At 72.8% G+C, this 56,306-nt stretch carries 52 protein-coding genes (2 of these 52 only partly in view); 19 read left to right on the top strand and 33 right to left on the bottom strand.

What is annotated here, in order from left to right:
* Both IGA62_RS29290 and IGA62_RS29285 read right to left on the bottom strand, forming a co-directional pair.
* Window positions 1-1,620 carry the 5' portion of an amylo-alpha-1,6-glucosidase gene (locus IGA62_RS29290; RefSeq protein WP_145817411.1) on the bottom strand. Its footprint begins 465 nt before the window's first position, so the window shows 1,620 of its 2,085 coding nt (coding positions 1-1,620); the start codon lies at window positions 1,618-1,620; the stop codon falls past the left edge of the window.
* On the bottom strand, window positions 1,613-1,984 hold the full coding sequence (locus tag IGA62_RS29285; protein ID WP_145817413.1) for an SCP2 sterol-binding domain-containing protein: 372 nt from the start codon (window positions 1,982-1,984) through the stop codon (window positions 1,613-1,615). The genes IGA62_RS29290 and IGA62_RS29285 overlap by 8 nt, the downstream gene beginning before the upstream one ends.
* Before the next feature lie 173 nt (window positions 1,985-2,157).
* On the opposite strand from IGA62_RS29285, the gene IGA62_RS29280 reads away from it, so the two are divergent.
* Complete coding sequence (locus tag IGA62_RS29280; protein WP_145817415.1) at window positions 2,158-2,916, top strand: sulfite exporter TauE/SafE family protein; 759 nt, start codon at window positions 2,158-2,160, stop codon at window positions 2,914-2,916.
* A gap of 22 nt (window positions 2,917-2,938) precedes the next feature.
* On the opposite strand, the gene IGA62_RS29275 is transcribed toward IGA62_RS29280, so the two are convergent.
* Window positions 2,939-3,658 carry a TetR/AcrR family transcriptional regulator gene (locus tag IGA62_RS29275; RefSeq protein ID WP_145817417.1) on the bottom strand — a complete coding sequence of 240 codons (720 nt, stop codon included), beginning with the start codon at window positions 3,656-3,658 and terminating at the stop codon, window positions 2,939-2,941.
* A gap of 69 nt (window positions 3,659-3,727) precedes the next feature.
* On the bottom strand, window positions 3,728-4,504 hold the full coding sequence (locus tag IGA62_RS29270; RefSeq protein ID WP_232624820.1) for an HAD family hydrolase: 777 nt from the start codon (window positions 4,502-4,504) through the stop codon (window positions 3,728-3,730).
* A 127-nt stretch (window positions 4,505-4,631) separates the two neighbouring features.
* On the opposite strand from IGA62_RS29270, the gene IGA62_RS29265 reads away from it, so the two are divergent.
* Together IGA62_RS29265 and IGA62_RS29260 are read left to right on the top strand one after the other, a co-directional pair.
* Window positions 4,632-7,415, top strand: a complete 2,784-nt coding sequence (locus IGA62_RS29265; RefSeq protein WP_190289235.1) for a DEAD/DEAH box helicase — start codon at window positions 4,632-4,634, stop codon at window positions 7,413-7,415.
* Window positions 7,416-7,580: 165 nt separating this feature from the next.
* Entirely contained in the window at window positions 7,581-8,477 is an 897-nt protein-coding gene (locus IGA62_RS29260; protein WP_145817419.1) for an MHYT domain-containing protein, read from the top strand.
* A gap of 178 nt (window positions 8,478-8,655) precedes the next feature.
* On the opposite strand, the gene IGA62_RS29255 is transcribed toward IGA62_RS29260, so the two are convergent.
* From IGA62_RS29255 to IGA62_RS29215, 9 genes are all read right to left on the bottom strand, one after another.
* On the bottom strand, window positions 8,656-9,576 hold the full coding sequence (locus tag IGA62_RS29255) for a 5'-3' exonuclease (protein WP_145817421.1): 921 nt from the start codon (window positions 9,574-9,576) through the stop codon (window positions 8,656-8,658).
* A 151-nt stretch (window positions 9,577-9,727) separates the two neighbouring features.
* Complete coding sequence (locus tag IGA62_RS29250) at window positions 9,728-10,951, bottom strand: multidrug effflux MFS transporter (RefSeq protein WP_145821923.1); 1,224 nt, start codon at window positions 10,949-10,951, stop codon at window positions 9,728-9,730.
* 214 nt (window positions 10,952-11,165) lie between these two features.
* Window positions 11,166-12,884, bottom strand: coding sequence for a hypothetical protein (locus IGA62_RS30460; protein WP_232624819.1), 1,719 nt, complete (start codon window positions 12,882-12,884; stop codon window positions 11,166-11,168).
* Between the two features lie 83 nt (window positions 12,885-12,967).
* Window positions 12,968-14,602 carry a serine/threonine-protein kinase gene (locus IGA62_RS29240; RefSeq protein ID WP_145817423.1) on the bottom strand — a complete coding sequence of 545 codons (1,635 nt, stop codon included), beginning with the start codon at window positions 14,600-14,602 and terminating at the stop codon, window positions 12,968-12,970.
* A gap of 224 nt (window positions 14,603-14,826) precedes the next feature.
* Window positions 14,827-15,687, bottom strand: coding sequence for an STM4011 family radical SAM protein (locus IGA62_RS29235; protein ID WP_145817425.1), 861 nt, complete (start codon window positions 15,685-15,687; stop codon window positions 14,827-14,829).
* Window positions 15,684-16,991, bottom strand: a complete 1,308-nt coding sequence (locus IGA62_RS29230; RefSeq protein WP_186500243.1) for an STM4012 family radical SAM protein — start codon at window positions 16,989-16,991, stop codon at window positions 15,684-15,686. The genes IGA62_RS29235 and IGA62_RS29230 overlap by 4 nt, the downstream gene beginning before the upstream one ends.
* Window positions 16,988-17,791: an STM4013/SEN3800 family hydrolase gene (locus IGA62_RS29225; RefSeq protein ID WP_186500245.1), complete on the bottom strand. Its 804-nt coding sequence runs from the start codon at window positions 17,789-17,791 to the stop codon at window positions 16,988-16,990. The genes IGA62_RS29230 and IGA62_RS29225 overlap by 4 nt, the downstream gene beginning before the upstream one ends.
* Window positions 17,779-18,963 carry an STM4014 family protein gene (locus IGA62_RS29220; protein WP_190289234.1) on the bottom strand — a complete coding sequence of 395 codons (1,185 nt, stop codon included), beginning with the start codon at window positions 18,961-18,963 and terminating at the stop codon, window positions 17,779-17,781. Before IGA62_RS29220 ends, IGA62_RS29225 begins: the two co-directional genes overlap by 13 nt.
* Window positions 18,964-18,967: 4 nt before the next feature.
* Window positions 18,968-19,903, bottom strand: coding sequence for an STM4015 family protein (locus tag IGA62_RS29215; RefSeq protein ID WP_145817427.1), 936 nt, complete (start codon window positions 19,901-19,903; stop codon window positions 18,968-18,970).
* Between the two features lie 183 nt (window positions 19,904-20,086).
* On the opposite strand from IGA62_RS29215, the gene htpG reads away from it, so the two are divergent.
* On the top strand, window positions 20,087-22,000 hold the full coding sequence (htpG, locus tag IGA62_RS29210) for a molecular chaperone HtpG (RefSeq protein WP_145817429.1): 1,914 nt from the start codon (window positions 20,087-20,089) through the stop codon (window positions 21,998-22,000).
* Window positions 22,001-22,043: 43 nt separating this feature from the next.
* Here the strand turns inward: htpG and IGA62_RS29205 are convergent, their stop codons facing one another.
* Genes IGA62_RS29205 through IGA62_RS29195 form a run of 3 tightly spaced genes read right to left on the bottom strand, consistent with a single transcriptional unit; the run spans window position 22,044 to window position 24,678 of the window.
* Window positions 22,044-22,652 (bottom strand): GerMN domain-containing protein, encoded by a 609-nt coding sequence (locus IGA62_RS29205; protein WP_186500248.1) that lies wholly within the window; start codon window positions 22,650-22,652, stop codon window positions 22,044-22,046.
* Entirely contained in the window at window positions 22,649-23,998 is a 1,350-nt protein-coding gene (locus IGA62_RS29200; protein ID WP_145817431.1) for a sensor histidine kinase, read from the bottom strand. The genes IGA62_RS29205 and IGA62_RS29200 overlap by 4 nt, the downstream gene beginning before the upstream one ends.
* A complete protein-coding gene (locus tag IGA62_RS29195) occupies window positions 23,995-24,678 on the bottom strand; it encodes a response regulator transcription factor (RefSeq protein WP_145817433.1) in 684 nt (227 codons plus the stop codon). The genes IGA62_RS29200 and IGA62_RS29195 overlap by 4 nt, the downstream gene beginning before the upstream one ends.
* 165 nt (window positions 24,679-24,843) lie before the next feature.
* Between IGA62_RS29195 and IGA62_RS30455 the strand changes: the two genes are divergently transcribed.
* From IGA62_RS30455 to IGA62_RS29175, 4 genes are all read left to right on the top strand, one after another.
* Window positions 24,844-25,389: an STAS domain-containing protein gene (locus IGA62_RS30455; protein ID WP_232624818.1), complete on the top strand. Its 546-nt coding sequence runs from the start codon at window positions 24,844-24,846 to the stop codon at window positions 25,387-25,389.
* 61 nt (window positions 25,390-25,450) lie between these two features.
* Entirely contained in the window at window positions 25,451-26,068 is a 618-nt protein-coding gene (locus IGA62_RS29185; RefSeq protein ID WP_145817435.1) for an STAS domain-containing protein, read from the top strand.
* A 119-nt stretch (window positions 26,069-26,187) separates the two neighbouring features.
* On the top strand, window positions 26,188-27,312 hold the full coding sequence (locus IGA62_RS29180) for a winged helix DNA-binding domain-containing protein (RefSeq protein ID WP_332838453.1): 1,125 nt from the start codon (window positions 26,188-26,190) through the stop codon (window positions 27,310-27,312).
* A gap of 53 nt (window positions 27,313-27,365) precedes the next feature.
* On the top strand, window positions 27,366-27,938 hold the full coding sequence (locus IGA62_RS29175; RefSeq protein WP_186499814.1) for a DUF1707 SHOCT-like domain-containing protein: 573 nt from the start codon (window positions 27,366-27,368) through the stop codon (window positions 27,936-27,938).
* 66 nt (window positions 27,939-28,004) lie between these two features.
* Here the strand turns inward: IGA62_RS29175 and IGA62_RS29170 are convergent, their stop codons facing one another.
* From IGA62_RS29170 to IGA62_RS29150, 5 genes are all read right to left on the bottom strand, one after another.
* Complete coding sequence (locus IGA62_RS29170; RefSeq protein ID WP_145817439.1) at window positions 28,005-28,952, bottom strand: aminoglycoside phosphotransferase family protein; 948 nt, start codon at window positions 28,950-28,952, stop codon at window positions 28,005-28,007.
* Between the two features lie 270 nt (window positions 28,953-29,222).
* Window positions 29,223-29,411: a DUF397 domain-containing protein gene (locus IGA62_RS29165; protein WP_145817440.1), complete on the bottom strand. Its 189-nt coding sequence runs from the start codon at window positions 29,409-29,411 to the stop codon at window positions 29,223-29,225.
* Window positions 29,404-30,285 carry a helix-turn-helix domain-containing protein gene (locus IGA62_RS29160; protein WP_145817442.1) on the bottom strand — a complete coding sequence of 294 codons (882 nt, stop codon included), beginning with the start codon at window positions 30,283-30,285 and terminating at the stop codon, window positions 29,404-29,406. Before IGA62_RS29160 ends, IGA62_RS29165 begins: the two co-directional genes overlap by 8 nt.
* Before the next feature lie 276 nt (window positions 30,286-30,561).
* Complete coding sequence (locus IGA62_RS29155) at window positions 30,562-30,909, bottom strand: hypothetical protein (protein ID WP_145817444.1); 348 nt, start codon at window positions 30,907-30,909, stop codon at window positions 30,562-30,564.
* Window positions 30,910-31,222: 313 nt separating this feature from the next.
* Window positions 31,223-31,657, bottom strand: a complete 435-nt coding sequence (locus tag IGA62_RS29150) for an ester cyclase (protein ID WP_145817446.1) — start codon at window positions 31,655-31,657, stop codon at window positions 31,223-31,225.
* A 185-nt stretch (window positions 31,658-31,842) separates the two neighbouring features.
* Between IGA62_RS29150 and IGA62_RS29145 the strand changes: the two genes are divergently transcribed.
* Entirely contained in the window at window positions 31,843-32,706 is an 864-nt protein-coding gene (locus IGA62_RS29145; protein WP_145817449.1) for a MarR family winged helix-turn-helix transcriptional regulator, read from the top strand.
* A gap of 133 nt (window positions 32,707-32,839) precedes the next feature.
* On the opposite strand, the gene IGA62_RS29140 is transcribed toward IGA62_RS29145, so the two are convergent.
* From IGA62_RS29140 to IGA62_RS29110, 7 genes are all read right to left on the bottom strand, one after another.
* Window positions 32,840-33,730, bottom strand: coding sequence for a helix-turn-helix domain-containing protein (locus IGA62_RS29140; RefSeq protein WP_145817451.1), 891 nt, complete (start codon window positions 33,728-33,730; stop codon window positions 32,840-32,842).
* A gap of 131 nt (window positions 33,731-33,861) precedes the next feature.
* On the bottom strand, window positions 33,862-37,056 hold the full coding sequence (locus IGA62_RS29135; RefSeq protein ID WP_145817453.1) for an ATP-binding protein: 3,195 nt from the start codon (window positions 37,054-37,056) through the stop codon (window positions 33,862-33,864).
* A complete protein-coding gene (locus IGA62_RS29130; protein WP_145817455.1) occupies window positions 37,053-37,817 on the bottom strand; it encodes a hypothetical protein in 765 nt (254 codons plus the stop codon). Before IGA62_RS29130 ends, IGA62_RS29135 begins: the two co-directional genes overlap by 4 nt.
* Complete coding sequence (locus IGA62_RS29125; RefSeq protein WP_190289233.1) at window positions 37,804-38,952, bottom strand: DUF559 domain-containing protein; 1,149 nt, start codon at window positions 38,950-38,952, stop codon at window positions 37,804-37,806. The genes IGA62_RS29130 and IGA62_RS29125 overlap by 14 nt, the downstream gene beginning before the upstream one ends.
* Window positions 38,953-39,150: 198 nt before the next feature.
* A complete protein-coding gene (locus IGA62_RS29120; RefSeq protein WP_145817459.1) occupies window positions 39,151-40,284 on the bottom strand; it encodes a peptidoglycan recognition protein family protein in 1,134 nt (377 codons plus the stop codon).
* A 319-nt stretch (window positions 40,285-40,603) separates the two neighbouring features.
* On the bottom strand, window positions 40,604-40,930 hold the full coding sequence (locus IGA62_RS29115) for a hypothetical protein (RefSeq protein ID WP_145817461.1): 327 nt from the start codon (window positions 40,928-40,930) through the stop codon (window positions 40,604-40,606).
* 344 nt (window positions 40,931-41,274) lie between these two features.
* Window positions 41,275-41,742 carry a hypothetical protein gene (locus tag IGA62_RS29110; protein WP_145817463.1) on the bottom strand — a complete coding sequence of 156 codons (468 nt, stop codon included), beginning with the start codon at window positions 41,740-41,742 and terminating at the stop codon, window positions 41,275-41,277.
* A 306-nt stretch (window positions 41,743-42,048) separates the two neighbouring features.
* Here IGA62_RS29110 and IGA62_RS29105 point away from each other — a divergent pair, with 306 nt between their 5' ends.
* The gene (locus IGA62_RS29105; protein WP_145817465.1) at window positions 42,049-42,765 is read left to right on the top strand and encodes an SPFH domain-containing protein; all 717 of its coding nucleotides are present in this window, start codon (window positions 42,049-42,051) and stop codon (window positions 42,763-42,765) included.
* Window positions 42,766-42,832: 67 nt separating this feature from the next.
* Here IGA62_RS29105 and IGA62_RS29100 read toward each other — a convergent pair whose 3' ends face one another.
* Window positions 42,833-43,252, bottom strand: a complete 420-nt coding sequence (locus IGA62_RS29100; RefSeq protein WP_145817467.1) for a YchJ family protein — start codon at window positions 43,250-43,252, stop codon at window positions 42,833-42,835.
* A gap of 70 nt (window positions 43,253-43,322) precedes the next feature.
* Between IGA62_RS29100 and rnhA the strand changes: the two genes are divergently transcribed.
* The gene (gene rnhA, locus IGA62_RS29095) at window positions 43,323-43,817 is read left to right on the top strand and encodes a ribonuclease HI (protein WP_145817469.1); all 495 of its coding nucleotides are present in this window, start codon (window positions 43,323-43,325) and stop codon (window positions 43,815-43,817) included.
* Window positions 43,818-43,841: 24 nt separating this feature from the next.
* Here the strand turns inward: rnhA and IGA62_RS29090 are convergent, their stop codons facing one another.
* Window positions 43,842-44,075, bottom strand: a complete 234-nt coding sequence (locus tag IGA62_RS29090) for a hypothetical protein (protein WP_145817471.1) — start codon at window positions 44,073-44,075, stop codon at window positions 43,842-43,844.
* Between the two features lie 692 nt (window positions 44,076-44,767).
* On the opposite strand from IGA62_RS29090, the gene IGA62_RS29085 reads away from it, so the two are divergent.
* From IGA62_RS29085 to IGA62_RS29065, 5 genes are read left to right on the top strand one after another with little or no spacing between them, the layout of a single operon-like run.
* A complete protein-coding gene (locus IGA62_RS29085; protein ID WP_145817472.1) occupies window positions 44,768-47,575 on the top strand; it encodes a beta propeller repeat protein in 2,808 nt (935 codons plus the stop codon).
* 31 nt (window positions 47,576-47,606) lie between these two features.
* Window positions 47,607-48,458, top strand: a complete 852-nt coding sequence (locus IGA62_RS29080) for a carbohydrate ABC transporter permease (protein ID WP_145817474.1) — start codon at window positions 47,607-47,609, stop codon at window positions 48,456-48,458.
* Window positions 48,455-49,780: an ABC transporter substrate-binding protein gene (locus tag IGA62_RS29075; RefSeq protein WP_145817476.1), complete on the top strand. Its 1,326-nt coding sequence runs from the start codon at window positions 48,455-48,457 to the stop codon at window positions 49,778-49,780. Before IGA62_RS29080 ends, IGA62_RS29075 begins: the two co-directional genes overlap by 4 nt.
* Complete coding sequence (locus IGA62_RS29070; protein ID WP_145817478.1) at window positions 49,777-50,826, top strand: ABC transporter ATP-binding protein; 1,050 nt, start codon at window positions 49,777-49,779, stop codon at window positions 50,824-50,826. Before IGA62_RS29075 ends, IGA62_RS29070 begins: the two co-directional genes overlap by 4 nt.
* Window positions 50,827-50,861: 35 nt before the next feature.
* Window positions 50,862-51,731, top strand: a complete 870-nt coding sequence (locus tag IGA62_RS29065; protein WP_145821929.1) for a carbohydrate ABC transporter permease — start codon at window positions 50,862-50,864, stop codon at window positions 51,729-51,731.
* Here IGA62_RS29065 and IGA62_RS29060 read toward each other — a convergent pair.
* Window positions 51,719-52,246 (bottom strand): MarR family winged helix-turn-helix transcriptional regulator, encoded by a 528-nt coding sequence (locus IGA62_RS29060; RefSeq protein ID WP_198501149.1) that lies wholly within the window; start codon window positions 52,244-52,246, stop codon window positions 51,719-51,721. The genes IGA62_RS29065 and IGA62_RS29060 overlap by 13 nt on opposite strands.
* A gap of 107 nt (window positions 52,247-52,353) precedes the next feature.
* On the opposite strand from IGA62_RS29060, the gene IGA62_RS29055 reads away from it, so the two are divergent.
* Window positions 52,354-52,917, top strand: coding sequence for an NADPH-dependent FMN reductase (locus tag IGA62_RS29055; protein WP_145817480.1), 564 nt, complete (start codon window positions 52,354-52,356; stop codon window positions 52,915-52,917).
* Between the two features lie 172 nt (window positions 52,918-53,089).
* Here IGA62_RS29055 and IGA62_RS29050 read toward each other — a convergent pair whose 3' ends face one another.
* Window positions 53,090-54,280 (bottom strand): spore photoproduct lyase family protein, encoded by a 1,191-nt coding sequence (locus tag IGA62_RS29050; protein ID WP_198501148.1) that lies wholly within the window; start codon window positions 54,278-54,280, stop codon window positions 53,090-53,092.
* A gap of 97 nt (window positions 54,281-54,377) precedes the next feature.
* Between IGA62_RS29050 and IGA62_RS29045 the strand changes: the two genes are divergently transcribed.
* Complete coding sequence (locus tag IGA62_RS29045) at window positions 54,378-54,758, top strand: nuclear transport factor 2 family protein (protein WP_091461261.1); 381 nt, start codon at window positions 54,378-54,380, stop codon at window positions 54,756-54,758.
* A 31-nt stretch (window positions 54,759-54,789) separates the two neighbouring features.
* Here IGA62_RS29045 and IGA62_RS29040 read toward each other — a convergent pair whose 3' ends face one another.
* The gene (locus IGA62_RS29040; protein WP_145817482.1) at window positions 54,790-55,509 is read right to left on the bottom strand and encodes a TetR family transcriptional regulator; all 720 of its coding nucleotides are present in this window, start codon (window positions 55,507-55,509) and stop codon (window positions 54,790-54,792) included.
* A 108-nt stretch (window positions 55,510-55,617) separates the two neighbouring features.
* Between IGA62_RS29040 and IGA62_RS29035 the strand changes: the two genes are divergently transcribed.
* Window positions 55,618-56,306, top strand: partial view of an ABC transporter ATP-binding protein gene (locus IGA62_RS29035; RefSeq protein WP_145817484.1) — the 5' portion only. 229 nt of this gene lie beyond the right edge of the window; 689 of the gene's 918 nt are visible here — the first part of the coding sequence; the start codon lies at window positions 55,618-55,620; its stop codon lies beyond the right edge, outside the window.

The following is a 56,306-nucleotide window of genomic DNA, read 5'->3' as shown; positions in this document are numbered from 1 at the left end:
GGCCAGGGTGCGGACCCCCCACCCGCTGAACAGGGCGGGCGACATCAGGTGGCGGACCAGCGCCTCGGCCTTCGGTTCCTCGACGATGCCGCTCCACAGCAGGTGACCGATGTTCGACGACAGGGCGTCCACCTGGCGGCCGTCGCCGTCGAGCGCCAGCGCCATGTACTCGCCGTCGGCGACCCAGAAGTCGCGGTTGAAACGTCGCTTGAGGTCGGCTGCCTCCCGTTCCAGCCGGTCGGCGTAGGCGGGATCACCCCACAGTTCCCGGGCCAGCCGGGCGGTGCGGATCTTCGCGTCGTACGCGTACCCCTGGAGTTCGCAGGTGGCCCGGGGGAAGCCGGGCAGGCGGCCGTCGCGGTAGCAGATGCCGTCCCAGGAGTCCTTCCAGCACTGGTTCTCCAGGCCGTTGCGCGTGTTGCGCCGCTCGTAGGAGATGTAGCCGCTGCCGGTCAGGTCGGCGTAGTCGTTGATCCAGTCGATGGCGGCCCGGGCCTCCTGCTCGACCGAACGGACGAGCTCGGCGTCCCCGGTCCACCGCTCGTACTCGTCGAGCAGCACGAGGAACAGCGGCGTGGCGTCCGCGCTGCCGAAGTAGGGACTGTGCGGAGTCTCGTCGAAGGCGGTCAACTCGCCGTAGCGCATCTCGTGCAGGATCCGCCCGGGCTCCTCCTCCCGGAAGTCGTCGACCCGGCTGCCCTGCCGGAACGCGAGCACCCGCAGGGTGGTGGCGGCCAACTCGGGTGCGAACGGCAGCGCCTGGAGGCTGGTGAAGATGCTGTCCCGACCGAAGAGGCTCATGAACCAGGGCAGGCCGGCGGCGGGGACGCTCTTGTCCTCGGCGAGGAAGGGGCTGAAGCGCAGCGCCGCCAGGTCGATCAGGCTCTGCCGGTACGTCTCGCTCAGCGGTGCCCAGTCCGATTCCAGCCGGGGTGCCTGGTCCAGCCATTCCAGCAGGCGGTGTTCCTTCTGCCGGGCGTTCCGGACCACCCGTCGTGGGATGACGAGTCCGTCGAGCCCTCGGGGTACGGGGAGGTCCGGCAGGGCGGTGAGCCGCGCGTGCCAGGTGTGGTGTGGGTCGATGCGGGCCTCGAACGTCACCCCGTCCTCGTCCAGGGTCGCGGGTGCCGTGACGGAGACGATCGTCTCCCGCCGGAACCGTTCCCGTTCGTAGCCGAGAATCAGGCGCCCGTCGTCGATCCGGCGGTAGTGGTGTCCCTTCCTCTCCGGTGCCGCGTCCTTGACCTGGAACAGGTCCGCGAAGTCGGCGTCGACGTCGACCCGGATGGTGACGTCGACGGGTTGCCCGCCGTGGTTGATGACGGTCAGGTCCTCCTGGAGGCCGGTGGTGAGCGTGTGCCGGCGCACCACCGACAGGGTGCTGTTCACGTACACGTCCTGGTGGCCCGGGACCAGGTAGAACTTGTTCTCGAAGTAGTGGATGTCGTCGACGGACAGAGTGCTGAGCCGTTGGCCGTCCACCGTCAGCACCCACTTCGACAGCAGCCTCGTGTCGTGGGCGAACAGGCCGACGGGCTGGTCGGGCGTGGCCAGGATGTCACCCGACTCGTCGCACACCAGGAAGGTCGTGCCGTCCAGGATGCCGACGTGCTCATCCATCGCCACCTCCCCGGTGTCGCGCCGTCCGTGAGGCGGGCGGTGGCGGGAACAACCGGCGGATCACCGCGAAGATCCGGGGACTGCCCTCCACGGTCGCCTCACCGCGCAGGACGGTCGTCAGGAAGTACGCCTCCCCGCTGGCGATCCGGTCGAACACCGACCGCTCCGCCCGGACGACGGCGTCCCCTCCCGTCGCGTTCTCGGAGACGGCGATGTCGCCCCGGCCGATGGAGACCAGCCAGTGCTGGACCTGACCGTCCTGGCTGACGTCGAAGCGGACGCTGCCCTCGTCGATCGCCCTCAGGCGGGGATCGTGTCCCCGCTGGGCCAGGCTGTCGAAGAAATCCTGGGTGGCATCAGCCATGGAGACCCTCCTCAGGGCCACTGTGCCCCCGACGAGCGGCCTCCGCCTCACCCGGACGGGGTGAAATCCCTCCGGTGGGCCCGTCGTGCCTCGACCGGTACGCCCGATCCCGTCTCTGGCGGCCCACCGGACACCGTCACGCGGGGCAGCCAACCGCACTAGCCTGACACCTGATGGATCCCATCCAGACGGCGCTGCTCCTTGTCTCCGGTGTCCTCGCGGGTGCCATCAACGCGGTCGCCGGTGGTGGATCCCTGATCGCGTTCTCGGCTCTGATCGGGGTGGGGCTACCCCCCCTCACCGCCAAGATGACCAACACGGTCGCCGTGTTCCCCGGCAACGTGGCGAGTGTCGCGGGAGGGTACCGGGACCTGCCGGCGCGACGGGACGCCGGCCGCATCCTGCCGGCGGCACTGCTCGGAGGTGTCGCCGGGGCGGTGCTGCTGCTGTTGACGCCCACCCGCGTCTTCGACCTGATCGTGCCCTTCCTCGTCCTTGCCGCCTCCGCGGTCTTCGCATTGCAGGGCCGGCTGATGGGGTGGGTCGTGCGTACCGGCGGTCGCCGTCGCAGACACCCGGCCATCCTGCAGGCGCTCGTCGCCCTGGGCGGGGTCTACGGCGGGTACGTCGGCGCCGGGTTCGGGATCGTCCTGGTCACCGCCCTGGCCCTCCTGCGGCCCGAGGCGCTCGCCCGGACGGTCGCGGTCAAGAACCTGCTGTCGGCCGCGATCTCCTTCACGGCCGTGGTGCTCTTCGTTCTTCTCGGCCACATCGACTGGCCGGCGGTGGCGCTCCTGGTGCCGGCGACCGTCGTCGGCGGCTACGGCGGGGCCCGGCTCGTCCGCAAGCTGCCCGAGAGGGTGGTGAGGGCGGCGATCGTCACGTTCGGAACGGCGTTCGGGTTCGCCCTGCTGTGGCAGAACCTGCGGTAGCCGGGACCCGGCACCGGCGACGTCAGGGTGGCGGGGCGGCGTGGACGATGCGGTCCAGCCATTCGGTCAGCAGCTCCCGCTCGGCCGCGGTCAGGTCGGCCGCCACCTCGGGCAGGACCGCCCGCAGCGCCACCGCGTGCCGTACCGGCCGGTCGACGCGGCGTGGCGCGCGGGCGGCGACGGTGTCGGTGGCCACCGCGCGGACCACCGCCTCCCGGGTGAGCGTGGACAGGGCCGCGTCCCGCTGCCCGGCCGGGGTGCGGATCAGCGTGAGGGTGACCCCGCAGCACGCCGAGTGGACCAGGTCGGTGGCCCGGTCGACCTCGGTGCGCAGCCGTCCCGCCTCGGCGACCCGGGTGACCAGGTGGCGCAGGATGTCCCGGGCGACCCGGGCCGCGGTCGGGACGGGGCCGGGACGTGGGTCGCCGTACATGAGGCCGTGCACGGCCGGGTGGGTCGAGCCGAACTCCACCTGCATGTCCCAGCCGCGCCGCAGGTCGTCGACCGGGTCGTCGGCGGGTACGCGGGCCGCCTGGGCGCCCAGGTACGCGGCCAGGTGGTAGCTGGCCGCCGCGTCGAGCACCCCCCGCATGTCCCCGAACTGCCGGTAGATGGTCGGGGCCTGCACCCCGGCGGCGCGGGCGACCGCCCGCGTGGTGACGGCCTCCCGGCCGCCCTCGACGAGCAGGGTGGCGGCCGCCCGGACGATCCGGTCACGGGCCGGAACCTCGAGGCTGGTCATGACAGCGACGATAGCGCCGAGTTGTTAGCGTCGCCTCGTATCGGCGCTGTCATGATCCTGTTGTCAGCGTTACGTGCCAGCGGGTCGGTCGTCCAGGGCCAGGTCGAGCACGGCACCGAGCCCGTTCGGCCGCCCCACCTCGGCCGGAGGCAGCACCAGCACCGCGCAGCCCGCCCCGACCGCCCCCGCGTCCGCCGGGGTGTCACCGACCATCAGCGTCCGTTCCGAATCGACCCCGACCATGCCGCAGGCGCGCAGGAAGATGCCCGGATCCGGCTTGCACCGACCCACCTCGTACGACAGCACGAAGGCGTCGACCAGGTCGGTGAGCCCCCACGCGTCGAACAACGGCCGCAGGTCGAAGCCGATGTTGCTGACCACCGCCACCTTCACGCCCGCCGCCCGCAGCGCCGCCAGGGTGGGGGCGGTGTCCGGGTAGGGCACCCAGCCGTCCGGGCTCAGGACCCGCTCGTAGAGGGCGTCGGCGAGCCCGTCGATCCCGGCGTCCACCGTCGCGGCCAGCCCGGTGTACGCCGCCCGGTGGGCGTGCGGATAGAGATCCCGGTCGGACCAGACCTCGGCCAGCCGGGGCGGTACCCGGTGCGGCAAGGGCCCGCCGGCCCGGCCGGCGGTGAGCAGCCGGTCGGCCAGTACCGTGGCGCGCATCCGTTCCAGCGTCACCCCGCAGGTCGTCGCAGCGGCCAGCACCCAATCCCGAGCGTCCTCCACCTGGGCCAGGGTGCCGTGGAAATCGAACAGAACCGCTTCGATCCGGCGGCGGGGAACCTCCCGAGGGTCGGTGGCGTGGGTGGCGCGGGGGTCGGGCGCATGGGCTTGATCCGGCACGGGTGCACCCTACCGACCGCCCCCGACGCCTCCGGCGGACGGCCATGCCGGGCCCGCCGGAGGACCGTGCGGATGCGCTGGCGGCCTTGACGGGTGGGCCGGGCGGGGACGCATTAATCTTGGTGGCATGTCGAGTCCCGCCGAGCGGTACGCCGCGGCGCGCCGCCGGGCCGCGCAGGCCACCCTCTTCCCGGCCCTGGACGAGTTCGCCCTCGACCTGGGATTCGACCTCGACGACTTCCAGCGCGAGGCGTGTCAGGCCCTGGAACGGGGCAGCGGGGTGCTGGTCTGCGCCCCGACGGGTGCCGGCAAGACCGTGGTCGGCGAGTTCGCCGTGCACCTGGCGCTGCGCGGCACTCCCGACCGGCCGGTGACGGCCGACGGACCCCGGCGCAAGTGCTTCTACACCACCCCGATCAAGGCGCTGTCGAACCAGAAGTACCACGACCTGGTCGACCGGTACGGCGCCGCGCACGTCGGCCTGCTCACCGGCGACAACGCGATCAACGGCGACGCCCCCGTGGTGGTGATGACCACCGAGGTGCTGCGGAACATGCTCTACGCCGGGTCGGCCACTCTCGACGGCCTGGCGTACGTGGTGATGGACGAGGTGCACTATCTCGCCGACCGCTTCCGGGGCGGGGTCTGGGAAGAGGTGATCATCCACCTGCCCGCGTCGGTCACCCTGGTCTCCCTCTCGGCGACCGTCTCCAACGCCGAGGAGTTCGCCGACTGGCTGGTCACCGTCCGGGGTGAGACCGCCGTGGTGGTCAGCGAGCACCGGCCGGTCCCGCTGTGGCAGCACATGCTGGTCGGCAAGCGGATGTTCGACCTGTTCCACGACGCCGACGCGGCCCGCAAGCACGACGTCCACCCCGAGCTGCTCCGCTACACCCGCGACACGCTGCGCCGACTCGAACTGGGCGAGGTGCGCGGGGTCGGCCCGGACCGGCGGCGCGGCCCCCGGTGGCGGGGTCCGCTGCGGCCGGACATCGTCGACCGGCTGGACCGCGAGGGTCTGCTCCCGGCGATCCTGTTCATCTTCAGCCGGGCCGGCTGCGACGCGGCGGTGCAGCAGTGCCTCGCCGCCGGGCTGCGGCTCACCTCGCCCGAGGAACGCGCGGAGATCCGCCGGGTGGTGGAGAGCCGGGTCACCGCCATCCCCGGCGAGGACCTCTCCGTCCTCGGCTACTGGGAGTGGCTCGACGGGTTGGAGCGCGGTCTCGCCGCCCACCACGCGGGCATGCTGCCGGCCTTCAAGGAGGTCGTCGAGGAGCTGTTCGTCCGCGGTCTGGTCAAGGCGGTGTTCGCCACCGAGACCCTCGCCCTGGGCATCAACATGCCGGCCCGCTGCGTGGTGCTGGAACGGTTGGTCAAGTACAACGGCGAGGCCCACGTCGACCTGACCCCGGGGGAGTACACCCAGCTCACCGGCCGCGCCGGCCGCCGGGGCATCGACGTCGAGGGCCATGCGGTGGTCGTCTGGTCGCCGGAGACCGACCCCCGGCACGTGGCCGGGCTCGCGTCCACCCGGACCTACCCGCTGCGGTCCAGCTTCCGGCCGTCGTACAACATGGCGGTGAACCTGGTCGGCAGCGTCGGCGCGGAGCCGGCCCGGGCGCTGCTGGAGTCGTCGTTCGCGCAGTTCCAGGCGGACCGTTCGGTGGTCGGCCTGGCCCGCCAGGTGCAGCGCAACACCGAGACCATGGAGGCGTACGGCGCGGAGGCGGTCTGCCACCAGGGCGACTTCGACGAGTACTTCGCGCTGCGGGTGGCCATCGGCGACCGGGAGCGCTCGCTGGCCCGGCAGGGGCAGACCCAGCGCAAGGCGACCGCGATCGCCTCGTTGGAGCGGCTGCGGGTCGGCGACGTGATCCGGGTGCCGTCGGGGCGGCGGGCCGGCCTGGCGGTCGTGATCGATCCCGCGACGGGCGGGTTCGGCGAGCCCCGCCCGCTGGTGCTCACCCAGGACCGCTGGGCGGGGCGGATCAGCGCCGCCGACTTCACCACCCCGGCCGAGGTGCTCGCCCGGATCCGGGTGCCCAAGCACTTCAACCACCGCTCCCCGGCGGCCCGGCGGGACCTCGCCGCCGAGGTCAGCGGCACCGGCCTGGACCGGCACGGCGGACGGCGCGGCGGCCGGTCCCGGCAGGCGGTGGGGGAGGACAACCGGCTCATCCAGCTCCGGTCCGAACTGCGCCGCCACCCGTGCCACGCCTGCCCGGAGCGGGAGGAGCACGCCCGCTGGGCGGAACGCCGCCGCCGGCTGGAACGCGACACCGAGGAACTGCGCCAGCGGGTGTCCGGCCGGACCGGCTCGCTGGCCCGTACCTTCGACCGGATCGTGGCGCTGCTCACCGCCAGGGGCTACCTCACCGCCGACGGGTCGGTCACCGACGCCGGCCGGATGCTGGCCCGGATCTGGACCGAGGCGGACCTGCTCGTCGCCGAGTGCCTGCGCCGGGGCGTCTGGGACGGTCTCTCCCCGGCCGAACTGGCCGCCGCGGTGTCGGTGGTGGTCTTCGAGGCCCGGCGGGACGTCGACGAGCGGGCCTCGGTGCCGCGCGGCGCGATCGTCGACGCGGTCGACGCGACGCTGAAGCTGTGGAGCGAGATCGAGGCCGACGAGGCGGGCCGGGGGCTCAACGTCACCCGGGAACCCGACCTGGGCTTCGTCTGGCCGATCTACCGCTGGGCGCGGGGCGAGGCACTGGCCAAGGTGCTGGCCAGCGGCCATCAGCTCGACGGCGAGATGCCGGCCGGGGACTTCGTCCGTTGGGCCCGGCAGGTGGTCGACCTGCTCGGGCAGCTCGCCGACTCCGGTGGGGCGAGGACCGAGCTGCGCGCCACCGCCCGACAGGCCATCGCGGCGGTCAACCGGGGTGTCCTGGCGTACCACGCTCCCGCCTGACGTAACTGAAAGTGATTGCGATGCGGTAATCGACGCATCGCACGGTCACCGCCACAGCACCCCTCGAATTGCCCGGGGGGGTGCTGTCGTGCCTGCTAGAGGCGTCCCCGATCATTGCTCAAGCGCGCGCTACGCGCCGGTGGAGCTTCCGGGGAGAAGGTCTTCGTGGCAACGATTAATCACTTTGAGTACGGATGGATCACGCCCGCGCTCAGCTACGCGCTGTCCGTGCTCGGCTCGTTCCTCGGGCTGATCTGCGCCGGTCGTATCCGTACCGCCCACACCGGTGGCCAGCGGGCCTGGTGGGGCATCCTGGCCGCCTGGGCGATCGGCGGGACCGCCATCTGGACCATGCACTTCATGGCCATGCTCGGCTTCGGGGTCGAGGGCACACGCATCCGGTACGACGTGCCGCTCACCGTGGCCAGCGCGGTCACCGCCGTCGCGGCGGTCGGCATCGGTCTGGCCATCGTCGGCACCGGACGCCTCTCCGCCGTGCGGATCATCGTCGGCGGTGTCTTCACCGGGGCCGGGGTCGCCGCCATGCACTACACCGGCATGGCGGCCATGCGGCTCAACGGAGACCTCGTCTACGACCGAACCCGGGTCGTCCTCTCCGTGGCGATCGCGGTGGCGGCGGCCACCGTGGCGCTCTGGCTCGCGGTGACCGTCCGCCGGCTGCTCGCCCTCGTCGGGTCGGCGCTGGTGATGGGCGTCGCGGTCAACGGGATGCACTTCACCGGGATGAGCGCCCTCTCCGTGCACCTGCACGACCGGCAGGGCCGACTCTCCGGAGCCGGCGTGAGCACCCTCCTGGTGCCGATCGTGCTCGCGGTGATCTTCGTGGTGGTCGGCCTCGTCTACGCGTTGCTGGCCGCCCCGACCGAGGAGGACCGGGCGGGCGCCGCATACCTGGACACCCGGCGGGAGCCGTTCCCGGCCACCGCCGAACCGGGCACGCCCCCGGACCCGGCCGGGTTGCGCGCCCACTCCGCCCGCACCACCCTCGGCCAGCCCGGCGGCACCCCGTTCCCGCGCCGCCGCGACGACTCCCCCCGCTGACCCCGGCGCACACACACGCGGGGCGCACGCCTGAGGTGGTAGCAGGGTGGCGCACGCTCGGGTGGTAGCAGGGGTCCCCTACAGGGCAGAAATGATGAGCAAGGGGCCCCTGCAGGCACCCAGCGGAGGCGGTGCGGGCGCGTAGGTGGGCGGGTGCCGGTGACCAGCGCCGGTCGGATCAGCGCTGGTCGGCGAGGGCGTCGACCAACCGCCGGACCGGACTGGCCAGGTTCCAGTGTTCCGCCAACTCCAGCAGCCGGTCCGGGTCGACCGGAGCCGCCGGAAGCGCCGTGGCGATCGGGCCGAGGGGTACGTCCCGGGCCACCCGTACCACCGTCGGTGCCACGGCCAGGTAGTCCCGTGCCCCGTCGAGCTTGGCCCGCAGGCCGGGGGCGAAGCCGGAGCCGGGCTCGTCCAGTACGGTGAGGATGCCGCTGACGCTGCCGTACCGCTCGATCAGGCGGGCGGCGGTCTTCTCCCCGACGCCGGGCACTCCGGGCAGGCCGTCGCTGGGGTCGCCGCGCAGCGCGGCGAAGTCGGCGTACCGGTCGGCGGGGACGCCGTACCGGGTCAGGACCGCCGCGTCGTCGCAGTCCTCCAGCTTCGCGACGCCCCGGCCGACGTACAGCAGCCGCACCGGTCGCGCGTCGTCGACGAGCTGGAACAGGTCCCGGTCCCCGGAGACCACCTCGACCGGTGCGGGCTGGGTGGTGGCGAGGGTGCCGAGCACGTCGTCGGCCTCGTAGCCGTCGGCGCCCACCGCCGGGATGCCGATCGCGGCGAGCACGTCGAGGATCACCGGCACCTGTGGGCCGAGCGTGTCGGGCACCACCTCCCCCTCACCCTCGGGGGCGAGGCGGTGCGTCTTGTACGACGGCAGCAGCGCCACCCGCCACTGCGGTCGCCAGTCGTAATCGAGCGCGCAGACCATCCGGTCGGGCCGACGGGTCCGCACCAGTGTGGCGAGCATGTCGAGGAAGCCACGCACCGCGTTGACGGGGCTGCCGTCGGCGGTCCGCGCGCTGGACTCCGGGACGCCGAAGTACGCGCGGAAGTAGAGGCTGGGGGCGTCGATGAGGAGGAGAGGTCGCTGAGCCACGCGGACAGCCTGGCACAACGGCGCCGGACGGTGGCGGGCGACGCTCCGCTGTCCCGCCCGGCACCGCCCACGGCCGGCACCGCCCACGGCCGGCACCGCTTCCGTCCGGCACCGCCCGGCACTGCCCACCGACCTGACGGCGCGGCCCGGGTCAGTGCCCGGGACCGGCCACCGGTGCAGCGCCGAGCGCGCCGAGGCGAGCCGGCCGGACCACGACCAGCAGGACGATCATCGCGCAGGCCATGCCACCCGCCACCACCAGCGCCATCGCCACGGCCCCGGTACCGAGCACACCCACCAGCGGTGCCGCGACCGCGCCCACGCCGAACTGCACCGCGCCGAGCAGCGCCGACGCGGTACCGGCCGCCTCCCCGTGCCGGGACAGCGCCAGCGCGGGGGCGTTCGGCATCGCCAGCCCGGCCGCCGCCAGCACCACCCAGAGGGTGGCCAGCAGGGCGGGCAGCCCGCCGAGGCCGGTGGCCGCGAAGACGAGCAGCCCGAGCGCGGCCACGGTGCCGGCGCCGAGGGAGACCAGCAGGATCCGCTGGGGGGTGTACCGCCGCAGCAGTCGCACGTTGAGCTGCGTGGCCAGGATCAGACCCACCGCACCCGCGCCGAACGCCAGGCCGAACTCCTGCTCGTCGAGGCCGTACTGGTCCTGGAGCACGAACGACGACCCGGCGACGTACGCGAACAGCGCCGCCATCGCGAGACCCGCGACCAGTACCAGCCCGACGAAGACGCGGTCGCGCAGCAGCGTCCCGTACGTCCGCAGGGTGTCGATCATCCGGCCGGACCGCCGCAGGGCCATCGGCAGGGTCTCCCGCAGACCGAAGGCGGCGACGGCGAGCAGGGCCACTCCGAAGATCGCGAGCACCACGAAGATCCCCCGCCAGCTGGTCCAGCGCAGCACCTCGCTGCCGAGGGTGGGGGCGAGGATCGGCGCGGCACCCATCACCAGCATCAGCCGGGAGAAGAGGGTGGCGAACGCGGCCCCGCTGAACAGGTCACGGACGACGGCCATCGCGACGACCGCGGTCGCGGCCGTGCCGAGACCCTGCAACACCCGCAGTGCGCCGAGCACCTCCACGGAGGGCGCCACCACGCAGAGCAGCGACGCCAGCACGTGCAACGCCGTGCCGGCCAGCAGTGGCGTCCGGCGGCCCAGCGCGTCGGAGAGCGGCCCGATCACCAGCTGACCGATCGCGAGTCCGGCGAGCGTGCCGGTGAGAGTGAGTTGCACCGCCGCCGAGGTGGTCTGCAGGTCGTCGACGATCGACGGCAGCGCCGGTAGATACATGTCGATGGTCAGCGGCCCGATCGCGATGAGAGAACCGAGGACCAGGACGAGCCGGAGCCGCTGCCCCGGGCTCATCAGCTCGCCCGGGGTCGCCGTCGGTGGTGGCGCGGCCTCCATGGTGACGCTCAACGGGTACCGCCTGTCTGATCGTTTGCGCTCATGTCTGCGACCAAATCCCGACGGCGGCCTGGCATTCCCACCGGGTGCCAGAGGTGCGCAGGGTCACAGGCGGCACGCTACCCGGCGGGGCCGTTCCCGGACCGGGACGACCCGCTGGTCACGGCGCTGATCACCCGGTCGGGCACTGGTAGCGGAAGACCGTCCGTCCCTGGGTGGGGGTGGGGTCGGTGATGTTGATGACGGCGGTCTCCGTCGTCGAGCCCGTCCCGCTGAACGCCCACTTCAGGCGCAGTGTCACCGTCCGCTGGCCCCGGGACACCCGCTGGGTGAGCAGGCCACCCGGTTCGGCACCGTCACGCAGCCACTGGTAGCGGATGGTGCCGGCCCGACCGTTGGTCTCCACGGTCGCCACCACGTCCACGGTCACGTCGCAACGCTCGCCGGGCGGCTCGGCCACGGTCACCCGTACCGAACGGATCTCCAGCGGACTCATCCGTTGCCAGAGGTGCAGCCCCACCGCGACCAGCAGGGCGAGGGTGAGCAGCGTCGACAGGACCGAGCCGACCAACCGCCAGCGGGAGCGGCGAGGCGGGGCTGGCGGGCGCTGCCAGCCGGGCGCCGTCGGCGGCCCGCCGGGTACGCCCGGTCCGAAGCGCACCTCGGTGCTGGGGAGAGGGGGCGGGCCGGCGGGCTTGGGCCGTCCGGTCGGCCGATAGCTCTCGGTGGTCGGGCCCGGGGCGGCGGCGGTGGCATCGGTGGTCACCGGGGGCGGGGCGGTGACCGTCGACTCCACCGACCGGTAGGTCCGGCCGGTGTGGGACGGCTGGTCGGGCAGGAGCGTCGGTACCCGCGTCGACACGAACGGGTCCACCGGCGGCGGCATCGACAGCGCCGTGTCGGCCTGGCCCGGTAGCACGTCGGCCGACCCGCCGAGCGTGAACGCCTCGGTGGGTGTGGACCCACCCGGGGAGACGCCCGGACCGGCGGTGGCGAACGCCTCCGTGGCCACGGCTGCGGTGGGGAAGGACTCGGTGGGGACGGCCCCACCGGGAAACGCCTCGGTGGGCACGGCTGCGGTGGAGAACGACTCCGTGGCCACGGCTGCGGTGGGCCACGCCTCCGTGACCACGGCCCCAGCGGAGAACGCCTCGGTGGGCACGGACCCGCCCTGGTCCTCGGTGGACGTGGCCCGGTGCCGGTGGGCGGTGACGGCGGCGAGCAGTCCGGTCCGGCCGTCGGATCCCACCGGCAGCGGGGTGTCGCGCAGCTCCCGTACCGCCTGGGCCAGGTCCTGCTCGCCACGCGAGGCGCAGCGCAGCAGCAGGTCGGCGCCGGGCTGCGTGCCGCACCACCGGGCGACCAGCCAGCGGACCAGTTCCGCCCAGGCCCGCCGGTCCGTCGCCGGGTCCGCGGGCACGCCGTGCAGCGCCGGCAGCAGGGCCGTCTCGGTGAGCGTCACCGCGCCGAGACCGGAGACCACCACCGTGCGGCCGTGCACCGCGCCGTGGCCGAGACCGGCGGCGTGCACCGCGACGAGGGTCCGGGCGGTCTCCACCGCGATGGTCGCCACCGCCGGGACGTCGAGACCGACGCCCTCGGTCTCCGCCAGTTCCGACAGCGTCGAGCCGGACGCCCCGGTGGCGACCAGCCACAGCGCGCCGTTGTGTCGGATCGGGTCCCCGGGGCCGAACAGGCCGCCGTGGCGCAGGGCGGCCACCGCGCGGGTCGCCACGATCACCCGGTCCGCCAGCGCCGGGTCGGGGGTGGCGATCCGCAGGACGAGCTGATCGGTGCCGTCCGGCGCCAGTGCCCGCCACCACGTCCCGCAGACACCGGCGTGCGCCGGCCCCACCAGGCGCGCCCCGGTGGGCAGGGTCGGTTGGGTCATCGGGTACGACCTCCCGTGGTCGTCGGGGTCTCGCCGGGCGTCGCGCGGTGCGACGTGCTGCGACACGGAGTGGGCACCGGCGGTCAGCCCGGGGTGCAGTACGACTGGAAGGAGACGTACACCCGGACCGGCCCGGCGGTGTTGCCGGCGGCGTCGGTGGCGGTGACGTCGACCGGGATGCGGGGGGTCGTCGGGTCCATCGGCAGGTTGCCGAAGGTGCCCCGGTGGGTGCCGCTGCGGGTGTACGACATCGACACGGTCGAGGTCTTCCCGCCGACGGTGTACCGGAAGCTCACCCGCAGCGATCCGGGCGAGGTGCGGTCGTCGCGGGCCGTGGCGGTGACGGTGGTCGACCTGGCGCCGTACGGGCACCCGCCCGGCTCGATCGTGCGGGGGCTGGCGTCGACGCCCTCGAGGGTCGGGGCGGTCACGTCCGGCGGTGGGGGCGGGGTGGTGCTCGCCAGCGGACTCGGCGTCGCCGTCGGGGTCCGGCTCGGCGTCGGCGTGGGCGTCCGGCTGACGGTCGCCGTCGGCGCGACGGTGGCCGACGGGGTGGTGGTGGGCGTCGGGGACGGCGTGGGCGTGGGGGTCGTCGGGTCGTCCGTGGGGTCCTTGGGTTCGTCGGCCGGTGTCGCGACGACCGGGGCCGACGGGCCCGGTTCCACCGCGAGTTCGACCGACGGCTCGTCGCGGGAGGCGTAGCTGTAGCCCACGCCCCCGGTCACCAGCAGTGCCGCCACGCCTCCGGCGACCAGGGCCTTGCGACCCCAGCCCCAGGCCCGTCCCCGGTCGTCGGCGAGCGCGGTGGCGGCGACGGCGGTGCTGCCGTCGCTCGGCTCGTGGGACGGGAAGAGCAGAGCCAGCAGCGCCGCCCGTTCGGCCAGCCGGCTGCGGCCACGCTCCTCCCACTGCGGCCCGTACGCGCCGACCGCGACCGACTCCAGCCAGTCCAGGAACGTGGCGGCCGGCTGCGGGCGCTCCTCCGGCGCTTTGGCCAGGCCCTGCCGGATCAGGTCGTGGACGGACGGCGGGGCCGCGTCGGTCGGGATCGGCGCGTGGGCGTGCTGGTCGCGCAGGTCGATCAGGCCCGGCCCGTTGTACGGGGCGTGCCCGGTCAGGCACTCGAAGAAGACCGCCGTGGCGGCGTAGATGTCCGACGCCGGGGTGGCCGCCGCCCCGCGCCACTGCTCCGGGGCCATGTAGCGGGGCGTGCCGGTGACCGAGGCGCCCGCCTCGCGCCCGACCGGCATGGCGATCCCGAAGTCGGCGAGCTTGCTCTCGCCGGCTGCGGTGACCAGCACGTTCTCCGGCTTGTAGTCGCGGTGCACCACGCCTCGGGTGTGCGCGGCGTGCAGCCCCAGCAGGGAACCCTTGAGGACGTACAGCGCGGACTCCGGCTCGGTGGGGCCGTTCGCGCGCAGCATCTGGCGTAGCGAGACCCCGTCGACCAGTTCCATCACGATGGCCGCGCCGTGGGGGGCCTCCACGTACTCGTAGAGGCGGGCGACATGCGGGTCGTCGATCGCGGCGAGCAGTTCCGCCTCGGCCCGGAACGCGGCCCGGAACGAGGGGTCGTCGCCGACCTTCCCGATCAGGTACTTGATCGCGGTGGGCGTGCCGGTGGCGTCGTGTACGGCGAGGACCACCCGACCCGACGCTCCCGAGCCGAGTTCGCGGCGGTGCGTGTAGCCGGAGACCTGCCAGTCGTGGGCGTTCACCGGGCTGCCTCCAGGAGAGCACCGTGCCCGGGACGGGAAGACAGGCGACCGGCGACGCCGGTCACGCCGGGCAGCCGCCGGGGCACGGGCGGCGACACCGGCGACGAGGGTACGCGGCGACGGACCCGACGGGGTACGGCCGGTCCGTCAGTGCGGGCGAGCGGTTCGGGTGACGACACGACGACACAGGTAGCAGACCGAGGCAACCCGGGGTGCCTCCCCGGTCACCGGGACCGCTGCGGCCAGCCGGCCGGGATGCGTTCCAGCACCCCGCCGGCGAAGACCTCCCGCAGGCCGAGCGGCTTGAGGTGCACGTACCCGATGTGGCAGTCGCAGACGGCGTTGGTGCAGGCCCGGGGGGTCAGGGCGGCCCGCCACGAGCCGTCGTAGAGGTTGCCGATCGGCGCGGCGATGAAGTGGCAGCGGCGGACCGTGCCGTCACCGTTCACCGACACCGCCGTCTCCCCGGCGTGGCAGGGGCGGCCCAGGGACAGGTGCGGGCGGACGCTGTAGCCGAAGAGCGGATCCAGCGCGGTCCAGGCCGCCTCCTGCTCGGCGTCGTACCGGTGCCCTTCGGCGGCGTTGACCCAGAGATAGACCTCGTCGGGCAGGGCGGCGCGCAGCGCCCGCGCCTCGGCCAGGTGCTCGGGGAACCCGACCACTCCGACCGAGAAGCGCACCCCCAGCTCGCGGAGGCGGTCACAACGGGCCAGGAAACGTTCCCGGGTCACCTGACCGGGGTGGTAGGTGGTCCACAGCGCCACGCGCGCCGGGTCGGCCTCGGCCAGCCAGTCCGGCCGGGCGGCCAGGTTGGTCTGGATCGCCACCCGCTCCACGTGCTCCAGGTGGGACAGCCGGACCATGGCCTCGCGGTACCAGCTGCGGGTCAGCCCCTCGCCCCACGGGGTGAACAGCACCGACAGCCGGACGTCGTCGGTCGCCGCCACCCAGTCGGTGAACCGGGCCAGGTCCGCCCGGTCGGCGCGGAGCAGCTCCGGCGGGTCGTGCCGCTTCGCGAACGGGCAGTACGGGCAGTCGTAGTTGCAGCTGGCCAGCGGGCCCCGGTAGAGGATCGACAGGTTCACCGGAGCGCGTACCCCGCCATCGCCCGCCGGACCGGCGCGGAGACCAGCCACGTCCCGATCGCGTCGGAGCGCGCCAGCCCGGCGGCGGTGAGCCGGCTGCCGTCGTCGGTCGCCCAGCCGCGCCGGGTCAGCTCGGCCAGCTCCGGGAAGTCGTCGGCGGGCCCGCTGCCGAACCGTTTCCGGTACGCGACCGGGTCGAGGCCCTCGGCGCGCAGCAGGGACTGGATCAGCCAGCGTCGTCGCTGCTCGGCGACGTCGAGGTGGTAGCCCACCTCGGCGTGGTCGAAGTCCTCCTCCGGCCGGGCGAGGTAGTCGTCGAGCACCGCCCGGACCCCGGAGACGCCGACCGCGTAGTCGAAGGAGTAGTGCAGCGCGGTGGTGTACGAGCGGGCGCCGCAGCCCAGCCCGACCATGCCGTCGTCCTGGCAGCAGTAGTCGGGGCCCTCCGGGGTCGGCACGTCGGCGCGGCGGAACTGCCGCATCGACTCCTGCCGGTAGCCGGCCGCGCCCAGCAGCTCCACCGCCTCGGTGTAGCGGGCCAGCCGTTCGGCGTCCCAGTCGGCGCGGGTGTGCGCCCGCCGGCCCAGCCCGGTCAGCGGCCGGACGTAGAGCGGGTAGAGGTACAGCTCCTCCGGCCGCCAGGTCAGCGCGGTCTCCAGGCTGACCCGCCAGGTCTCGGCGGTCTGCCCGTCGATGCCGTAGATCAGGTCGATGTTGAGCACCGGCGCGCCGGAGGCCCGGATCGCGTCGAGGGCCCGGTCGACCTCGGCGCGGCGCTGCGGACGGCCGGCGGCGCGGGACTCGGCGTCCAGGAAGCTCTGCACCCCGATGCTGACCCGGGTGACGCCCCGCTCGGCGAGCACGGCGAGCCGGTCCGGCGTGGCGGTCGCCGGGGAGGTCTCCACCGAGATCGGCAGCCCGGCCAGCGGCCCACCGGCAGTCTCCTCGGCGATGTCGAACAACTCGGTCAGCTCCCCGGCCTCCAGGTAGGTGGGGGTGCCGCCGCCGAACGCGGCCCGCACGAACCGGGCATCGCCGAGGGCGTCGCGGACCCGCCGTGCCTGCCGACGCAGCTGGCGCAGGTACGCCGCGACCTGCTCGGCCGGCGGGTTGGCCCGGGTGAACAGGTTGCAGAAGCCGCAGCGCATCTCGCAGAACGGCAGGTGCAGGTAGAGGAAGAGCGCGTCGCGGGGCTGGGCCGCCCAGACCTCCCGCAGCGGCGGCCGGGGTCGCAGCGGCCGGTACGCGGTCTTGTGCGGGTACGCGTAGAGGTAGCCCTGGTAGGGCGAGCCGTCGAGGGTCACGTGTCTCCCGGGTGAAGGGTGAAGTGGGCGTACGGCACGGTCCAGACCACGTCGTGGCCGATCCGGTGGCCGGTGTGCCCGTCCTCGCCGTAGGCGGTGCCGTGGTCCGAGCAGAGGATCACGAAGGTGGGACGGCCACGGGCGGTGGCCAGCGCGAAGAGCCGGTCCAGGCGGCTGTCGACGTACTCCAGCGCGGCGGCGTGGCTGGCCCGGTCGTCGGCGGTCGCGCCGGGCAGGTAGTGCCGGTTCGGCTGGTGCAGCGCGGCGACGTTGAGGAAGGTGAACAACGGCCGGCCGGTGGGCACCCGGTCGACGACCCCGGTCAGCCGGTCCAGCTGCGCGTCCAGGCAGTCGGGTGCGGTCACCCCGAACTCCGGCTCCCAGTGCGCCTCGGCGAAGAGGCCGGGCAGCACCGCCCCGAGCGGGCTGCGCAGGTTGAAGAAGCCCACCCCGCCGACACAGACCGTGTGGTAGCCCTCGGCGCGCAGCGCGGTGGGCAGGTCGGGCGCGTCGAACACCCATGTGTTCGTCCCGGCGGACTCGCTGCCCGGGAAACGGGCGGCGAAAAGCCGCTGGTGCGGCCCGGGGTCGGTGGGGGTGGGCAGGAAGCCGGCGAAGAACGCGTGGTGGGCGGCGTAGGTGAAGCTGGCCGGGCTGTGCCGCCGCTCCCACCGCCCGCCCGGCAGCACCCGGGCCAGCGTCGGGGTGCGCCCGGCGCGGACCAGGTCGTCGGCCACGTCGAAGCGGAGCGTGTCCAGGGTGACCAGCAGCAGGTCGTGGGAGCCGATCAGGTCGCGCACGCCGTCTCCCGTGCCGCCCCGCCGTCCGGCGCGGGCCGCGGGCCCGCCGTGCCGTCCGCTGGCCGTCCGCCGCCCGGCGTGGAGGCGGAGCTGCCGGCCGGACGCCAGCCGCCGCGCAGCGCGTGCAGCTGGGTGGCGTAGGTGTCCCGGCCGTCGGCGAGCACCCCGGGCAGCAGGTCACCGAACGCGTTGACCTCGGCGACGGCGTGCCGGGCCCAGCCGACCAGGAACATCAGGTCGACGGCGACGTGCAGCGTGTCCGGGAAACACGCCGCCACCCGCGCGCAGGTCTCCATCGCCGCCGCCCAGTTGGTCGGACCGGCCGCCGCGCGCAGCGCCGCCAGGTCGCCCCGGGCGTTGCCCAGGTGCAGGTTGGTGATCGGCCCCCGCCCGGCCCGGACCACGGCGTGGGTGGGACGCCCGGCCACCACCACGACCCGCAGGTCCACCACCCGGTCGCCCAGCCCCGCCTTGGGCAGCCACCGCTCGACGTGCAGCGCGTCCGGGGCGAGCCGGTCGACGATCTCCGCCACCTCGGCCTCGTCGGTGTAGCGACGCACCCGCAACGAGTTGAACAGCCGCCCCTCGGCCCGCTCCACCGGCGTGGTGGCGACCACCCGGGACCTGTCGGCCGCGAAGGCGAGCACCCCGGACGCCGACGAGCCGTGTGCCGGTTTGACGAACACCCGCGACCAGCCGGCCCGGCGCATCGCCGCGCGCAGGTCGGCGTAACCGGTGACCTCGCCCAGCGCCGCCGGCACCGGCACCCCGGCGGCGTCGAGCACCGCGTGGCAGCGCCGCTTGTCGCACATGGTGACGATGTCGGCGGGCTGGTTGAGCAGGGTCGCCCCGCCGGAGGCGAGGCGGTCCAGCGCCCGACGCAGCCCGGCGTGCGCGGCGGCCGTCCCGACGATCTCGCCGTGCCGGGCCGGCTCGGCGGCCCCGCGCAGCAGCCGGTCGACCTCGGCGTCCTCACCGGGGGAGTCGACCCGCACCAGCGTGCCCGCCGGCGGCGGCGTCGCGCCGGTGAGCAGGTCCCGCCAGGGCAGTACGGCCGGTCGGGGCAGTCCCGCCCCGGTCGCCGCCTCGGTGAAGAGCCGGACCCGGCGGTTGTCCGGGTTGCCGACGACGGTCAGGCGCCCGTGGACGCTCCGGTCGCCGGGAACGGGCACGGTGCTACTCCCCGACGGCGGTGTAGCGGTACACCTCGTCGCCGTCCTCGTCGGCCTCCTGCGGGTCGGAGACGTCCACCCGCACCCCGGGGAGCTGCGCGACGGCCCGCTGGGCGGCCTCCTCGGAGAGATAGTGGTGGTAGAGGTCGAGCTGCCGCAGGTGGGTCAGCGGCTGCCCGGCGAGCAGCGCGTCGAGCCCGGCGTCGGTCATGACGCCCCGGGACAGGTCGAGCACCTCCAGCCGGGCCACGACCGGCGCGGTGGCCACGGCGGCGGCGACCTCGTCGGCGATCCCGGCGTTGCAGAGCGCCAGGTGCCGCAGGGCGGGCAGTCGCTCGCCGCCCAGCACCGGGGCGAGGTCTTCCACGGTCGCGTCAGCGCCGTAGTCCTCCACGCCGAGCCACAGCTCCAGGTGGGTCAGGGCCGGCAGGTCGCAGTCGCCGACGGCCCGGACCACCGTCGCCGGCAGGCCACCGGACTCGAACGCCAGCTCGCGAAGGGCCTCGTGCCGCACCGGCTTGAGCGCCAGCCCTTCCGCGCCGCGCACCCGCAGCACCTCCAGCGCCGGGTACGCCTCCAGCAACCCCGTCACGTCACCGTGCCGGATCCAGGAGATCTCGCACTCCTCGAAGGTCATCTCCCCGAGGAAGAGGGCGCGCAGCCCGGTCAACCGGGGCGCCAGGGAAACCAGCAGCTCGACCGGGGCCGGCCTGTCGTAGGCGTCGCCCCACGGGCCGACGACCAGGGCCCGGATCGCGTCGGCCGGCACCCGTGACAGCAGCGCGTCCAGTTCCGCCGCCAACTCCTCCGGCGGCGAGTCGTACCTGGGGGCCTCCACCCGCCAGGCCACCATCGACGGGTCGGCTGGCAACTCCGCCTCGCGGTCGAAGCGGACGACCGGCAGACCGTCGAACGTCGTCACATTGGTACTGATGGTCACGCCAACCTCCGGCTCGCAGATCCACGGCGACGGCACCGTAACAGTCGCCGCTGACAGCGCCGTCGGGGTCTGCGCGGCCCCCCACCTGCTGAGCCGCGCGTCGGTGGTCGCCCCTGCCGGGGTTCCGGCCGCCCGGCTCGTATCCTGTCCGGCGACACCATCTGGCACGGAAAGGAGTCGCCCGTGAGCAACGGGGTCGAGACGCGCGAGTTCCAGGCCGAGGCGCGTCAGCTGCTTCAGCTGATGGTCCACTCGATCTACTCGAACAAGGACGTCTTCCTGCGGGAGCTCGTCTCGAACGCGTCCGACGCGCTGGACAAGCTGCGGTTGGAGTCGATGGTCGACAAGGACCTCGACGTCGACACCTCCGACCTGCACATCGCCATCGAGGTCGACCGGGAGAAGCGGACGCTGACCGTCCGGGACAACGGCATCGGCATGTCCCGCGACGACGTGGTCACGCTGATCGGCACGATCGCCAAGTCCGGTACGGCCGAACTGCTGCGGAAGCTGCGGGAGTCGAAGGACGCCTCCGCCTCGCAGGACCTGATCGGCCAGTTCGGGGTGGGCTTCTACGCCACGTTCATGGTCGCCGACCGGGTGGAGCTGGTCACCCGCCGGGCCGGGGAGGCCGGCGGCACCCGGTGGGAGTCCACCGGCGAGGGCACCTACACCATCGAGGCGGTCGACGACGCCCCGCAGGGCACCTCGGTCATCGTGTACCTCAAGCCGGAGGACAGCGAGGACAACCTCTTCGACTACACCGCCGACTGGAAGATCCGGGAGATCGTCAAGCGGTACTCCGACTTCATCGCCTGGCCGATCCGGATGACGGCGGAGCGCACCGACGCCGAGGGGAAGACGACCACCGACGTGGCGACCCTCAACTCGATGAAGGCGCTCTGGGCCCGGCCCCGCAGCGAGGTCGACGAGGCCGAGTACAAGGAGTTCTACAAGCACCTCAGCCACGACTGGGTCGACCCGCTGGAGACCATCCACATGCGGGGCGAGGGCACCTTCGAGTACGAGGCGCTGCTGTTCCTGCCGTCCCACGCGCCGTTCGACCTGTTCGCCCGGGAGGGGAAGCGCGGCGTCCAGCTCTACGTCAAGCGCGTCTTCATCATGGACGACTGCGAGGCGCTGATGCCGGACTACCTGCGCTTCGTCAAGGGTGTGGTGGACGCCCACGACCTGTCGCTGAACATCTCCCGGGAGATCCTCCAGCAGGACCGGCAGATCCGGGCGGTCCGTCGCCGTCTGGTCAAGAAGGTGCTCACCACGGTCCGGAGCATGATGACCGAGCACCCCGACCGGTACCGCACCTTCTGGACCGAGTTCGGTCGCGCGGTCAAGGAGGGGCTGATCGACGACACCGAGAACCGGGACACCCTGCTGGAGATCACCTCGCTCGCCTCGACCCGGGACGAGACCGAGCTGACCACCCTCGCGCAGTACGTCGAGCGGATGAAGGACGGCCAGGGCGACATCTACTACATGACCGGCGAGTCCCGATCGATGATCGAGAACTCGCCGCACATGGAGGCGTTCCGCGCCAGGGGCTACGAGGTGCTCGTCCTGACCGACCCGGTGGACGAGGTGTGGGTCGAGCGGGTCGGCGAGTTCGACGGTCGGCCGCTGCGCTCGATCGCCAAGGGGCAGGTCGACCTGGACACCGAGGAGGAGAAGAAGAACGCCGAACCGGAGCGGGAGCAGCAGCGCAAGGACTTCGAGGCGCTGCTGACCTGGCTGGGCGAGCAGCTGGCCGACCAGGTGCGGGAGGTCCGTCTCTCGTCCCGCCTGACCACCTCCCCGGCCTGCATCGTCGGCGACGCGCACGACATGACCCCGACCCTGGAGAAGATGTACCGGGCGATGGGGCAGGACGTCCCGCCGGTCAAGCGGATCCTGGAGCTGAACCCCACCCACCCGCTCGTCACCGGGCTGCGCCAGGCATACGAGCAGGACGGGGACAAGGAGATGCTGACCGAGACGGCCGAGCTGCTGCACGGCATGGCGCTGCTCGCCGAGGGCGGCGAACTCGCCGACCCGTCCCGGTTCACCCGCATTCTCGCCGACCGGCTCGCCCGGACGCTGTAGCGACCGCACGGGCGGGGTGGGCGGCGACCCACCCCGCCCCCGGTCAGCGTGGGGAGACCATGGCCGCGTAGTCGGCGGCGGTGAGCGGGCCGGTGGAGAGCGAGCCGTCGGCCCGGGGCACCCCGAGCCGCTGGCCGCCCTGCACGAAGGTGACCCGGTCCACGTCGGCGCGACCGGTCAGGGTGCAGACGATCTGCCCGAAGGCGAGCACCTCGTCGTTGCGTCCGGTGCCGGCCAGCCGCTCACCGACGGCCACCGTCGCCTCGCCGCCGGCCACCCGTACGTCGGTGACCACGTTCACCCCGGTCAGGGCGCTGGTCAGCCGGTCCTCCTGCTCGGTGGCGACCGGCCCGTCCACCAGCAGCCCGATCTGCTCCCGGGGTGTCGGCAGGGTGCGGACGCGACGGTCGACCACCACCAGCGTGTCGTCCCGGACGTAGCAGAGCCGCTGGACGACGGTGCCGCTCTCGGTGGCCGCCGTTCCGGGCGTCGCCGCCGGGAACGGTCCGTGCGGCGGGGTCACCTCGCGGGGCACCCGCTCGGCGGAGACCCCGCATCCGGCCAGGGCGAGCAACCCGGTCGCGGCGACCAGGGCCGCCCGGAGCGGCCACCCCGTCCCACCGGGGTCAGGCCGCCGCGCGTCGCCGCTCAGCACCGGGGCTCCCGCAGGTCCACCCGGAACCGGGCGCCACCACCCGGCCGGTCCACCACGTACGCCCGCCCACCGTGCGCGGCGGCGTGCTGGGCCACCAGCGCCAACCCCAGACCGGTGCCGTCGCCGCCGCCCCGGGCGTTGGCCCCGCGCCCGCGGACGAACCGGTCGAAGACCAGTGCCCGGTCCTGCGGGTCGACGCCCGGCCCTTCGTCGTCCACCTCGACCCGGTACGTCCTCCTCTCGGCGGTGAGGCGGACCGCGCAGGGGCCGCCGCCGTGGCGTACCGCGTTGTCCACCAGGTTGCCCAGCAGCTGCTCGAACCGCCGCCGGTCGACCAGCCAGGTGCCCGGCCCGGTGACGCCGACCAGCGTCTCGGGCAGGCCCCGGCCCCGGCACACCTGCCGGGCGAGGTCGCCGACGGCCACCGGCGTCCGCTCGGCCGGCTGGTCGCTGCGGGCGAGTTCGAGCAGGTCGTTGACGAGGGTCTGGAAGCGGACTATCTCGTCGGTGACCAGGTCCGTCGCGGTCCGCGTCCGGTCGTCGAGGTGGTTGCGCCGCCGATGGAGGACGCTGGCCGCGGCGGAGAGCGTCTGCAACGGCGACCGGAGTTCGTGGCTGACGTCGGCGGCGAACCGGCGGTCCCGTTCCAGCCGTCGGGACAGCTGGTCCACCATGTGGTTGAACGAGGTGGTGAGCCGGGCCAGGTCCGGCTCGGTCGCCGGGTCCAGCCGCGCGCTCAGGTCACCGGCGGTGATCTCCTCCGCCGCGTCACTGACCGAGCGCAGCGGTCGCAGCACGTATCGGGTCATCTGCCAGCCGACCCCGGCCCCGGCCACGGCCGTGGTGACCGCGACGGCGGTCAGCACCAGGGCCACCGTGCGCAGGGTCACCTCCAGCTCCTGCAACGAGTCGACCTCGTAGAAGGCGGTCGTGGGGGAGAGCGGCACCCCGACCACCACCGCCGGCTGCCCGTCGGCGCGGATCCGCTGCACCGCCGGGGTGCCGCCGGCCACCAACTCCTGCATCCGTGCCGGGATGCCCGTGGTGACCCCGGCGTCGACGTTGCGGGCGTACCAGACGCCGTCGCGGCGCAGCACGGCCCGGCGGTCCCCGCCGGTGTCCAGGGAACGCAGCACCTCGATGATGTCCGGCCGGTCACCGGTCAGGCCGGCCTGCACGATCGCGGCGTCGAAGTAGGCGGCCCGCACCGCGGTACGTTCCCGCTCGGCCAGCAGCGAACCGCGGGTGAGCTGGTACGACGCCAGCGCGATGGACGTGGACAGGGCCAGCGCGCCAGCGGCGAAGCCGGCGGCCACCCGGGTACGCAGTCCGGCCCGTCTCATCTCTGCAACTTGTAGCCGAGCCCACGGACGGTGACCAGGTGCCGGGGCATGGCGGTGTCCCGCTCGATCTTCTGCCGCAGCCGGCCCACGTGCACGTCGACCAGGCGTTCGTCACCCACCGTGTAACCCCAGACCCGCTCCAGCAGCTGCTGCCGGGACAACACCCGACCGGGGTGCTGCGCCAGCTCGCAGAGCAGTCGGAACTCGGTGCGGGTGACCGCCACCGGATCGCCGCCGACCCGGACCTCGCCACCGTCGGGCCGGATCTCCAGCTCGCCGAAGACGAGCGTCGGGACGGTCGGGGTGAGTCCGGCGGTGGCCCGCGCGCGTCGGCGCAGGGCGCGCAGGCGGGCGGTCAGCTCCTTGATGGCGACCGGCTTGACCAGGTAGTCGTCGGCGCCGGCCTCCAACGCGGCGACGATGTCGTGGGTGTCGTCCCGCGCGCTGACCACGACGATGGGCACGTCGTCGGAGCGGCGGATCTCCCGGATGCACTCGAAGCCGTCCACCCCGGGCAGCATCAGGTCCACCAGGACCGTGTCGGCGGGTTCGGCGCGCTGGGCGCGCAGCCCCTCCTCGGCGGTGGCGGTCCCGCGCACGGTGTACCCCTCGTCCTCCAGCGCCAGCACCAGGGACAGCCGGATCCGGTCGTCGTCCTCGATCACCAGCACTCCGGTCATGCCGCCATCATGACCCGTCCGACCCGGTCGACCGCAAACCGGCCGGGGGCGCGGACCGGCCGCGACGGTGTTTGTCATCGATCCGTCACATGTTCGGGAGAGGACCGCCACACCCCCCGGTAAGGCTGGGCCGTGGCTGACCTGCGACGAGCATCGGGAGGTGCGGTGGACGGGAACGGGCGGGGCGCGGTGGGCGACCCCGGCACGGAGCAGGCGGAGATCACCGTCACCGGACCGCTCGACCTGTCCGGGGTGCGGAGCCTGGGCCCGGTGATCGACGCGGTGGTCGCCCGGCGGCCGGCCCGGCTGACCATCGACCTGGCGGCGTGCGCGCACGTCGACGCCGCCGGCATCGGGCTGCTGCTCGACACGCACCGGCGGATGTGGCGACTCGGCGGAGCGCTCCTCCTGCGCTCGCCGTCGCCCCGGATCCGGCGGCTGCTCCAGGTCGCCCGGGTCGACCAGGTGTTCCACGTCGTCACCGCGCCGGACCCGGCCGACGCTCCAGGCACAGGCACAGGCACAGGCACAGGCACAGGCACCGCCACCGGCACCGGCAGTACCGGCATGGGCGCCAGCGCCCCGACCGTCTCCGAGGTCGCCCCGACCGTCTCCGAGGTCGCCCCTGCCGCCGGAGTCCCGTCGTCCGCCACCGCCGTCCCGGGCCCGCCGGTCCGGGCCCGCGCCACCGCTCCCGTCCGCACGCGGTGAGGCCCGCACCGATGCCCGGCCGCCGGCGCCCCGCCCGGATCCGTTTCCCGGAGGTGTCGGCATGACCGTGGTACCCGGACTGCGCTCCGGCACCATCGACCTGATCTGCGACCGGTGCGGCGACTCGGTCGAGGCGGTCCCCGCGGTCCTCCCCGAGCCCGAGGTGGTCTGGACGGTGCTCAACCAGCACGGCTGGGAGGGGTCGCCCTTCGCGCTGGGTCCGCACCGCTGTTCCGGTTGCACCGCCGCGTCCCTGGTCGCGCCGCCTCCCGACGCCGACGCGCCGGTGGGCGCGCCGGCCGGGCCGGGAGCCTGGCGGGTGGACGCCGAGGAGCTGCCCGAGGCGGTCGTGCTCACGCCCAGCGGCGACATCGACGTGCTGGTGGCGGACATCCTGCGGGAGGCGCTCGCCGCCGCGCTCGCCGGGGAACGGGACGTCGTGCTCGACCTGTGCCGGGTCGGGATGCTCGACTCCACCGGGCTCGGCCTGCTGGTCCGCGCCCACCGTGAGGCCCGGCAGCAGGGCCGGTCGTTCTGCCTGGTGGCGCCCTCCCGGTTCGTCCTCACCGTGCTGCACACGATGCGGCTGGAGTCGGTCTTCCTCGTCTTCGACCACCGGTCGCAGGCGCTGGCCTGCCTGGCCGCCGGGCGTCCCGGCATGTCCACCCCCGGCCGGTAGGCCCCGCCCCGACGGAGGGCCCGCGTGTCGCAGGCTGGTCGGGGAGACGACGGCAGAACGGCCGCAGCCGTGATCAGTGTCGGACCCCTGCGTTACACATGGAGTGACAGGGGCGGTCCATGCACGGTGGGGGGACGACGGTGGAGTTCAGCACGCGGGACGCGCTCGCCTGGCGGATGGCCAGCCTGCTGCTGCGTCCCGGGCAGGTGACCCCGCCGCGTGACGTCGCCGGGGTGGTCGAGTGGTTCGGCGCGATGCAGGCCCAGGACGTGGCCAGCGGCCTCTGGTCGCTCGGCGTACGGCTGCCCGGCTCCACCGTCGGCGACGTGCAGGCGGCGCTGGAACGGCGCGAGGCGCTGCGCACCTGGCCGATGCGCGGGACGGTGCATCTGGTGCCGTCCCGGGACGCGCACTGGATGCTGGCGGTGCTGGGGGAGCGGGCGCTGGCCGGCGCGGCGCGACGCCGGGAGGTCCTGGGGCTGAGCGAGCAGACCGCCGACCGGGCCGTGGAGGTGCTCGGCGCGGCGCTGGCCGGTGGTGGCCGGTTCACCCGCGACGAGTGCCGCCAGGCGCTCGCCGAGGCCGGCGTCGACTGCGCCGGGCAGCTCCTCTACCACCTGCTCTGGTACGCCAGCCAGCGCGGCGTGCTCTGCATCGCCCCGCACGTCGGCACCGAGCAGACGTTCGTGCTACTCGACGAGTGGGTGCCCGATCCGCACCGGCCGGAGCGGGACGAGGCGCTGGCCACCATCGCGCTGCGTTACTTCCGCAGCCACGGTCCCACCACCCGGCAGGACTTCGCCGGCTGGACCGGACTGACCGCCGCCGACGCCCGACGGGGCATCGCGGCGGCCGGCGACGCCCTGACCACCGTCCGGGTCGACGACGTCGAGATGATCATGACGCCCGAGCTACGCGATGCCGGCCCCCCATCCCCGGCCGACGACTGGTGGACCCTGCCCGGCTTCGACGAGTACCTGCTCGGTTTCAAGGACCGGTCGCTGATGGTCGACCGGGAGCACCTGTCGGCGATCATCCCCGGCGGCAACGGGGTGTTCCAGTCGACGGTGGTCCGCTCCGGCCGGGTGGTGGCCACCTGGAAACGCACCGTCGGACGGAAGCAGACGGTGGTGCGCGTGACGCCGCTGGTCGACCTCGACCCGGCGGAGCGGGCCCGCGTCGAGGAGGCGTTCGGGCCGTACGGGCACTTCGTCGGGCAGCCGCTGCGGATCGACTGGCCCTGACCTCAGCGTCGACGCGGGTCGGGGAGTGGACCGGGTGCACCATCATGGTCGACATGCCGGACGTCGAACCCCGTTTCCCCGCCTCCGCCCCCCGAGATGTCGGCCTGCGGCACCAGCGGCCGGCCGCTCCGCCACGTCCCCCGCACTGGCCGATGGCCAGGTACGGTGGCGCGTCGGTGAACCTCCGCGAGCGGGTGGGCACCCACCAGCGCACCGCTGTCGCCGAGCTGCTGGCCAGCGCGCTGGCGGAGGGCTATCTCGACCTCGCGGAGTTCGACAGACGGACGATCGCGACCCACCGGGCGGTGACGGTCGGTGACCTCTCCGCGCAGGTGGGGGACCTGCCCCACCAGTTTCGGTGGTCGCCGACGCCGCCGGTCGTCGTACCGCCGCCACGTCCCCACGGCGGGACGATGGCGGCTGTGGCGCTGGCACTGAGCGTGACGTCCGTTCCGATGGCGTTCTGTGCCGGCGTGGGTGGCCTTCTCGCCGTCCCCGGGGCCATCCTGGGTGCGCTGTCGCTCAGGAGCAACGGCAGTCACGGGGTCGGCGTGGCGGCGGTGCTCCTCGGGCTCGTCGGGACGGTGCTGTCCCTCGGCCTGCTGGCCGTCTTCGTCCTGACCTGAGTCAAAGGCCGGTGCGGTCGTCGGCCACCCCGAGGGACGGGGCGCCTGCCGGGGTGCGGTGGCTGTTCATGGCAGGGCCGGGGTGACGGCGTCGGCCGCGTACTCAGAGAAGATCTCGTTGAGGACGCGGAGGGCGCCAGCGGCTGAGTCGTCGGCATCGCCCACGGTCTGGGCGCAGGTGACGAGCGTCTTCCAGAGTGCCCAGCCGCGCCCGCGCGCCCAGGTCGCATCGTCGACGGACAGCCGTTCCCGGAAGGCCTGCCGGCCGTCGGCGGTCAGCAGTGTCCATGCGACTGCCAGGTCACAGGCCGGATCGCCGACGCCGCATGTCCCGAAGTCGATGACGGCTGCCAGCTCCCCGTCGTGGAGCAGGAGATTCCCCTGTGCGATGTCACCGTGGAACCAGCTCTCCACGCCGTCCCAGCGCGCGTCCAGCGCGCACTTCCAGATCTCGCGGGCCAGGGTGACGTCGACGTGGCCGTCGAGTGCCGTGAGCGCGCGTTGGGCTGTCCCGTCGTAGGTGCGCAGCGTGCCGCCCCGGTACCAGTTGTGCTGTCCGGGGCGGGGGCCGCCAGTGGTGTCGACGCTCTGCAGGGCCACGAGGAACTCGGCCAGGTCGAGCGCGAATCGGCCGGGATCGGTGATGCGGTCCGCGCTCGCGGGCTCGCCCTGGAGCCATTGGTAGATCGACCACGGGTAGGGGTAGCCCGCGTCGGGTTCGCCTTTCGCCAGTGGAGTGGGGATGGGCAGCGGGAGTTCGGGGGCGAGCACCGGAAGCCACGTGTGTTCCTTGTCGACCGCCTCGGCGTACTCGGATGCGCTGGGCAGGCGCACCAACTTGTGCGAGCCGAGGTGGAAGGTCCAGTTGTCCCAGCCACCGTTGGCCACGGGCTGCACCGGGAGGTCGGCCCACTGAGGGAACTGGTCGGCGACAAGCCGGTGCACCTGTTCCGCGTCGACGGTGATGCGTTGGGGGACGGGACCGAGTTGCGGTGTGTTGCTCACTGGAGACATCCTCGTCCGAACAGGGAGACCAGAGCGAGCCCTTTTCGTCCTGCTGAGCAGGTTGGCCCTGACGCCCTGACGCCCTGACGCCGTGACGCCGTGACGCCCACCGCGTCGATCATGGAGTTGTGGCGCACGATTCGCGGCTTTTGTGGAGGTTTGGTGGGTGCCCCAACTCCATGATCGACGGATCCGGCCGAGCTGATTCCGCCGGCCGTAAACGAGCTCCTGTTCGGAGCATCGGCCGCGAACCACCTGCGGAAGTCGCGCGGTCAGGTATCAGCGAACTGCGCGGGTGAAGGCTGCCCAGGTTGGGGTGGGGAACGTGAGGACCCCGCCAGCGGGGTCCTTGCTGTCGCGTACGGCGACGATGCCGGGCAGATTGGTGGCGACCTCGACGCAGTTACCGTTGTTGTCGCCGCTGCGGGTGCTCTTGCACCACTGAGCCTCCGCTAGATCCTCAGCCATGATGGACTTCCTCCGCGATCTTCGTGATCAGCTGTCTTGATTGTTGCTCATCCAAGGCCAGGGCATCCAGGCTCGTCCAGATGTTCTCGTAGGCCGCGAACTCTTCCGGACGGTCCAGGTACAGCGCGCCCGTCACGGACTCGCAGTACACGACCGGTGGGTCCGGTGCCGTGCGCTTGCCCACCGGAAACTCCAACATCACGAAAGCTCCTGCGAGCGCTCCGTTGTGCGCCCCTGCGGAGAGCGGAAGGACACGGATCGACACGTTGGGCAGTTCGGTGCGCTTGAGAAGGTGGGCCAGTTGACCTGCCATCACCGCAGCCCCGCCGACACGTCGGAGCAGGACGGCTTCGGACAGGATCCACTCCAGCCGTGGCGCTTTGGGGAGCCGGCGTATCAGGATCTCCTGCCGTCGCCGTCGGACTTCCAAGACCCGTTCCAACTCGTCTACAGGCATGTTGGGCCGGTGCTGGTACACGCCTCGGGTGTATTCCGGAGTCTGGAGTAGCCCGGGGATCAGGGTGTCGTCGTGTTCACGGAGGTGGGAGGCGGCTTGTTCGAGGCCGACGTACAGCTCGAACCAGTCGGGGACGGCGTTGCCGTACGAGTGCCACCAGCCCTTGGCCTTGGTCTCGGCGGCGAGGTTGGTGAGGGCGTCGGAGAGTTCGCGGGTGGTTCCGTACAGATCGCACATGAAGCGGACGTCGAGCGGGCGGACCGGGCCGAGGCCGGCTTCGATGCGCCACATCTTCTGCCGGCTGCAGTGGAGTGCCTCGGCCACGCCGTCCAGGGTCATCTGCGCTTCGATGCGTAGCTCTTTGAGGGCTCGTCCGAGCTGTCGTCGGGGGACGGTGGATCCGGTGTCCTCGGTCATGGGCATCGGCTCCTTCTCGTGTCAATTCTTATTACATGCGGACGCCATCGGTGGAACGCGGAACTGGCACCCGGACAGGAGGGGGAGCGGGCAATCAGTCATTGCGATCGCGGCCTCGACCCTACTAAAACCAGAGGTCAATTGCTATTTTCGTGGAATTCCCATGAGGTGTTACAAAGTGGTCGGCGAGGCCAGTACAAAAATCGTTGGCTTGTCGACGCGCCGATGATGCTCGGCTGCTGGGCGCCGTGGCCGGGCCTGCGTGCGATGGCGGGATCAGTGCCGGCTGGAGGGGCAGTGGAACCGCACGTCCGCGCTGGCGGTCTCCCCGCTGCTGGTCACCGTCACCCGTACCACGTTGTCCGTGTACGCCCAGCAGTACCCGTCGCCCAGCGGGCCCTGACTGAGCAGGAACACCGCGTTCGGCGTCAGTGACCGCCACGAGTAGGAGTAACTGCCGGTGCCGCCGGAAGCCGACGCGGAACACTCGAAATCCCGCGTCGCACCGAAGCCGAAATCAGCCTCGCAGTAACCACTGACGGTCAGCGAGGAGGCGGCTGCCGGGACGGCGCTCATCGTGACGCCCAGTGCGGTGACCGCCGCGCCGACGGCAACCCTGGTCAACAGGCCCATGGTCATCCATTTCGATATGAGTCGATGTGAGGTGACTCTATCGGAAGCGCTGCTGGCGGGTCGCTGCTCCGGGCAGCGGTCACTTGCACGCGACGGCGTGGGTGGTCGCGCCGGGATCCAGCCGTACGGGTGCCGCGTCGGTGCGCGGTCGGGGTCGGGTGACCCGGTCGCGAAAGCGGGGAGGCGGGACGCGCGGAACCTCGGTTACTCGGGGGCGTGCTCCCCATCAGACACACCGCGCGCCGCTCGCCAGCCTGATTGTGGTGGTGCGGTGGTCAGGGTCCGGACACCACGGGTTGGGTCGTCAGGCGAGTCCGAGCTGCTTCATGAAGGTGGTGAGGTCGTAGAAGAGGTTCTCTTCGGCGATCCGCCCCTCGGCCCAGCGGGCCACGGTGCAGAAGTCGATCTCGAACGACTTGCCGGTGGGAGGGATCTCCTTGCCGTCCGGGCCCGGCATCGGCCCGGTCATGGTGCCGGTCCAACGGGCGATCGAGCAGGTCCAGTCACCCGAGCCGAACAGCACCTTGTACGGCCGGTTGTCCAGGTGCTGGTCGGGGAACGCCCGGAACACCGCGAGCGACTCGGTGACGTGATCGTGTTGACCGCGCGTTGCCGGTTTGCCGGGCCACCGCACCACCACGTTCTCGTGGTGACGGCTCTGGAACGTGTCCACGTCCTGGGCGTTCCACGCGTCGTCGAGCGTCTGCATCAGCTCCAGGTTCTGCTGCTCGGATCCCACCTGCTACTCCTGCCCTGATCGGAACTCAGTGCTCACCGTAGGCGGGGTCGTGGTCAGCGTTGCCGGGTCGCCGGGGCCGTCACCCGATCGTCGGCGGGTCGTCCGGCGAACGCGCCGACGGCTGCGGGTCGTGGACATCCGCGCGCCCGACAATTGTCTGACCCCGGTCAGATAATCTCGACGGAGTGGAGACTGACCTGATCGAGCGGGTACGCGACTTCAACCGCTTCTACACCGAGCGCTTGGGCCTGCTCACCGATCACTACCTCGGCCTCGACCGCCCACTCGGGCCGTCCCGGCTGCTCTGGGAGATCGGGGACCGCGCTGCCGTTCGCGAGCTGCGCGACCGCCTCGGTCTCGACACCGGCTATCTGAGCCGGCTGCTCCGGTCCCTCGAGGAGCAGGGCCTGGTGCGCGTCGTCCCGCACCCCGCCGACGGTCGGGCCCGGATCGCCGAACTCACCGATGCCGGCCGACGGGAACGCGGGGTCCTCGACGACCGGTCTCGTGCCGGTGCCGCCGCCCTGCTCGGCGAGCTCAGTCCAGGCCAGCAGGAGGAGCTGGTGGCCGCCCAGCAACAGATCCGGCGGCTGCTCCGGCTGGCGACGGTCACGATCACCCCGGTCGCGGCGGACGACCCGCAGGCCTGGTGGTGCCTGCGCCGTTACGCAGCCGAGCTGGCCGAACGCTTCCCGGAAGGGTACGACGAGGCGACGTTGACCCCGCCCGAGGACCTGGACGGGAGCCTCCTGCTCGCCCGCGAGCACGGCAGACCCGCCGGGTGCGGGGCGTGGGTCCGACTGGCCCCCGGTGTCGGGGAGATCCGCCACCTGTGGACCGACGCCACCTGCCGGGGTCTCGGCCTGGGCCGACGCCTCCTGGAACGCCTGGAAGCCGACGCCGTCGCGCACGGCGTGGGCACCGTCCGGCTGGGGACCCACCGCTCGCTCGGCGAGGCGATCGCGCTGTACCGAGGCAGCGGATACCAGGAGGTCGCTTCCTACAGCCCGTCGCCGTACAACCAGCTCTGCTTCGAAAAGCGGCTCTGATCGCGCAAGCTGTCCCCCGTCCGACGGCGCCCGAGGCGCACCGCTCGCTGCCGCCCCTCGCCCGGCTGCCGCCCGGCGGGTCGCCGCCGAGCGGTGCCCAGCCCCTGCCTGTCGTCGCCGTCCGTTGCGGCGTTCAGTCGTGCCGCAGTTCCCCGATGATCTTCTTCATCAGGTCGACGGAATCGCCCTCGTCGAGCGCGAGCCGGTCGATGCCCTGCCAGGTCTGCTCGTAGGCGGCCAGGTCGTCGGGCTTGTCGAGGTAGAACGCGCCGGTGAGCGACTCGCTGTAGACCACCGACGGTTCGGCCGCGGTCCGGCCGCCCCGGGCCGCCGGGAAGTCCAGGATCACGAAGGAGCCGGCCGCCGCGCCCGGTGGCGGCCCGGCGGCCAGCGGGAGGACGCGGATGGACACGTTGGGCAGGGCGCCGATGTCGATGAGCCGCTGGAGTTGCATCGTCATCGGCGCCGACCCGCCGACGACACGCCGTAGCACCGCCTCGGAGAGGATCTGTCGCACCCGGGGCGCGGCGGGCGTGGCACGGGCCAACAGTGACTGCCGGTGCATGCGGAACTCGACCGCACGCCCCCGTTCCTCCTCGCTCGCCTGTGGCCGGTTGAGTCGGTGGATTTCCTGCGCGTACTCGCGGGTCTGGAACAGGTCGGGGATCAGCGACTCCTCGTGACAGCGCAGCTGGTCGGCGGCGGACTCCAGGCCGACGTACAGCTCGAACCAACTCGGCACCACGTCGCCGTACGTGTGCCACCAGCCCTTGGAACGGGTCTCGACGGCCAGCGCCCGCATCGTCTCGGTCATCTCCGACGACACCCCGTACAGCTCGCACATCGCCTTGACGTCGAGCACCCGGACCGATCCCATCCCGGACTCGATACGCCAGATCTTCTGCCGGCTGTATTCGAGTGCCTCGGCGGCGGCGTCGAGAGTCACGCCCGCCTCGGTGCGGAACTGGCGCAGCAGCCGACCGAGCTGTCGACGCGGCACGGTCGACCCGATGTCTTCCGGCATCCGGATACTCCTTGATTCTGTCTGGCGACACTGAGTAACGTTGCCCTGCAACGTGTATAGGCTCGGGAAAGGTAAGTCAAGACGCGCTGCCACGACGCAGCGACGGAGTGTCGTGCTGGTGCGCCGAGCTGTCATCGCGAACGGTCGATCACCTCCTCCGGGGTGAGCGGTGCGGGCGGATGGTGGGTCAGGCACATCGGCGTCCGCACCTTCACGAACGAGAAGCCCTCCCCGGCGGCGTAGAACTCACCACTGCCGAGCAGTCCGATGTCCGGCAGCCGGCCGCCCTTGGCGTGGGCGAGTCCCCGGGCCGCCTCGATCTGCGCGGGGGAGTTCAACAGCCCGAAGAACTGGGTGGTCGCGTTACCGGCGATCTGGTTGTGCAGCCCCTTCGGCGCCTGGGTGGCGAAGACCAGGCCCAACCCGTACTTGCGGGCCTGCGAGGCGAGCGCGATCGAGCTGGCCGTGCACGGTGTGTGCCCGGTCGACGGGGCGAGGGTCTGCGCCTCGTCCATCACGAACAGCCCGCCCAGCGGCCGGTCCCCGGCCGGGTGCCGGCGGATCCAGGCGAACAGCGCCATCTGGAGCTGGTTGACGAAGCTCTGCCGCTGCGGGTCCGAGACTAGGCCGACGAAGCTGATCACCGACACCCGGGCCCGTCGACCCGCCGACGGGGTGAGCAGTGTGCCCGGGTCGGCCGGGGTGCCGGCGCCCCCGAACAGCGGGTCGGTCACCATCGCCGCCTTCAGCGTCTCGGCCGCCTCGTGGGCCAGCTTGTCGGCGCGGGCCATCCGGCTGACCCCGTCGGGCAGGGCGGCGAGGAACTCGGTGAAGCCGGGCAGGCCCACCAGGCCGCTGCGCGCGTACGCCTGCAACGCCTCGGTCAGCACCGCCTTGCCCTGCTGGGCGAGCTTCGTCGGGCCGGCCACCCCGGCGCGGGGCGCGAGTGCCTCGATCGTCGACCGGATCGCCTGGTCGAACTCGTCGGGGGAGTCCCGCAGCGGGGTGAAGTCGGGCAGCGGTTGGAAGCTCAGCGGCCGGCCGGCGGTGACCCGGGGCGTCCAGACCACCACCTCGGTCTGCTCCAGGTAGTCCCGGGCCCGCTCCTCGTCGCCGGGGAGCCAGCCGGCCGGTGGGCGCGGCCAGGGGTCGCCCAGCCGGGCGAGGTCGTTGTTCGGGTCCAGCACGATCGCCGAGACCCCCTGCCGGGCGCACTCCTCGACCAGGCGGCGGATCAGCACCGTCTTGCCGGATCCGGAGCCGGCGAAGACCACGCTGTGCCGACGGAGGGCGGCGAGATCCATCTCGAACGGACGGGCACCGTCCACCGTGTGTCCGAGCCGTACGGTGCGGGCGGCGTCGGTGCTCGCCCCCGCGCTGTCTGCCGATGGCTGCCCGTTGCCCGTCGGTGGGGCGGCCGGCGCGGGAGCATCGGGTCCGGCCGGGCGGTGTCCGTTCCCCGCCGGCCCGACCTCGGGCGGCCCGTCCGTCCGGCCGCCGCCCGGGTCGCCCAGCACCGCCCCGAACAGCGCGGTGCCGCTGGCCGGCCGCCGGGCGAGCAGCCAGTCCGGGTACGCCGGGTCGCCCTCGGCGGCCAGCGTCCGCAGCGCGGCCAGGGTTCGCAGGTCGGCCCCGCTGACCGCGTGGGTGACGCCGCCGGCGGCGTGGAACGCGTCGAGCACCTCGGTGGTACGCCGGCCGCTCGGCCACGGGCCGTTGCGCAGCAGCACCAGTCGCCGCTGCGGCACCGCCCGGTCCAGTCCCGCCAACGTGCAGGCGGCCCGGATCCGGCTGAGCACGGCGACCGCGTTGCGGCTGGCGATCGCGCGGAAACACCAGTGCGCCTCGTTCTCGGTGGCCTCGTCGAGCACCTCGACCAGTCGGCCGTGCAGCGCCGGCTTCCGCCCCGGCGGCGGGTCGTGCCGGTACGTCGCGCCGGTCGTCGCCTGCTCGCCGATCCAGGCGGCGAGACCGGCTCCGAGAAGCTCCGGCATCCGGGTGTCCTCGCTGGTCGGGTCCAGCGCGTCGTCGACGTGGGCCGTCCGCACCAGCTCGGCGAAGCGCTCGTCGAGCCGTTCCAGCCCGGCCCGGGCGGGCCGGACGGGGGTCGGCTGCGGCGTGCGGCCGGTCGCCGGCACGTCGATCAGCCGGGTCAGCTCGGTGACCTCGTCGCGGTCCCGGCAGGCCGTGACGTGCCGGTCGACCCGGCGCAGCAGGGCCCGTGGGGTGAGGTTCGGCGCGTCCGCGAAGGCGTCCGGCGCGATCGGCCAGGTCGGGTGGGGCGGGGTGAAGCGCAGTTCCCGGAACGCGGCGGTGAACCGCTTCTCGACCAGTGCCCGTCCGATCTCGGGGCTGGGAATGCGGTCGGGCAGGAGGGCGAGACGGAACCGGTCGGTGACCGGGGTGGGCGCGCTGCGGGTCAGCAGATCCCAGGTGTCGGGCAGGCAGGAGAGCACGGTCAGGGTGCGACGGGTGACGTCGCGCAGGGTCAGCAGCCCGTCGGCGACCGGCCCGACCGTCCGGGCGTGCGCGTCCTCCAGCCCCTCGTGCCGGTCGAGCATCGACGTGCTGGTCTGCGCGAAGAGCGTGTCGAGCTGGTCGACGGCGATGACCGTGGGCTCCAGGGTCAACGCGGTCAGCCGGGAGATGTCCTGGACGATCTGCTGGGGCGAGCGGACCGCCCCACCGAGTCCCCAGAACGCCCGGGCGGCAGGGTCCCCGGGCTCGGAGATCAGGTGGGCGTACCCGACGTCCTGGGCCTCGTAGTCGAGCGAGCCGTGCAGCACCAGCGCCCGCGCGGTGTCCTGCGCGTCCCGACCCACCTCCCGGTCGTAGCCGCGCAGGGCGCGGACGAAGGTGTCCAGGTCGGCGCGGGTGACCGGGCGGCGGCCGGCGACCGCGTCCCGCACCTCGGCGGGGATGCCGAGCTGGGCGGTGAGTCGGCGCAGGAGGGTGGTGAGCTGGGTGCCCCAGCCGATGGCGTCGCGCCCCATCCCCTCCACCAGGGCGAGCGCGACGCTCTCCCAGAACGTCCTTCCGTTGATCATGCTGACCAGGAAGAAGTAGCCGCCCCGGCGCTGGATCTGGTCGCGTACCGCGCCGAGCAGGTGGGTCTTGCCCGAGCCGGCGCGCCCCTGCATCGCCACGCCGAGGGGCTGGCCGGCGTCGGCGGTCCGTGCCCGCCCCACACCGTGCAGGATCTCCCGGACCACCCGTTCGTGCAGCTCCGGCACGTCGTAGGGGGAGGGGCGCCAGACGTCGTCGGGGGTGGCCGCCGGGTTGAAGCTCAGCACCTCCAGGGCGGCCCGTTCCGTCGCGCCGATCATGCCGGCCCGATCGACAGCGCGTGGTTCTCCTCGTCCCCGATGAGCACGGCCGCCGCCCGGTCCCGGGGGGTCAGTGACTTGGAGTTGGCCAACGGGATGATCCGGACGTCGTCGTGACGCACCAGGGCACGCAGCGCGGCGTCCACCACCTCCCGGTCGTACTCGTCGAGCAGCTCGCGCAGGTCGGCCAGGCCGACCCACGCCCCCGGGGTGACCGCCAGCTCCCGGTACGCCGTCCGCACCAGGGCCTGCGCGTCACCGGTGGCGGATTCGACCGTAGTGGGCTCGTCGGCCGCAGCCGTCGGGGCGGCGGTGCCGTTCGGGGTCGTGGTGCCGCTCGTCGCGGGGACGGCGGTGGTGTCGTCGTCCCCGGTAGGGGAGTCGGCATCCGCGCCGGAGGCGTCCTGCCGGAAGAAGTCGGCCTGGCTGACCCGCAGCCGCTCCAGTCCCCGGTCGAGGTTGGTCAGGACGGTGAGCAGCGACCGGGTGGCCGAGCCGCTCTGCCGGGGCGGACGGGCGGTGTGCAGCCGCCGGGCGACGTGCCAACCGTGCTCGGTCAGCTCGTGGGAGAAGGGCCGCTGCGTCCGGTCGGTGCTGACCAGCCCGAGCTTCACCAGCTTGGCGTTGTCCGCGCCGGTGAGCGCGAAGCCGGCCAGGTCCCGCAGCTCCGTGTTGGTCAGCTCGCGCGCCTCGGCCATCAGCACGACCAGCGCGTTGATCTGGTTCGGCGTCAGCTGGGGCAGGGCGTCAGCGGTCGGCATGGTGCCTCGTCTCCTCGTCTCGCACGGTGGCCGGGCGTCGTCCGGCCAGCAGGTCCCGGATGGTGCCCAGCACGGCGTCCACGTCGGAGAGCACCTGGTCGTTGGTGAACCGCAGCACGTCGTACCCGAGCAGTTGCAGTTGGGCGTCCCGGTGCCGGTCGTCGGCGTAGCGCAGCCGCTCCCGGTGCTCCGGACCGTCCACCTCCACCACCAGTCCCTCCACCGGCCAGAACAGGTCGAGGCGGTACGGCCGGGCCAGGGTGTGCCAGGTCAGGGTGTGGTTCCACCGGCGTCCGTACGCCCAGCGGTGGCGGGCGAGGGCCCGCTCCAGGGCCTGTTCGGCGGCGCTGTCGGCGCGCGGCAGGCCGGACATCGGCGGCACCCGCAGCGTGGGCGCCGACGGCGGCTCCGCGTCGGTCGGCGCGGGTCGGTCCGGCGGGCACCCGGCGGTCGGGTCCGTCGGCGGGTCGACGGGCTCGGCGGCGAGCCGGGTCAGCGCTCCGGGCAGGGTGATCCGCACCGTGCGGACCCGGTCCACCGCGCGCAGTTCCGCCCCGGCCAGCCAGACCGCGCACCGGCCGTGCTGGACGAACCACTCGGCGGCGGCGGTGAGGGCGTGCTCGTCGGCGGGGGTGAGCCGGTCGGGCACCCGGACCAGCAGGACGACCGACCGACGGTGGTAGGCGTCGGCGAGGACCCGCACGAGTCCGGCGGCTCGCACCTCCGCCGGGAAGCGGGTGCCGGCGGCGGGTCGTCGGTCGGTCGTCCCGCCGTCGACGGCGCGCTCGGCCAGGTCGGCCAGGAACGGGCCGAAGCCGGGGGACCGCGCGGCCACCCCGGCGGCCAGGGCGCGCACCGCCGCGGTGCCGAGCACGCCGGAGCCGTCGAGCCGGTCGGCTCCGGGCAGCCACCGGGGGAACAGCGCGACGGCGGCCCGGTCGGCCGCGTCGAGCAGCGTCGCCACCTGGGCGGCGGCGGACAACCCGGTCACCGGCGTGAACCGCACCACCGCCGGGGCGTCGACGGGCAGCGGGTCCAGGGCGAGGTCGACCAGTTGCGGGTCCGCTCCGGCCAGCTGGCTGACCCGGTACGCCGGCAGCCGGGTCCACCATGGACCGTCCACCGTGTACGTCATGTCGTGACGATACGTCCGCGTCCGGATGCGTGCGGTGGCACCCCGGGCCGTGGTGCGTGCCCGGCGGCGGACGTCTGCGTCCCGTCCACCGCCGGGCGTTCCCCCACCGCCAGGCGTGCGCTCCGGATCCGCCCGGCAGGATCGAGGCCGACCCGGACCGGGCACGCCGGTCGAGGTCGGTCGAACGGGACCGGCGGGTCAGTCCTGCCGGAACGACTGGCGGACGACGCCGCCGACGACCGCGCACCAGGTGCTGGTGTCGACCTTGCCGTGGTCGGGCAGGCCGTGCAGTCGCTGGAGGTCCTGGAGCGCCTGCTTGGTCACCCAGTCGTACTCGCCGGTGATCGTGACGTCGGCGTACCCCTTGACGTTGAGGATGTACTGCACCGCGCTGATCGGCATGCCGGTCGCGTCCCGGTCCAGTTCCGGGGCGAGGGTCTCCCACGTCGGGCCGGTGAGGGTGGCGTCGACGTCGACCGGGATGCCGTTGCGTGCCTGCCAGTCCTGCACGGCGGCCACCGTGGCGGCGTCGAAGGCGCCGCTGACGCCGACCGGATAGCCCCGGAACGCGAGCAGGTACTGGGCGACCCGGACCACCGGCCCGCCGACGAAGCGCCAGATGTCCGGCCACCGCCGGGCCGGCACGTCGGCCAGGTCGGTGCCGAGCGCCGCGAAGACCCGTCGCCGGAGGGTGGGGAACTCCCGGTAGAACATCGCCCCGGGGCAGAGGGTGGCGCGGAAGTCCCAGTGGCCGAAGATGTCGTGGGCGTGCAGCCCGTACCGCTGGCAGATCGTGGTGCAGAGCTTGACCAGGGAGTCGAGCAGCGCCTGCGGGGGCGTCTCGGTGACGTAGGTGCCCTCGTTCTCGATGCCGATGGAGCGGCCGTTCTCGCCGGGGCAGTGCGCGGAGATCATCTGTCGCTCGCCGGCCCGGAGGGTGTCCAGGCTGCCCCGCCGTCCCTCCAGGACGTACCCGCCCCGGCTGACGGTGAAGTGCTGGCCGGTGTCGGACCAGCCGTTGCCGTCCATGTGCAGGTCCTGGCAGCGCTTGGCCAGCCGGATGGCCTGCTCCTGCGAGTAGTCCGTGGTGTTCGGGAACGCCATGTGGTGAACGATGATCTTGTTGGTGGGGATGGCGCTGACCGCCAGCGGGTCCCGGGGTGGCCGGGCTCCCCACTCGTCGCAGCCGAGGATCCAGTCCAGGTCGTCGCCCGGCTCGGCCCGCGCGGCCGACGGCAGCGCGAGCTCGCTCCCGACCACCGCGACCGCCGCCGCGCCGAGGCCGGCCCGGAGCAGGGTACGGCGATCCAGTTCTGGGTTGTCGAAGATCATGGCTTCTCCCTCGGCCAGCCGGCGACGGCACGACGGATGTAAAGGAACTCCACAACCCTCGCGCGCAATGGAGAATATTGCCGACCTGCCGACAGCGCCAGTACCCGGTCGTACCTACGCGACCGGTGGGTGCCACCACTTCGGGATTGCTGGGGGGATGCGTGTCGTCATGGGCGTCTGGGACCGGCCGGCGCGGCCAGGGATCTGTTCGGGCCGGACCGGTCGGGTCACCGACTGGCGGGACGGGGTGACGGGGCGCCGAGGGTCGCCGTCACGGCGCCGTCCGGCCCGGACGGCCCGCTGCGCTGACCGGTGGGGCTCAGGCCGCCCGCAGTCCCGATCCCGGCAGCCGCCGGGGTAGGCGTACGTCCTCGGAGGAGCCGTCGTCCGGGGCGACCGTCGTGAACTCCCCGGACCGGTCGGTGGCCGGGCCGTCCTGCCGGGCCAGGCGCATCGCCCGGTCCGCGTGCCGCAGGGCCGGGCACGGTCCGGGCTCGTCGGGGCAGCCGAGGTTCCCACACCGGCCGGACGCGTCGAGCTGGTGGGCGCGCGCCACGTCGAAGCCGAGTCGCCACAGCAGCGGGTCGGTCACGTCGTCCGGCAGGGCGGCCTGTCGGCTCGGGTGATGGTGGGAGGCGCTGGGCACGGGGACCCCTTTCGTCGACGTCGACCTGATGGTTCACCAACTCAGCCGACGCTAAACCCCACGCGCACCATGGGTGCTGCGAGCCGAATCACCGACCTGAGTGGGGGCGCAGATCCACGACCTCCCGGTTCTGGTCCTCCCCACCCGCAGTCTGTCCCATCTGTTGAGGAGCCTCGTGCACGACGCCAAGGGGCGGTGGCGTGCCTCAACGCCGCAGCCAACGATGGATCCTGCTCAGGGTCGGCCACCCGGCCGGCGGCTCTCTCCGCCGCGTACTCCTCCAACCCGACCTCGATGACACGGGCCAGGCCGGCACGGTCCACGGCGCGACAGGGGCTTTCCAGTCAGTTGTCGAACCAGAACACGATGCGCACATTCTCCGGTGCGCCCAGCTTGCCCAGCAGGTCGAGCCGGGTGAAGTACCAGTCGCCGAGAAAGTCCCGAACCGTCGTCACCTGCGGGTTACCGTCACCGTCGTTCCACTGGTCGGTGAACGTCTGGTCGTAGTCGAACGCCAACAGCTCGGCCAGAGTCAGCCAGCTGTGGGTGTGCCCGTCGACGTCCCAGTCGTCGCTCTTGGCTTGCAGTTCCGGTGACACGTCGGCGGGCAGGCCGCGCGGCCCGGCGATGACCGGCGCTTCGGAGTAGTTCCGGACGTCGGCCAGAAACCCGAAAAGGCGGTAGCTGTGGACACGGTCGAAAGGGCAGTGCCGGCCTTTGGGGCGTTCGTTGTCGGGGAAGGCGTCATCTCCGGCGTAGGTCCAGGCGCCGTTGGTGCGGGTCTCGGCGTAGGCGTGGATGTCGGTTCCCATGGGGAAGCCCTTCGGGTCGGGTGGGGTCAGGCCAGGTGGCGGGCGGTGCTGCCGGGCGTGGGGTCGGCGGAGTTCCGCCGCAGTGCGGGTCCACTGTGGCGGCGATACGTCATGATGCCGCATTTGACGATGCGTACTCGTGCGACCGTGCTGGCCACGAAGGGCGGCGTGTGGAGAGGCTCTTCCGCCCTCGGACCAGGTGAGTCCGCCGTCGCTGACCGGCGCGGGGCGGAGCCGCAGGAGTGGCCGGCGGCGCAACGGGTAACCGGCGGCCCGGGAGCGGGCCTGCCGGAACCGGAGGGGTACATGGAAGCCGTCGTCGTCGGCCTGACCGTCGCCGTCCTGGTGACGGTCCTGCTGGTGGCGAGCGTCCGGGTGGTCCAGCAGCACCAGCGTGGCGTGGTCTTCCGGTTCGGTCGGGTGCGGGACCGCGTCCGTCAGCCCGGCCTGCACCTGATCGTGCCGGTCGCCGACCGGATGGTGCGGGTGAACGTGCAGACCGTGGTGACGCAGGTTCTCGCGCAGAGCGCGATCACCCGGGACAACGTGCCGCTCACCGTCGACGTGGTCGTCCGGCACCGGGTGGTCGACCCGGTGAAGGCGCTGGTCCACGTGCGGGACTACCCGTCGGCCCTGCTCCAGGTGACGCAGACCGCGCTGCGGTCGGTGCTCGGCGGAGCGGAACTCGACACCGTCATCGGTGACCGGGAGCGGGTCAACGCCGCGCTGAGCGCCGCCGTCGACGCGTCGACCGGGCACCCCTGGGGCGTGCTCGTCGAGCGGGTGGAGGTGCGGGACGTGATCCTGCCCGAGTCGTTGGCGCGGTCCCTGTGCCGCCAGGCCGAGGCGGAACGGGAGCGGCGGGCGCGGGTGACCGCCGCCGACGGCGAGGCCCAGGCGTCCCGCCGGATCGCCGACGCGTCCGCCGCCGTGACCCGGACGCCGGGGGAGACCATCCGGCTCGTCCCCGGCCGGGGCGACGGGCGTCGGCCGGGGGGTGTGCCCGACCCGGCGACCGGGTAGCGGCCCCGCCGCCGTGCGGGCCGGCCCCGCCCGCCGAGGGCGGGCCACCGCCCGCCCGGTGCCGGGGTCACTCGTCGTCGGTCAGCCCGTCGAGGTAGACCCACTCCCCGTCCTCGCGGTGGAACCGGCTGCGTTCGTGCAGCGCGCCGGGGCGCCCACGGTCCCGGTAGTGGGCCCGGAACTCCACCGTTCCGGTGGTGTCGAAGAGGCCGCCCCGTTCCGTGGCGAGCACCTCGAGCCGGGTCCACCGCAGCCGGGGGTCGAGGGTCAGCCCCGCCGGCCGGGTCCGCGGATGCCAGCTGCGCAGCAGGTGGTCGACGTCGCCGACGACGAAGGCGGAGAACCGGGACCGCATGAGCGCCTCGGCCGTCGCCGCGCTGGTCTCGGCGCGGTGCAGCGGCCCGCAGCACCCGCCGTAGTCGCGCCCCGTGCCGCACGGGCACGCCGAGGTGTCCGTCGTCTTCCGTGCCGTCCCGCGCCCGCCCACCGGGCCATTCTGTCCGAGCGGTCCGCCGTGCCGGACACCGGGCGTCGGACCGGACGGTAGGTTGCCGGGCATGGTGGAGACGACGGTCGACCCGGGCGGGGCGACGACCGGCCGGGTCGTGGAGATCTGGACCGACGGGGCGTGCAGCGGGAACCCGGGACCGGGTGGGTGGGGCGCGGTGCTGCGCTACGGTGCCCACGAACGGGAGATCAGTGGTGGTGAGTCGACCGCGACGACCAACAACCGGATGGAGCTGATGGCCGCCATCCAGGCCCTGGAGAGCCTCACCCGCCCGGTCACCGTACGGATCCACACCGACAGCACCTACGTGCGCAACGGCATCACCGGCTGGCTCGCCTCCTGGAAACGCAACGGGTGGCTCACCGCCGCCCGGCAGCCGGTGAAGAACGCCGACCTGTGGCAGCGGCTGGAGGCCGCCTGCGGCCGGCACGAGGTGACCTGGCACTGGGTGAAGGGCCACAGCGGGCACCCGGAGAACGAGCGGGCCGACGCGCTGGCCAACCGGGGCATGACCGAGGCCCGGTCGGGCAGCCGGTCGGGCTGATCCGCCCCGGCCGACGGGGCCGGTCTACTCGTACCGGGCCGGGTCGGCGCTGCCGGAGACGTCGTCGACGTCGTAGCCGGCCCGGCTGGTCGTGGTCGCCGGTCGGCCCTCACCGGGCACCGGCCCGCTGTCCAGGTCGTCCCCGGTGTCGTCGGTGCTCCGCAACGAGTCGCCCGGCGGCCGGAGCGACGCCTCGTGAGCGGTGGTGCCGTCCAATTCGTCGGTGGCCGCGCGGTCCGCGCGCTTGTCGGTGCTCATGCCGCACTCCTGCCCGCGCCGTCGCGGCGCAAACGTCGACCGGTCGTCCGACGACGCGGACCGTGCCAGCCGCCGTCTGCGCCGGTCGTCACTCCCGATGTCGTCCTCGTCGGCTGTTCCCGCCGCTGTGGCGCGGAAACCACCGGACGTGCCGACCGATGGTGCCGCCGCCGGTCGTACGCCGGTCGTCCCGCGACGTTCGACCATTCGGCTGACAACGAAATCGCGTGGTGATTGTGCGGGGATCGGCGGCGATATCGAATCGTTGCGAATGCCTGACAACCAATCACGGCGTTATCGGAACGATTCATTCGTGGACCGGAAAGAGCATTACCGTCGTCGACGGGAAGTGATGCCGCATCCGGTTTCCCGCGAGCCCCCGGGGCAGGCCGACAGAGGAGGCGTCGGCCTGCCCCGGGCCGGTCTCCGGCCCGCCGAGTCCGTCGGCCAGTTCGTCGACGACCGCGATTCGGGGATAGTTTTCATAACGGTTTGGCCTGAGGCGCCCGTACCCCGGGTGGCGGCACCTGCTCCCACCTGCGGCGGAGCGGCCAGCGCCGACGATCCGCCGAGCCGGGGCCACCGGGGCGGGGGATTGTCTGCCGAGATGCCCTCTGGGATCCTCCACACCGGACGCTGCCAGTGACGTTCGCCAGTCCGGCACCGCACTGGGGCGGCAGGAGGGACCCCTCGTGAAGCGCAGACGTCGCCACCTGTTCGTAGGACTCGCGGTCGCGGCCCTGGTGGCCACGACCGGCGCCGCGGGCATCCACCTGGCGGGTGCCGAGGTCGCACCCGTCGCCGCCCCCGGCGGCGGGGAGATGCCCGGCCGGCTGGGCGCCCACCTCCAGCGACTGCACCAGTCCGTGCCGGGCAACACCGGCATGGCCCCCGAAGGCCCGGGGTACGCCGCCCAGCAGGAGTTCCTGGAACGGGCCTACCCGGCGACCGGCATCACCGTCGCCCAGATGGACCGGTCGCGGGACGCGTACGCCAAGGCCGAGCGGCGCACCGCGACGGCGCGCGGCGGCACGACCAACCGGTGGACGAACATCGGCCCCAGCGAGGCGCTCTACCCGTTCACCGAGTTCCGCAACTCGTCGAACTACGTGCCGAACGAGTACGTCGCCGGCGGTCGGGTCACCTCGATGGACATCGCCCCGGACTGCAAGCCGCTGCTGTGCCGCGCCTACGCCACCCCGGCCGGCGGCGGGGTGTGGGGCACGCTGAACGTCCTCGCCCCGCAGCCCAACTGGATCTACCTCGGCGGCCCGCTCGGCATCAACGCCGCCGGCGCGGTCGTCATCGACCGCAACGACCCGACCGGCCTGACCGTCTACGTCGGCACCGGCGAGGCGAACACCTGCGCCTCCGGCTGCGTCGCGGGCGTCGGCCTGTACAAGTCCACCAACGGTGGCCTGACCTGGCAGGGGCCGCTCGGCAAGGACTCCCTCGCGGGCAAGGGGATCGGCGAGATCACCATCAAGCCGGGCGACCCGAAGACCCTCTACGTCGCCACCACCACCGCGCTGCGCGGCATGTCCGGCTCCTGCTGCACCGGCGGCACCCGCCCGGTGCCGGACGCCGCGAAGTGGGGCCTCTACAAGTCCACCGACGGCGGTCGGCGGTGGACGTTCCTGCACAACGGCTCGGCCGACGCCACCGAGTGCTCCGGCAGCGCCGCCGAGTACGGCAACACCACCGCCTGCTCGCCGCGCGGGGTCCGCTACGTCAAGCTCGACCCGCGTGACCCGCAGGTCGTCTACGCCTCCTCGTACGCCCGGGGGGTCTGGCGTTCGCCGGACGGCGGTGCCACCTGGACGCAGATCAAGGAGTCGCTGAACCGGGCGGTCTTCCAGACCCGCGCCGCGATCGACGTCACCGCGCTGCCGAACGGCAAGACCCGGATGTACGTCTACGAGGGCAACATCGGCAACCCGTACTCGCGGCTGTCCCGCAGCGACGACGTGGCCGGCGCGTCCCCGACCTTCACCGACCTGACCAGCTCCAACCCGGCCGACCCGGGCTTCGCCACCTACAACCAGTGCACCGGCCAGTGCTGGTACGACGTGTTCGTGCACACCCCGAAGGGCCACCCGGACATCGTCTACACCGGCGGGTCGTACGTCTACGGCGAGACCGTGGCCAACAAGCGCGCGGTGGTGCTCTCCACCGACGCCGGGGTCAGCGGCACCGACATGACCTTCGACGGCACCGACGAGGTGCACCCGAACGGCATGCACCCCGACCAGCACGCGCTCGTCACCAACCCGCGCAACCCGTACCAGTTCTTCGAGGCCGGCGACGGCGGCATGGTCCGCTCCGACGGCCAGTTCGTGGACCGCTCGGCGTGGTGCGACAACCCGGACCGTGGTCTGGTCACCGACGCCCAGAAGGCCCGCTGCAAGCAGATGCTCTCCCGGATCCCGGCCAAGCTGGAGGGGATCAACAAGGGCATGACGACGTTGCAGTACATCGGCCTCTCGGTGAGCCCGCACGACCACACCCTGTTGCAGGGCGGCACCCAGGACAACGGCACCTGGGAGAACAAGGGCCAGCGCAACACCTGGGTCAACACCATGATCGGTGACGGCGGCGCCTCCGGCTTCGACGTCGGCAAGCCCGAGTTCCGCTTCCACACCTTCTACGACGCCAGCCCCGAGGTGAACTTCGCGGGCGGGGACGTCGGCAGCTGGATCTCGGTCTCCGACCCGATCTTCGGCCACCCGGGCACGCTCTTCTACGCCCCGCACATCAGTGACCCGAAGGTCAGCGGCACCATGTTCGCCGGCACCGGCCGCACGGTCTACCGCACCAAGACCTTCGGCCTGGGCGACCGGAGCGTCGAGGAGGCGAACCGGATCTGCAACACCTGGACCGGCACGTACGAGGCCCAGTGCGGTGACTGGGTGGAGCTGGGCACCACCCGGCTCACCGACGCCGCCTGGGGTGACCGGGTCGGCGGCGCGGTCTCGGCGATCGAGCGGGTCGCGACCGACACGTCGACCGCGTACGCGGCCACCAGCACCGGTCGGGTCTTCGTCAGCCACAACGTGGACGCCGAGCCGGCGTCAGCGGTGACCTGGACCCGGATCGACACGGCGAACACCCCGAACCGCTTCGTCACCAGCATCCACGTCGACCCGGCCAACCCGAGTCGCATGTGGATCTCCTACAGCGGCTTCGGCTCGAACACCCCGACCACCCCGGGGCACCTGTTCGAGGTGACCGTCGCCGGTGCCGGAGCCACCTGGGCCGACCGGTCGTACGACTTCGGCGACCAGCCGGCCACCGACCTGGTGCGCGACGACGTGACCGGCGACCTGTACGCGTCCACCGACTTCGGTGTGCTGCGGCTGGCCAGCGGCTCCACCAGTTGGGTCTCCGCCGCCGCCGGTATGCCGAACGTGGAGGTCGCCGGGCTGACCGTCGTACCCGGCAAGCGGATCCTCTACGCCGCCTCGCACGGGCTCGGCGCCTGGCAGCTCACCCTCCGCTAGGCGGTAGACGATCATCAGTGGCAACAACCGGGTGCGGGGTCGCGGACGCGGCCCCGCACCGCTGCCCGAGGGGGCGCTGCGCGTCTGGCATACCCTCGGCGCGGCCTTCGTCCTCCTGGTCTTCGTGCCCCCGCTGGTGCTGCTGGTCTCCGGCTCGCTGACCCAGCCCGGCCTGCCCCCGGCGCCGACGCCCCAGCTGGTGCCGGATCCGCTCGCCACGGTCGGCTACGAGCAGGCCGTCGCGCTGGGTGGGCTGCTGCGGGCATCGCTCAACTCGGTCCTGGTCGCGGTGGTCGCCGTGCCGCTGAGCGTGCTGGTCGCCTCGCTGGCCGGGTTCGCGATGGCCCGCCTCGCCCCGCGTACCACCGGCACCGTGGTCGCGGCCTCCCTGGTGGCGCTGATGGTGCCGGCCACCGCGCTGCTGGTGCCGCGCTTCGCGATCTTCCGGGTGCTCGGGCTGACCGACACCCTGGTCCCGCTGGTCGCCCCGGCGCTGGTCGGCACCTCCCCGCTCTACGTCCTGGTCTACTATCTGGCGTTCCGGGCGCTACCGGCGGAGTTGTACGACGCCTGCCTGGTGGAGGACCTGAGCCCGGTGCGGACGTGGTGGCGGATGGCCCTGCCGATGGTCCGCCCGGTGACCGCCGGCCTGACCGCGTTGACCTTTGTGCTCACCTGGTCCAACTTCCTCGATCCGCTGGTCTACGTCTACGACCGGGACCTGTTCACCCTGCCGCTGGCGCTGCGCTCGCTGTCGGTGCTGGACCCGACGAACTTCCCGGTGTTCCTGGCCGGCGCGGTCGTCGCCACGGTGCCGGCGCTGGTGGTGTTCGTCCTCGCCCAGCGGCGCTTCCTGCACACCCCCGATCGGAACGGACGATGATGCGACCGAAGGCGCTGCTCGCGCTGCTGCTGTCCACCCTGCTGCTCGCCACCGGCTGCGGTGCCGGCTCCGGCTCGTCCGACGGCGGGCCGGTGCGGTTGCTGGTCTTCGGCGCGCCGGAGGAACTCGCCGCCTACCGCACCCTGATCACGGCGTACGAGAAGGCGCGGCCCGGCTCGCGGGTGCAGCTCGTCGAGGCCAGCGACCGCAAGGACCTGCTGGCCCGGCTGGCCACCTCGGTCGCCGGGGGCGCGCCGCCGGACCTGTTCCTGATGAACTACCGCTTCTACGGCCAGTTCGCCGCCAAGGGCGTGATCGAACCGCTCGACGACCGGATCGCCGGCTCGCAGGAGCTCGACCGGGCCGACTACTACCCGGTGGCGATGGACGCCTTCACGTGGAACGGCAAGCAGCTCTGCCTGCCGCAGAACGTCTCCAGCCTGGCCGTCTACTACAACCGGACGCTGTTCGCGAAGTACGGCGTGCCCGAGCCGAAGGCGGGTTGGACCTGGAACGACATGGTGCAGACCGCCACGATGATGACCCGCGCCGCCAACGGCGCGGTGATCAAGGGAACCGAGAGCGAGGGCGCGGCACTCCGGCCGGTGGTGCACGGGCTCGGCGTCGAACCGTCGATCATCCGGCTCGCCCCGTTCGTCTGGTCGGCGGGCGGTGAGATCGTCGACGACCCGGCGAAGCCGACCCGGCTGACCCTGGACGGCCCGGCCGCCCGGGAGGCGCTGAAGAACCTGGTCGACCTGCGCCAGGCGTACGGGGTGACCCCCACCGACGAGGAGGTGGAGGCCGAGGACGACGAGTCCCGCTTCGCCAACGGCCGGCTGGCCATGCTGATGACCTCCCGGCGGGCCACCACGAACTTCCGTACCGTCACCGGCTTCGAGTGGGACGTCGCCCCGCTGCCGGTCTACCGGCAGCCGGTGGGGGTGCTGCACTCCGACGCGTACTGCATGCCGACCGGCGCGAAGAACAAGGCCGCCGCGTGGCGCTTCCTGGAGTTCGCCATCGCCGAGGAGGGGCAGCGGATCATCGCGGCGACCGGACGGACCGTCCCCTCGCACGTCGAGGTGGCCAACTCGACGGCGTTCCTCGACCCGACGCAGCCGCCCCGTAACGCGAAGGTCTTCCTGGACGCCATCCCCACGGTCCGGGCCCTGCCGACCGTCTCCACCTGGCCGGAGATCGAGGACGTCAGCTACGGCATCCTGGAGAACGCCATGTTCCGCGGGGACCGCCTCGACGACGTGATCCGCCAGCTCGACACCGAGACCCGGCCGATCTTCGCCCGGGGCGAGCAGGGGTGAGCGCGGCGGGTCTCGCCCTGGCCGGCGTCTCGGCCGCGTACCGGGGCACCGAGGTGCTGCACGACGTCGACCTCGACGTCGCGCGCGGGGAACTGCTGGTGGTGCTCGGCCCCTCCGGGGCGGGCAAGTCCACCGTGCTACGGGTGGTCGCCGGCCTGGAACCGGTCACCGCCGGGCGGGTGCTGATCGCCGGACGGGACGTCACCGCCCTGCGGCCGGGGCGACGCGACGTCTCCATGGTGTTCCAGTCGTACGCCCTCTTTCCGCACCTGACGGTCGCCGAGAACATCGCCTTCGGCCTGGAGGTGCGCGACGTGCCCCGCACCGCGGCGCGGGAGCGGGCGCGGGCGGCGGCCGAGACGGTCGGCTGTGCCGAACTGCTCGGCCGCCGCCCCGGCCAGCTCTCCGGCGGGGAGCGGCAGCGGGTGGCGCTGGCCCGCGCGCTGGTCCGGGAACCGGCCGTGTTCCTGCTCGACGAGCCGCTGTCCAACCTCGACCAGGCGCTGCGGGTGGAGATGCGTACCGAGCTGCGTGCCCTGCACGACCGGCTCGGCGCGACCATGGTGCACGTCACCCACGACCAGACCGAGGCGCTGGTGCTCGCCGACCGCATCGCCGTGCTCCGGGACGGCCGGGTCGAACAGGTGGGCACCCCGGACGAGATCTGGCGTCGCCCGGCGAGCGTCTTCGTGGCCCGGTTCGTCGGCTCTCCGGCGATGAACCTGCTGCCGGCCGGCGCGCTCACCCCGGCCGGCGACGCGCCGCCGCTGCCGGCGACCGGTCGGCAACTCGGCTTCCGGCCGGAGGCGGTCACCCTGACCGACCCGGCGTCGGACGGTGACGGCGGCCCGGCGGTGACCGACCGGGTCGAGGTGGTCGGCGAGGACGCCTACGCGTACCTGACCCTGCCGGGTGGGCATCCGGTGGTCGCCCGGGTCCCGGCGGCCCGGCGGCCCGCGCCCGGCTCGGCCGTCCGGGTCACCGTGCGCTGGTCGGACGTGCACGTCTTCGACGCCGCCTCCGGCCAGCGGGTCGACCCGGCGTGACCCCGGACACCCGTTCCCGCCGGCAGCTGCGGCTGATGCTGGCGCCGTACCTGGTCGGCCTGGTCGGTCTGGTGCTGCTGCCGGCCGCGGTCACCCTGGTTCTCGCGTTCACCGAGTACGACCTGCTGCGCGCGCCGCGCTTCGTCGGCTGGGACAACGTCACCGAGCTGGTCGGCGACCCGGTGTTCCGGGTGTCACTGCTCAACTCCCTGGTGTTCGCCCTGGTGGCGGTGCCGCTGCGGCTGCTGCTGGCGCTGGGCCTGGCGCTGCTGCTGCACCGGCGCGGCCCGGCCGTCGGCTCGGCCCGTACCGCGGCGGTGCTGCCCACGGCGGTGCCGGAGATCGCGTACGGGCTGCTCTGGCTCTGGCTGCTCAACCCGCTCTACGGTCCGATCAACCAGGTGCTCCGGCTCGGCGGGGAGAACGGGTTGACCGTGCTCGGGCGGACCCCGCCGCAGTGGCTCACTGATCCGACCGACGCGCGGGCGGCGATCATCCTGATGAGCCTGTTCACCATCGGGGAGACCTTCGTGGTGCTGCTCGCCGCCCGCCGGGCGCTACCCGCCGACGTCTACGAGATGGCGGCCATCGAGGACGCCACCGGCTGGGACGTGTTCCGCCGGATCACGCTTCCGCTGATGACCCCGGTGCTGGCGCTGCTGCTGATCCGGGACGCGATCGGCAGCCTCCAGTTCTCCTTCGTCCCCGCGTTCGTGGTGACCGACGGTGGCCCGCCCCCGTACGCCACCACCTACCTGTCGCTCTTCGTCTACCGCAACGCCTTCGAGTACCTCCGGTACGGCTACGCGTCGGCGGCGACCCTGGTGATGATCCTGCTGACCGTGGCGGCGGTGGTGCTCCAGTGGCGGCTGATCCGGCGGTACCGGGGCTTCTACGGCGTGTGACCCGGCTGGCTCGGGTCGGTCGGGTCGGTGCCGACCGGCGTCTCCGGGCACGGTACGTCGGTGGCGAAGCGCTCCAGCGCGGCGGTGAACGCGGCCAGGTCCGCCGTGGGCAGGTGGTCGAAGACGTGCCGCCGTACGCTCGCCAGATGGACGGGCCAGGCCTGGCGCAGCCGGTCGAAGCCGGCGTCGGTGAGCACGGCGTGGTAGCCGCGCCGGTCGCTCGGGCAGCGTTGCCGGCGGACCAGGCTCTGCGCTTCGAGGCGGTCGACGATCCGGCTCGTCCCGCTGAGGGACAGTGCGCCGGCGGTGGCCAGGTCGTTCATCCGCAGCCGCCGGTCGGGTGCCTCGGAGAGGAGGCGGAGCACGGTGTACTCGCTCATCGACATGCCCTGCTCCCGTAGCAGGTCCGCGTCGAAGGCCCGGGGGACGGTGATGATCGTCCGCGCGAAGGCGCGGAGGAAGGCCTCCTCGTCGGCGGTCAGCGGGCCCTGCCGGGGCAACTCGTCGGGGGTCACGTTCGCCACCCTACTTGCTTGACAAAGCAAGTACCACCCTGTTTGCTTGACGCGGCAAATACGAGGTCGGTTCGCCCGGCCGCTCCGAGTGTGCAGGAGACTTCCTCATGACCCGCATCGGGATCATCATTGGCAGCACCCGTCCCGGCCGCAACGGCGAGCAGGTCGCCAAGTGGGTGTTCGACATCGCCGCGCGCCGTGACGACGCCGAGTTCGAGCTGGTCGACCTGGCCGACTACCCGCTGCCGCACCTGGACGAGGCGATCCCGGCGTCGTTCGGGCAGTACCAGAAGGAGCACACCCGTCGGTGGGCTGCCAAGATCGCCTCGTTCGACGGCTTCGTGATCGTCACGCCGGAGTACAACCACAGCACCTCCGGCGTGCTGAAGAACGCCATCGACTACCTCTTCGCCGAGTGGAACAACAAGGCCGTCGGCTTCGTCTCCTACGGCTCGGCCGGCGGTGCCCGCGCCGTCGAGCACCTGCGGCTGATCGCCGGTGAACTCAAGATGGCCGACGTCCGCCAGCAGGTCGTGCTCTCGCTGATGACCGAGTTCGAGAACTTCAGCGTCTTCAAGCCCGGCGACTACAACCTCCCCGCGGTGAACACCCTCCTCGACGAGGTCGTCGCCTGGAGCAAGGCGCTCGCTCCGCTGCGCGCCACCGCCTGATCCACCCGTCCGGACGCGGGGCCGCCGATCGCGGTGGCCCCGCGTTGCCCGTCCCACCGAACGGCACGCGGGTCGGCGGGGTCCGCTGAGGACGTCACGACGCCGGGGGTGATCGGCCGGACACGGGATTGCCGACGTGTCGACGGCCGTCGCGGAGTGCATCGAGGGCGGATCAGGTCCAGTAGAGCATCCGGGCGGCGGGCACCCTGGCGGCCAGTTCCCGCTCGAACCAGGTGCGCAGCTCGGTTATCGTGTCGGGCTGGTACACGTACTTCACCGCGCCGAACCGGCCGAACTTGCGGCGGCGGGACTGCTCGTCCATCTCCAGACGGGTGCGGGGATACCAGCCGAGCAGCACCTCCTTGCTGCCGGGCGTGAACCGGTGCGTGATCAGCTCAGCGGTGAGGTCCAGCCGGTCGACCCCGGCCACGGCCGCCCGGACCCGGTCGAGCAGCACGCCGTAGTGCTCCCGCCAGTCCGGGGCGGGCATGATCGGGGCGATGGTCAGCCCGACCGGGTAGCCGTCGAGCGCCAGCCTGCGCAGAGCGTCGAGCCGCTCCGGCACGGTCGCGGTGCCGCCTTCCAGCCGGTCGCTGATCGGCGCGGCGTTGACGCTGAACCGCACCCGCGTGCGCCGGGCGTGCGGCAGACCCACGAACGTGTCCACGTCGGCGTATTTCGTGGTCCAGCGCAACTGCACGGGCGCGTCCCAGGCTCCGAAGTGCTCCACCGCCCGGCGCCAACTGCCGGTGAGATGCTCCAGCGCGAGTGGGTCGGTGTAGCAGGACGCCTCGAACGTCGTGCCCTCACCGGCCCGGTCGGTGCTGCGACTGGTCACCGTTCCCCGGCCCACGTAGTCGGCCAGTCCGGCGAGGATGTCGTCGAGATCGGCGTAGACCCGGGTCACCGGGGGGCCGGAGAGGGAGCCGGCGAGATAGCAGTACTGGCAGTGCGCCGGGCAGCCCTCGGCCAGGTCCGCCCGCCAGTCCGCACTCGGCGCGATCGACTGCAACGCCCGCCGCGACGGCGGGCTGACCACGATGGCCAGGGTCGATTTCGCCCGCGCGTACGTCTCCCGCTCGGTCTCGCCACGCACACCGACCAGTCGGTTGGCGCGTAACCGCTCGACCTCGATGCCGAGTCCCTCGATCCGGTCGACGATCCGGTGCCCGTGCGGATGGTCGACCGCGGCGGGGGTGACGACCACCCGGCGGGGCGTCCAGCGCCGGGCCGGCCGGGCGGGTGGGGCCAGCCCGGTGAGGTCACGGGTCGGCACCTGCTCACCGCTGGCGTCGTGCGCTGCCGCGGGTACGTGCGCGGCGAGCGGCTCCTCGACGTCCACGGCGTCGTGATCCGGCTTCACCCGGCCCGGGTACCCGTTGCCGCTCCGACCGCACCTGGTCGTGCGCCGCGCGTCGAAAACCGCCCTGCCGGCCGGGGCGAGCCGCGATGATGGGGGCATGACCGTGGATCTCCGGGCGCGCACCGCGCGTGAGGTACTCGACGACCACCTGCGCCTCGCCGCCGAGGGGCGGTTCGCCGAGGACATCGAGCGCAACGTCGCGCCGGACTGCGTGGTCCTGGAGCGGCGGGGCGTGTTCCGGGGGCGCGACGGTGCCCGCACCCTGGCCCGGTGGCTGGGGGAGGAACTGCCGGACGCCCGCTACACGTACACGAACGTGCTGGTGGAGGGGCGGGTCGGTTTCCTGGAGTGGACCGCCGAGGCCGCCGGCTTCCAGGTCCTCGACGGTGCCGACTCCTTCCTCGTCGAGGACGGTTGGATCGTCGCGCAGACCGTCCACTACACGGTGGAACCGATGCCGGGCCTCAGCGTCTCATAACCGTCTCAGAAGTGTCGCACAAAGCGACTCACTATTCGTCGCCCAGGTGTCGGTAGACGGTGGCCCGGGAGACGCCCAGGGCGGCGGCGATCTCCTCGACCGAGTGTCTGCCGGCCGCGTGCATCCGCCGGGCGGTGGCGATCTGACCGCTGCTCATCGCCCGGGGCCGGCCCGGCCGGCGGGGGCCGGTCGGCACCTCGGGGGCGGGCGGGCCGTCCAGCAGCCGGTGCACCCCGTCGAGCATGTCCGCGCGCAGCACGTCCGGGGGGACGTCGAGGAAGAAGACCACCGGGTCGGAGCACATGGCGATCGCCTGGCTGGCCCGGATCCGGTCCCGCCGGTCGCCGTGCGGCCCGGCGACGATCTCGTTCGCCCGCAGCGCGAACTGCACCAGTCGTTGGTACGTGGGACCACGGGCGACAAGTGCCATGTCGTGGAAGAGCATGCCCAGCGGCCGGCGGTGCGCGAGCATGGTGTCCACGAACCCCTCGAGCAGGGCCCACCGGCCCCGCTCCGGCGGCAGGCCGCCGGCCGCCGCCAGCAGTGCCTCCAGGTCGGTCAGCAGCGGCTCGACCAGGGCCGCGAGCAGGTCCTCCTTCGTGGGGAAGTGGTAGAGGATGGCCGCCTTGGTCAGCCGTAGCCGCTCGGCGATCTCGCGCAGCGAGGTGCGTTGGTAGCCGCGCGCGGAGAAGAGGTCCAGTGCGGTGCGCAGAATCCTGCCCCGGGTGTCGCCCGGATCCTCGTCCGCCACGGTCGCCAGCCTAGCGGGGGCTGACCGATGCGGGGTGGTGGCGGATGGATACGCTGACCGTCGGTCAGTACAGTGTGCACTGTTCGGCTCTGAGCGACAGGAGACGTCATGGCCGTCATCTCGGTCAACGACCTGGTCAAGACCTTCGGCCGCACCCGGGCCCTGGACGGGCTCGACCTGCGCGTCGAGGCGGGGGAGGTGCACGGCTTCCTCGGCCCGAACGGCTCCGGCAAGTCCACCACCATCCGCGTCCTGCTCGGACTGCTGCGCTGGGACTCCGGGGAGGTGCGCCTGCTCGGCGGCGATCCGTGGCGCGACGCGGTGGCGCTGCACCGCCGCCTCGCGTACGTCCCCGGTGACGTCAACCTCTGGCCGAACCTCTCCGGTGGTGAGGCGATCGACCTGCTCGGGGCCCTGCGCGGCGGGCTCGACCGGCGGCGCCGCGACGAGCTGCTCCAGCGGTTCGACCTCGACCCGACGAAGAAGTGCCGCACCTACTCCAAGGGCAACCGGCAGAAGGTGGCCATCGTCGCGGCCTTCGCCGCCGACGTCGAGCTGTACGTGCTGGACGAGCCGACCTCGGGCCTGGACCCGCTGATGGAGGCGGTGTTCCAGGACGAGGTCCGGCGGATCAGGCAGGACGGTGGCACCGTGCTGCTCTCCAGTCACGTGCTCGCCGAGGTCGAGGCGCTCTGCGACCGGGTCAGCATCATCCGGGAGGGACGCACCGTCGAGTCCGGCACCCTCGCCGAGCTGCGCCACCTCACCCGCCTGTCGGTCACCGTCGAGACCGTGCG

The sequence above is a fragment of the Micromonospora sagamiensis genome (genome assembly GCF_014680085.1).
Taxonomy (GTDB): Bacteria; Actinomycetota; Actinomycetes; order Mycobacteriales; family Micromonosporaceae; genus Micromonospora; species Micromonospora inyonensis.
The sequence above is the reverse complement of the archived record's forward strand: the minus strand, read 5'-3'. Positions and strand labels throughout refer to the sequence as shown.

Excerpts from the sequence above, each read along its gene's own strand:
- IGA62_RS29140 (WP_145817451.1), bottom strand. The coding sequence starts at position 33,730 with ATGCCGGAAGACATCGGGTCGACCGTGCCGCGTCGACAGCTCGGTCGG.
- IGA62_RS29165 (WP_145817440.1), bottom strand. The coding sequence starts at position 29,411 with ATGGCTGAGGATCTAGCGGAGGCTCAGTGGTGCAAGAGCACCCGCAGC.
- IGA62_RS29125 (WP_190289233.1), bottom strand. The coding sequence starts at position 38,952 with ATGACGTACACGGTGGACGGTCCATGGTGGACCCGGCTGCCGGCGTAC.
- IGA62_RS29130 (WP_145817455.1), bottom strand. The coding sequence starts at position 37,817 with ATGCCGACCGCTGACGCCCTGCCCCAGCTGACGCCGAACCAGATCAAC.
- rnhA (WP_145817469.1), top strand. The coding sequence starts at position 43,323 with ATGGTGGAGACGACGGTCGACCCGGGCGGGGCGACGACCGGCCGGGTC.
- IGA62_RS29170 (WP_145817439.1), bottom strand. The coding sequence starts at position 28,952 with ATGTCTCCAGTGAGCAACACACCGCAACTCGGTCCCGTCCCCCAACGC.
- IGA62_RS29045 (WP_091461261.1), top strand. The coding sequence starts at position 54,378 with ATGACCGTGGATCTCCGGGCGCGCACCGCGCGTGAGGTACTCGACGAC.
- IGA62_RS29105 (WP_145817465.1), top strand. The coding sequence starts at position 42,049 with ATGGAAGCCGTCGTCGTCGGCCTGACCGTCGCCGTCCTGGTGACGGTC.
- IGA62_RS29175 (WP_186499814.1), top strand. The coding sequence starts at position 27,366 with ATGCCGGACGTCGAACCCCGTTTCCCCGCCTCCGCCCCCCGAGATGTC.
- IGA62_RS29285 (WP_145817413.1), bottom strand. The coding sequence starts at position 1,984 with ATGGCTGATGCCACCCAGGATTTCTTCGACAGCCTGGCCCAGCGGGGA.
- IGA62_RS29110 (WP_145817463.1), bottom strand. The coding sequence starts at position 41,742 with ATGGGAACCGACATCCACGCCTACGCCGAGACCCGCACCAACGGCGCC.
- IGA62_RS29180 (WP_332838453.1), top strand. The coding sequence starts at position 26,188 with ATGCACGGTGGGGGGACGACGGTGGAGTTCAGCACGCGGGACGCGCTC.
- IGA62_RS29120 (WP_145817459.1), bottom strand. The coding sequence starts at position 40,284 with ATGATCTTCGACAACCCAGAACTGGATCGCCGTACCCTGCTCCGGGCC.
- IGA62_RS29275 (WP_145817417.1), bottom strand. The coding sequence starts at position 3,658 with ATGACCAGCCTCGAGGTTCCGGCCCGTGACCGGATCGTCCGGGCGGCC.
- IGA62_RS29195 (WP_145817433.1), bottom strand. The coding sequence starts at position 24,678 with ATGACCGGAGTGCTGGTGATCGAGGACGACGACCGGATCCGGCTGTCC.
- IGA62_RS29265 (WP_190289235.1), top strand. The coding sequence starts at position 4,632 with ATGTCGAGTCCCGCCGAGCGGTACGCCGCGGCGCGCCGCCGGGCCGCG.
- IGA62_RS29055 (WP_145817480.1), top strand. The coding sequence starts at position 52,354 with ATGACCCGCATCGGGATCATCATTGGCAGCACCCGTCCCGGCCGCAAC.
- IGA62_RS29065 (WP_145821929.1), top strand. The coding sequence starts at position 50,862 with ATGCTGGCGCCGTACCTGGTCGGCCTGGTCGGTCTGGTGCTGCTGCCG.
- IGA62_RS29160 (WP_145817442.1), bottom strand. The coding sequence starts at position 30,285 with ATGACCGAGGACACCGGATCCACCGTCCCCCGACGACAGCTCGGACGA.
- IGA62_RS29090 (WP_145817471.1), bottom strand. The coding sequence starts at position 44,075 with ATGAGCACCGACAAGCGCGCGGACCGCGCGGCCACCGACGAATTGGAC.
- IGA62_RS29280 (WP_145817415.1), top strand. The coding sequence starts at position 2,158 with ATGGATCCCATCCAGACGGCGCTGCTCCTTGTCTCCGGTGTCCTCGCG.
- IGA62_RS29250 (WP_145821923.1), bottom strand. The coding sequence starts at position 10,951 with ATGAGCCCGGGGCAGCGGCTCCGGCTCGTCCTGGTCCTCGGTTCTCTC.
- IGA62_RS29185 (WP_145817435.1), top strand. The coding sequence starts at position 25,451 with ATGACCGTGGTACCCGGACTGCGCTCCGGCACCATCGACCTGATCTGC.
- IGA62_RS30460 (WP_232624819.1), bottom strand. The coding sequence starts at position 12,884 with ATGACCCAACCGACCCTGCCCACCGGGGCGCGCCTGGTGGGGCCGGCG.
- IGA62_RS29135 (WP_145817453.1), bottom strand. The coding sequence starts at position 37,056 with ATGATCGGCGCGACGGAACGGGCCGCCCTGGAGGTGCTGAGCTTCAAC.
- IGA62_RS29200 (WP_145817431.1), bottom strand. The coding sequence starts at position 23,998 with ATGAGACGGGCCGGACTGCGTACCCGGGTGGCCGCCGGCTTCGCCGCT.
- IGA62_RS29075 (WP_145817476.1), top strand. The coding sequence starts at position 48,455 with ATGATGCGACCGAAGGCGCTGCTCGCGCTGCTGCTGTCCACCCTGCTG.